Origin of the sequence: Paracoccus aeridis, assembly GCF_004923205.2 — a bacterium.
In the GTDB taxonomy this organism is placed as follows: Bacteria; Pseudomonadota; Alphaproteobacteria; order Rhodobacterales; family Rhodobacteraceae; genus Paracoccus; species Paracoccus aeridis.
Genome location: NZ_SELD02000029.1, coordinates 1 through 52,976, shown reverse-complemented (window position 1 = coordinate 52,976; position 52,976 = coordinate 1). Strand labels below are relative to the sequence as shown.

The window sequence follows — 52,976 nt, the reverse complement described above, 5'->3', positions numbered from 1 at the left end:
TCATGCACTAAGATTACAAACGGACCACCTCAGGGGGGCAGGCCAACTCAACCTCGTGAATGCGGATGGCAGCTATACGGGGGTCCCCCCGCCCGACTCCACGGACCCTGCCCACCGAATCGGAAGCGATGCCGTTTCAATGCCTCTTGCAGGCTGGAGAGAGCACTGGGGCACCGCCATTCACAGGGCGGACCGACTGACCGTCTTTTCAGAAAGCAGCGCCCGGATCGTGGAAGAGGTCTGGCCGGAGGCCCGCGACAGGATCGCCTGTCAACCCCATCGGGCGATGATCGAAGTTCCTCCGTTGCTGCGGCCGTGCCAAAAGGGCCCGGGCGTCATCGGTGTCCTGGGGGCCATCGGCGCGGTGAAGGGGGCGCAGATCGTGTCGGACCTCGCGTATCTGCTGGACCGGCTGCCGAATGGCCCGCGACTTGTCATCGTGGGAGAGTTCGACCACAGCTTTCCGCTTCCCGTCTCGGCCAAGGTGACAGGCCGCTACGATCCTGCGAGCCTGCCAGGCATGCTTTCGACACACGGCGTGACGGCGTGGCTGATGCCCTCGATCTGGCCCGAAACCTTCTCCTTCACGACACGCGAGATGCTCGCAACGGGACTCCCGGTCATGGCCTTTGACCTCGGTGCCCAGGGCGAAGCGGTGCGCGCGGCCCCGAACGGCCACATCGTTCCACCCGTTCCGCAGTCTATCTACGCATGCTACCGCCAACTGCACGCCAGAACGTGAGGACAGCAGACGCATGAAACCCATCAGCGAGGCTCTTGCCCAGCAAGGCCCCCACGAGCGCATCATCCGCACGCTCTTCCCGGGGGCTTTCGTCCGGGAGGGCACCGAACCCCTGTTCACGAAACCGCTTTACCTTCTCGCCTTCACGAACAGATCCGGGTCGAACCTGCTGGCAGACTATCTGCGTCAGACCCGTGAATTCCGGGGATTCGGAGAAGGCCTGAACTGGGACACGGTCCAGCGCAGTCTTGAACAATACCCTGCGGACAGCTTTCCTGACTACGTCGCGCGGCTTGCCGGCCCCTTGAACGAGCCGGGCCGCTGGGGGATCAAGGCCTCTTGGGAACAGATCGTCATGCTGAAGCGGGCGAACATTTTCTCCATGTTCCCGAGCGTTCAGGTAATCCATTCGGTGCGCGAGGACCTGGTGGGGCAGGCGGTGTCTCACTGGATCGCCCACCAGACCAATCAGTGGACGAGTGCGCAGCAGGGAAGCGGCGTCAACCCCGACTACGCGGGTGATCGCATCGAACATATCCTGATGGATGCCGTCAGGTCCAACGGCTTTATCGACCTGATCTGCCGCACGCTCGACCTGCCGCGACACGTCGTTGTCTATGAACGGCTGCAGGCAAATCCCGCGGACGAAATCAGCCGGCTTGGCCGCGCACTTTCCCTTGACCTGGATGGTTGGCAGCCGGGAACGCCCCGCATTGCGCGCCAGCGTAATGAAACGAATGCCGCTTTTCGGAGCAAATGTATGCAGGACTGGATGGAAGCGATTCGCGACGACACTGTGCTTCGTGCCCGTCGCCCGGATGGTGCGCCGGGTCGTTGCGACTGAAAGGCCTTTTCGGAAGTTTTACCAGGGCGCGAGACCTCCGCTTTGAGGCACTGGACCAACGCATGCACCCCGGTCCGGATCGGCGGGCCTCTGCGATGCAGGTCACACTGAATCTCTTGCGCTCGGCAAGACGACCGCGGCCAGCTTCATCGAGGCCCTCAACAGCAAGCCGAAGCGGAAAGCCTCTCGCCGGCGTCACCCTTCCGCCTTGTGACAAAACCGGAAACTGCACCTACAGCCGCTCCAAACCTCATTGGCAGGGCAGTGCGAAGCAGCCGGCCTTTCGCATCGCCACAACCGATAGCTGGCCATGTTTCCGGCCTTAGGAAAACGTCAGTGCCGCCCCCCAACCCCTCCCTTCAGCGTGCCGCCAGCCCTAACAGCGCGCGCGCCTGCTGCCAGGTGGCCACGGGGCGGTCGTACCGGGCGCAGATCTCGGCCGTGCGGGCGACCAGCGCCGCGTTCGAGGGCGCGAGGCGATCGCGGTCCAGGCGCACGTTGTCCTCCAGTCCCGTGCGCGCGTGCCCGCCCGACGAGATCGCCCATTCGTTCAGCACGATCTGGCTGGGCCCGATGCCGGCCGCGCACCACGGCGCATCCTCGCCGAACAGCCGCTTCACGGTATGGACGTAGTAGTCGAAGACGTCGCGGTCGGCGGGCATCGCGTTCTTCACGCCCATGACGAACTGCACATAGGGCGTGCCGGCAAGCCGGCCGTCGTCGGCCATCTTCCTGGCCTGCAGGATGTGGCTGAGGTCGAACGCCTCGATCTCGGGCTTCACGCCGTACTTCAGCATCTCCGAGGCGAGCCAGTCCACCAGCTCCGGCGGGTTCTCGTAGACGCGGTTGGGGAAGTTGTTCGATCCCACCGACAGCGACGCCATGTCGGGGCGCAAGGGCAGCATGCCGCCGCGCGCCTGGCCCGCGCCGGAGCGGCCGCCGGTCGACAGCTGCACGATGATGCCGGGGCAGTGCTTTTCCAGCCCTTCCTTCAGCGCGGCGAAGCGCTCGGGGTCAGAGCTGGGTTTGCCCTCGTCGTCGCGCACGTGGCAGTGGGCGATAGCGGCGCCGGCCTCGAACGCCTCGTGCGTGGACTCGATCTGCTCGGAGACGGTTATCGGAACCGCCGGGTTGTTCTCCTTGGTCGGCAGGGATCCGGTGATGGCGACGCAGATGATGCAGGGGGTCATGGGGTGCTTCTCGTGGTTCTGTCCGGCAGCGGACGAAAGGGTGGCAGGTCGCCTCAGCTCCGAGGGGTCCGGGGGGCCAGGAACGCCGTCAGGGTGGCGTTGAACCGGTCCGCGGATTCGAGGTTGAGGAGGTGCCGGCCGGGCAGGGACGCATGCTGGCCCTGCGGCACGGCATCGGCGATCGCAGCGAGGTCGGCGGGCGGACAGACCGGGTCGTCCTCGCCCGAGACCGCCAGCAAGGGTGCCTCGATCGCGGCGATCTCGCCCCGCAGGTCGGCGCCGGCGAGCGCCGCGCAGCAGCCGGCATAGCCGTCGATCGAGGTGGCGGCGAAGCTGTCCAGGATCGCCTTGACGGCATCGGGATGCGCGGCGCGGAAGTCAGGGGTGAACCAGCGTTCCGCGGTGGCGGAAACGAGCGTTTCAAGTCCGTTGGCGCGGACGTCCTCGATCCGGGCGTTCCAGCTTTCCGGCGTTCCGATCCGGGCCGCCGTGGCGCAGACGGCGATGCGGTCCAGCCGCGCGGCGGCATGGACGGCGAGCCACTGCCCGGTCAGGCCGCCGATGGAAAGGCCGCAGAAATGCGTGCGGTCGATCCCCAGCGCGTCCCATAGCGCGATCACGTCGGCGCCGAGGTCGGCCAAGGCGTAGGGCGGGGGCGGGGAGTTGGACTTGCCGTGTCCGCGGCGGTCGTAGCGCAGGATGCGGAAGCTGCCCGACAGGCCCGCCACCTGCGCGTCCCACATGTGAAGGTCGGTGCCGAGGGAGTTGCAGAAGGTCAGCCAAGGCTTGTCCGCCGCGCTTGCGTCGCCGTCGATGCGGTAGTGCAGGCGGTGGGTCGGCAGGTCGAGGTAGGGCATGTGGCGCTCTTTGAGATGGTGCGGCGCGCGGACCTTGCCGCGCGCCGTCTGGTTCGGGGATCAGGCGGCGGCGGCCGCAGCCTGTCGCGCGGGCGTTCGGCGCTGAGGGCGAAGACCAGCATCGCCATCGCCGAGACCGCCGCGGGGATCGCGAAGATCAGGAAGTTCTGTCCCAGCGGCAGTTCCCGCGCCAGCAGCACGCCCCCCAGCGTCGGGCCGACGATGGCGCCGATCCTCAGCCGAAGAAGGACAGCCACAGCATCAGCGCACGAAGCGCCCGACAGGGCGAGGGGGGCGTATGACTGGTTCATGACGCAACGTTGCATCAGCAGGCCGTCGTGCGTCCAAGACCATTTGGCTTGATTATGATACCTTTAGGGTATAGTTCTTAAATCCGCGCTGACATTTCAGCCGCTTCTTTTGCTGCAAACAACCTGAATCAGACTGAAGAACAACCTGTTCGAATCGGGGGATCAGGCATGGATCTGCGCCAGTTGCGCTATTTCGTGGCCGTCGCGCGCGAACGGAACTTCACCCGTGCGGCGGCGAATCTGCACATCGCGCAGCCGCCCCTCAGCCGGCAGATCCAGCTGCTGGAGGATGAGCTCGGCGTGGCCCTGATCGTCCGCAAGAGCCGTCCCATCAGGCTGACCGATGCGGGCCGGCTGTTCTACGAGCAGGCGCTCCAGGTGCTCGGCCGTGTCGACCAGATGAAGGACGCGACGCGTCGGGTCGGCATGAACCGGAACCGGGTGCTGTCGATCGGCTTCGTGGCATCGACGCTTTACGGAGGGCTGCCCGCGCTGGTCAGGAAGCTGCGCCAGAGCGCGCCGGAACTGGACATCCAGCTGCTGGAGATGCTGTCTATCCAGCAGATCCCGGCATTGAAGGAAGGCCGCATCGACATCGGCTTCGGCCGCCTGAAGCATGCCGACCCGAATGTCGTCAGCACGGTTCTGCGCGAAGAGCGCCTGGTCGTCGCGGTGCCGCAGGACACCCCGCTTTCCCGCGAGACGACGCCGCTGGCCCTGGGGGCGATCTCGGGGCAACGTCTGATCGTCTATCCCAAGGAGCCGCGTCCCAGCTATGCCGACCAGGTGTTGAGCCTGCTCCGGGACGAAGACGTCCACCCGGCCGATGTGCTTGAGGTGCGCGAGATCCAGACCGCGCTCGGCCTCGTTGCGGCCGAATCCGGCATCTGCATCATCCCGTCCTCGGCCCGGCAGATGCGATCGGACGTCCGCTACCGGGCGATCGACAGCCCCCGCGCGACTTCTCCCGTCATCCTCAATCACCGGGCCGGCGACAACTCGCGCTACCTGGATCTGGTCAGGAAGCTGATCCGCGACATCTATGCCGAGCCGCCCGCCTGGCTGGCTGCGAACAACGTCCAGCCGACGTCCGCCGACGGCGACGGGACGTCGAAGGGACGGTCTGGATCCTGACGGGCGGTCCTCTCCGGAAGCCCGGGTAGAGGGCGAGCGATGGTTGCGGGCAAGAAGCGAGCCCGAGGAGATCGTGGTCTCTCCTCGCTCATCGGCATCCATGCACCGCGACCGCTTGACCCTGCCATGAGGCAAATCTGTCCCCTGCAGTGACCGCGACGAACCACCGAGATCGAACCTCAGAGCCAACTTCTCCCGCCCGGCCGCGCGAGCGAGAAGCCCGTTGCGGCGCATGAGCGGTGACAGGACGATCCGGGATGCAGGACGCGCCGGGTGTCTGGTGAGCAGGGCGACGGCGCGGGCTGCGATATCGCCGGTTCCGCTCCGGACGGTTTGCCTGCAAGGTGACAAGGTCTGGTGACGCCGCGCCGCGCACTGCATCTGCAACTCCACCGGGGAACCCATGTCGCAACCTGCAAGCACTCCGGTCGAGGCCTGCCCTCCCGCGCATCACGATCACGCGCGAGGCAACATCGCCCGGCTGACCATCGCGCAGGCGCTGGCCGGGGCGAACGCGGTCGTCGTCTATGCCACCGGCGCCATCGTCGGGAACATGCTGGCGCCCAGTCCCGCGCTGGCCACGCTGCCCATCTCGGTGTTCGTGGTGGGCATGGCGGCCTGCACCCTGCCGGCCGGGGCGATCGCCCAGCGTCATGGCCGCCGCGCCGCCTTCCTGACCGGGACGGGCTGCGGCGTCCTAGTCGGGCTGCTGGCGGCGCTGGCGGTCGTGGTGGGCTCGTTCTGGCTGTTCTGCGCGGCGACCTTCTTCGGCGGCGCCTATGCGGCGGTGGTCCTGTCCTTCCGCTTCGCGGCGGCCGACTGCGTCCCGCCCGAGCGGCGTCCCCGCGCCCTGTCCTTCGTGATGGCGGGCGGGGTCTTCGCAGGCGTGATCGGTCCGCAGCTCGTGACCTACACCATGAACCTGTGGCCGGCCTACATGTTCGCGGCGACCTTCGTGGCCCAGGCGGCGGTGGCGGCCCTGTCGGCGGTCATCCTGGCGGGCGTTCGCCTGCCGAGGCCCACGGCGCAGGACGTGGCGGGCGGCCGCCCCCTCATCGTCATTGCGCGGCAGCCGCGCTTCGTCATCGCCGTCATCTGCGGGGTCGTTTCCTACCTGCTGATGAACTTCCTGATGACCGCGGCGCCGCTGGCCATGCAGATGTGCGGGCTGTCGCAGGAATCGTCCAACCTCGGGCTCCAGTGGCACGTGATCGCCATGTATGCGCCCAGCTTCGTCACGGGTCGGCTGATCACCCGGTTCGGGGCGACCTCCGTCGTCGTTGCCGGGCTTGCGCTGACGGGGCTGTCCGCGGCCGTCGGGCTGATGGGCATCGACGTGGCGCATTTCTGGCTGACGCTGATCCTGTTGGGGCTCGGCTGGAACTTCGGCTTCGTCGGCGCCTCGGCGATGGTGCTCGAATGCCACCGGCCCGAGGAGAAGGCGCGGGTGCAGTCGCTCAACGACTTCGTCGTGTTCGGGACGATGGCGGTCGGCTCGTTCCTCTCGGGCGGCCTGCTGGCTGCCTATGGGTGGGACGCCGTGCTGTGGCTGTCCTTCGTCCCCCTCGCGCTGGCGGTGGTGGCGCTCCCGGCGGCCTCAAGCGCGCGGCGCAGCGAGGCTGCGGGGTGAAGGGCAGGGCGCCCGGCACGACGAGTGCTGGCAGCGATCCGGTTCGGGCAAAGCAGGCCATCCGGCGGGCGCGGCGCCGCGCAGCCAGGCGTCACGCCTCCGCTTCCTCCCTCGCCAGCACTATCATGCCCCGTGGCGGCAGCGGATGTACCTGCAGATTGCAGCCATAGACGACGGTAAGGCGCGCGGGCGTCAGCACCTCGGCCGGGGTTCCCTGCGCCGTGACCCGGCCGTCCTGCAGCAGCAGCACGCGATCGGCATGGGCCGCCGTCAGGTTGAGGTCGTGCAGCACCGCCACCACGCCGCCGCCCTCGGCGGCAAAGGCGCGGGCCAGCCGCATCACCATCAGCTGGTGGCCGATGTCGAGGCTGCTCACCGGCTCGTCCAGCAGCAGCCAGCGCGGGCCGTCGGGCCCGACCGCCGATCCCGCCTGCGCCAGCACCCGCGCCAGGTGGACGCGCTGCTGCTCGCCGCCCGACAGCTGCTGGAACAGGCGGCCGCCGTAGCCCGCAAGATCCACGCGGGCAAGGGACCGTTCGATGATTGCCGCGGCGTTCGTGGCGCCGCCCGCTTCGGCGCCGAGCCGCACGACCTCTGCCACGGTGAAGGGAAAGGACAGCGGCGTCGATTGCGCCAGCACGGCCCGCATCGTCGCCATCAGCGGCGCAGGCATCGAACGGATGTCGCGGCCGTTCAGGGCCAGCCCGCCCGTCGAGGGAAGCTCGCCCGTGATCGCGCGCATCAGCGTCGTCTTGCCCGAGCCGTTCGGGCCGATGATCGCGGTGACCTCGCCTTCCCGCGCGGTCAGGTCGATGCCGGTCAGCACGTCGCGGCGGCCGAGCCTGACGGAGAGATCGCGCACGGTCAGCGTCACAGGTCCATCACTCCGCGCTGGCGCAGCAGGATGGCGATGAAGACCGGTCCGCCCGCGATTGCCGTGATGATGCCGATCGGCAGTTCCGAGGGCGCGACGATGGTGCGGCTGACGAGGTCGGCCAGCACCAGAAGCACCGCCCCCAGAAGCGCCGCGTTCGGCAGCAGGCGGCGGTGATCCGGCCCGGTCGCAAGCCGCAGGAGATGCGGCACGACCAGGCCGATGAAGCCGATCCCCCCGGATATCGCCACCGCCGCGCCGACCGAGGCGGCGACGGTCAGCACGGCCACGCGCTTGGTGCGCTCGACGGGCATGCCCATGTGGAAGGCCGCGGCCTCTCCCAAAGCGAGGCCGTTCAGCCCGCGCGCGAGGAACGGCGCGGCGATCAGCGCCGCCATCATCAGCGGGCCTGCGGCGATGAGCTGCGGCCAGCTGGCCCCGGCGAGGCTGCCCATGCTCCAGAAGGTCAGCGTCCGCAGCTGGCTGTCGTCCGCGAGATAGATCAGCAGGCCCGAGGCTGCCCCGGTCAGCGCCGCCAGGGCGATCCCGCCCAGCAGCATCGTCGCGACCGAGGTCCGGCCTCGTCGTGACGCGATGGCATGAAGGACCAGCGTCGCCGCAAGCCCGCCGAAGAAGGCCGCGAGCGGAACGAGATTTACGCCGGCCGCAGCCGCGAGCGCGGGGGGCAGCGCGCCGCCGAGCACGATGGCCGTGATCGCCCCCAGGCCCGCGCCGGCGGACACGCCGACCAGCCCCGGATCGGCCAGCGGGTTGCGGAACAGCCCCTGCATCACCGCGCCCGACACGGCCAGCGCCGCGCCGACCAGCAGTCCCGTCACGAGGCGCGGCAGGCGGATCTGGAACAGGACGAGGCTGTCGGAAGGGCTCAGCGCCTCGCCGCGCGCCAGCGCCGAAAGCGTATCGACCAGCGACACGCCCGAGGCCCCGGCGCCGAGCGACAGAAGCGACACCGCCAGCACCGCCGCGACCAGCACCAGCGTCATGCGCCGGGCAAGCCCGCTGCGATCACCGTCGGTCCGGATCCCAAGGGCGGCAGGATCTGCGGCGATCACGTCCGTCACTCCGCCAGGGCGCGGGACAGGTCGCGCACGGCGTCGGCGGTGCGCGGACCGAAGCCCAGAAGATAAAGCCCGTCCATCCGCACCACCCGCCGCGCGCGTCCCGCAGGGGTCGCCGCCAGGGCCGGGTTCGACAGCAAACTGCTGATCGCCCGGTCGTCGTCGGGCTCGCTTTCCGGGTCCGCGGCGCCGCGGTTCATCGTCACGATCACCTCGGGCGCGGCGCCTGCCAGCGCCTCGCTGGTCAGCGGCTTGTAGCCCTCGAACCCGGCGACGGCGTTGACGCCCCCCGCAAGCCGTATCATCGCATCGGCCGCGGTTCCGGTGCCGCTGGCAAGGATGCGTCCCCCATCCGCCGCCATCACGAACAGCACGCGGGGGTGCGGGCGGGTTGCGGCCTCGGCTTCCACTTGCGCCAGATCGGCGGTCACTCGCGCGGCGAGCGCCTCGGCCCGGTCCCCGGCCCCGAGCGCCTCGCCCACGACACGGATGCGCTCGGCCACGCCTTTTGCATCGAAGGCATCGGGCACGGTGACGACGGGCACGCCGCCGGATCGCAGCAGTTCGACAGTGGCCGGCGGACCCGCGCCTTCCTCGGCGAGGATCAGGTCGGGGCGGACCGACAGCACGCCTGCCGCCGACAGCGCGCGGACATAGCCGAGGTCGGGCAGCGCGCGCACGGTCTCCGGCACCGTCGAGGTGGTGTCGCGGCCGACCAGCCGGTCGCCCTCGCCAAGCGCCGCCACGATTTCCGTGACCGAGCCGCCGAGCGAAACCACCCGGTCCTGCGCCGCCGCCCCAAGCGGCGCCAGCGCAAGGGCGAGGCCGAGAACGGCGCGGATCACGCCGCAAGCCCCGGCAGGGCTGCGACACGCGCCGCCCATGCGTCGGGATCGCCGCCCCGGTCGGCGCGCAGGCCGAAGACCTGCAGGATCAGCGAGCCTGCCGCGTCGAACGCCTCGACCGAGATCGCGGGGCCGCGCTGGGTGGGCTTGTCCACCGCCCACACCTCGGCCACGTGGTCGGCGCGCAGGTGCAGGTTGAACCGCTCGTCCAGGACGTTCAGCCACGGCCCCATCGGCTTCAGCGTGTGGACAGGGCCGGAATGGATCTCGATGCAGCCCATGTTGCCGACGAAGATCATCGACCCCATGCCGTCGCCCGCCAGCTGTTCCAGGAGCAGCGCCAGCGCATCGGGGCTAAGCGGGCGGGTGAAGGGCGCGCCCGCGACGCGGTAGGCGCCGAGGCGGTTCATCTTCATCTTGCGGACCAGCGCGTTGAACTGGTGCGTGTCGGTCATCCGGGTCCATTCGCGCCGCAGGATGTCGACCTTGTCCGGCGCGGATTTCGCCGGTTCGACGGCGGCGCGGGGGGTGAAGGTCGCACTGTCCGACTGATCCTCGACGGCCAGCGCACCCTTCAGCGTCTCCCACGCGGCAAGGTCGGACCCGGCGCGCAGGTGGATCTTGTGGACCGCGTCGCCTGCCGCATCGAACACCTGCACCGAACGGCGCGGGCCGGCTTCGCCCGGCAGCTCGACCGCGAAGGCATGGACCCACCGCGACGGGAAGATGCGCAGGTCGATGTCCTTGTCCAGCGTCATCGCGGCGTGGTTGCCGGGGTGGTAGGCGCGATAGACGCCGACCTTCTCGATCACGCAGGACGGGTTGCGGGTCAGCGCCATGACCTCGCCCAGGGGCTCGACCAGCGGGATCAGCCGGTCGGGCGTGGCGTCGATCCGCAGCGCGCCGTGGCCCACGCGGGCGGCGACCAGCGCGCCTTCGGGGACGCCGAGATTGGCGGCGAGGTCATGCGGGCGGACGGTCGAATCCGCCAGCGCGGCACGCAGGGCAGATGGGTCGGCAGCGGTCTGGATCGGGCTTTGATCGGTCATGTCGTCCTTCCGGGGCTCCACTTGCGCGCCGCATCGAACCGGCGCGGCAGGTTCTTGACTGAAACTATCGGATTCTCTACCCAGCGCAAGACGGAACCCGCAGCCGCCCCCCGCAGCCACGAAGAGTCCCTGTAATCCTTCGTGGCAATGGGAGCCAAAAGATGACCGTGACTGCCCGCCGCGCCGTGCTGCTTGCCGGTGCCGCCTTCCTGACCCCGCTGACTGCCCCGGCGCAGGAAGCCGACAGAATGACACTGGACACCATCGTCCTGCGCGCGGGTCAGCCGCGCGTCGCCTCGGGCGTGCCGCAGGCGGTGACGGTGATCGACGACGAGGAACTGGCGGCGATCGGACCCGCCACCATCGGCGACGTGCTGGACGTCGTGCCGGGCGTGTCCGGCGTCGGCTCGTCCAGCTTCTTCGGGCAGTCGTTCAACATCCGCGGCGTGGGCGAGGGGATCGCCGCGTCGGAATCGTCGATCGTGCAGCTGCTGGACGGCGAGCAGAAATACTACGAGAGCTACCGGCAGGGCTCGCTGTTCGTGGAACCCGACTTCCTCAAGCGGGTCGAGGTGCTGCGGGGGCCGGGGTCGTCCACCCTCTACGGCTCGGGCGCCCTCGGCGGCGTCATCGCGATGGACACGATCGAGCCCGAGGACCTGCTGACCGGCGACCGCAACGTCGCCGGCCGCGTCAGGCTGGGCTACGCCACGAACCCCGACACGCGCTTCGGCAGCATCGCCACCGCCTGGCGCGCGGGCGAGCGGACGACGGCGCTCGCTGCCTTCGCGCTGCGCGACCTGGGCGACAGCACGGACCCGGACGGGAAGCGGCTGATCCGGTCGAACTCGCTGGCGCCGAACCTGCTGCTGAAGCTGAACCACGACCTGAACGACGAACATCGGCTGCGCTTCAGCTATGTCGGCCTTCGCGCGGACGGCGAGGATCAGGACTTCAACCAGCAGGAAGGACCGCAGACCGGCCTGTTTCCCGGCTTTTCGGGCTGGGGGGTCGGCGACATCCTGACCGAGGACCACACGGCGCGCGCGATCTGGGAATACGATCCCGCGGACAACCCCTTCGTCGATCTCGCGGTGACGCTGTCCTACAGCGACACGCTGAAGCGGATCCGGCAGGGCAACGATCCAGACGAGCCGATCATGCCCACCCTGCTGGGCGAGCGCGCGTATGAGCTGTGGAAGCTCAAGGCGGTCAACGTGGCCGACCTGTCCACAAGCGGGGTCGAGCATTTCCTGACGTTCGGGGCCGAGATCTCGACCCAGGACCGCAGCTCGAGCGTGCCCTCGTCCTCGCATCCCGAGGCGACGACCGACCGGCAGGCCGTCTATGCGCTGTCGGAACTGACCACGGGACGGCTGACGGTCAGCACGGGGCTGCGCATCGAGCATCAGCAGACGACGCCGGCCGGCAGCGTCACCGCGACGGACGAAAAGGTCAGCGAGAGCGCCGTCGAGCCGCAGGTCGCCGCGATCTATCGCCTGAATGACAGCTGGTCGGCGTTCGGCTCGCTCGCGCGGGTCGGGCGGCTGCCGACCGCCGACGAGCTTTACGACAGCTTCATGGGCGGCGCGCCGTCACCCGGCCTCAAGCCCGAGCGCGGCGTGAACGCCGAGATCGGCCTTTCGTGGCGCGGACAGGACCTGTTCGGCGCGGGCGACGAGGCGGCGGTCAAGGTCACGCTGTTCCGCAACGACATCACCGACCGCATCACCCGCACCAACGCGCCCTTCCCGGTGCCGGCCTATGTCAACGTGGCCGAGGTGACCCTGCACGGCGGCGAGATCGAGGCGAGCTACGCCAACGGCGCGCTGTCGCTGAACGCCGGCCTGTCCTTGGTGGACGGGGAAGACGGCGACGGCGAGGTCGTGGATTCGCTGCCCAACGACCGCATCGGCATCGGCGCCTCGTGGCAGGCGGGCCCGGCCTGGAAGGTCGGCGGCTTCAGCACCTTCGCCGCCGGCCGCGACAAGGCCGACGGGACGCATCGCGGGGGCTATGCGGTCCACGACCTTTTCGCGATCTGGTCCCCGCAGCAGGGTTCGCTCGCGGGTGTCGAGATGCGGTTCGGCATCGACAACGCGTTCGACAAGACCTACGTGCCTGCGACATGGACCACCGGCCCGGCGCCGGGCCGCAACCTTTCGGTGTCGGTGACGCGGGCGTTCTGAGGAAGGCGCAAGGGCTCGCCCGGCCAGCGGTTCGCCGTGATCCCGCGACCCGGCATCCCCGCATCCGGTTGCGCTGATCTTCCCTGTCGTCGGGGCAGCAGGCGTGAGTTCGTGCCCGAGCGTTCCGGTCATTCCGGCACCTCGGGCACGTCATGCCGCAGACTTCGGGCAAGCTTTATCGGGCAGGCGGTGTCCGGACTGGCCCGGCTGCAGTGGATCCGGAGGAAGATCCAAGGTCAGGCCATCCCGTCGCCGCGATTCTCTTGCGTATCGGAGTTCCTGCGTCGCAAGCGGGGCGTTGAAGCGCAGCGTGCCGGCCGGCCCGTCGGTCAGCCCGCCGTCCGCTCCAGCCGGCGCCGCTCGACCCGCGCGCGGATCGCGTCCAGGTCCGCCTCGGGCGTCGCCGCGAACAGCTTGCGCGTATAGTCGTGCTGCGGCGCCGAGAACAGCGCGTCGCGCGTGCCCTCCTCGACCACGGTGCCGTTCCACAGCACCATCACCCGGTCGGCCAGGTAGCGCACGACGCTGAGATCGTGGCTGATGAAGACATAGGTCAGCCCGAATTCGTCCTGCAGGTCCTTCAGCAGGTTCAGCACCTGCGCCTGCACCGACAGGTCGAGGGCGCTCACGGGTTCGTCGAGGACCAGCAGTGCCGGGTTCAGCATCAGCGCGCGGGCGATCGCGATGCGCTGGCGCTGCCCGCCCGAGAACATGTGCGGGAAGCGGTTGTAGTGCTCGGGCTTCAGCCCCACCCGTTCCAGCATCGCCATCGCGCGGCGGCGACGGTCGGCCGACGGGACGCCGCCGCGCAGGCGCAGCGGCTCGGTCAGGACCTCGCCGACCTTCTGGCGCGGGTTCAGGCTGCCATACGGGTTCTGGAACACGATCTGCACGGCTGAGCGCATCTCGCGGGTGAGGCCGCCCTTGGCGATATCGACGGGCTTGCCCTCGATCAGCAGCTGGCCGCTGGTCGCGGGATCGATAAGGGTGATGATCCGCGCGAGCGTGGACTTGCCGCAGCCGCTTTCGCCGACGACGGCCAGCGTCTTGCCGCGCTCGACGGCGAAGTCGATGCCCTTCAGCGCCCGCACGGTCTTCGCCGCGCCGAACAGGCCGCCGCTTGTCACGTAGTCGCGGGTGATGCCGCGGCCTTCGACGACGTAGTCGGTCATCGCGCGCCCTCCGTCCGGTTGTCGGCCGCCATGAGTTCGTCCACCGTGGGCAGGCGGTCGCCGGTGGCGTTTTCCGGCAGGGCCGCCAGCAGCGCGCGGGTGTAGGCCGTGGACGGGCGTTCGAACAGGGTCAGCACGTCGGCCTCCTCCATCTTGCGGCCGCGGTACTGGACCACGACGCGGTCGGCGGTCTCGGCGACGACGCCCATGTCGTGGGTGATGAGGATCAGCCCCATGCCGCGGTCGGCCTGCAACTGCATCAGCAGGTCGAGGATCTGCTTCTGGATCGTCACGTCCAGCGCGGTGGTCGGCTCGTCCGCGATCAGCAGGCGCGGCTCGCACGCGATGGCCATGGCGATCATCACCCGCTGGCACTGGCCGCCCGACATCTGGTGGGGGTAGCTGGCGAGGCGGCTTTCCGGTTCCGGGATGCCGACCTGGGTCAGCAGTTCCACCGCCCGCGCCCGCGCCGCCCGGCCCTTGAGGCCGAGATGCTGGCGCAGCACCTCCTCGATCTGGAAGCCGACCGTGAAGCTGGGGTTCAGCGAGGCCATCGGCTCCTGGAAGATCATGGCGATGTCGCGGCCGATGATGGTGCGTTTCTGGGCCGGGGTCATGGCCATCAGGTCGCGCCCGTCGAAGGTCATCGCGTCGGCGGTGACCGTGGCCGAACCCGGCAGCAGGCCCATCACGGCCAGCATCGACACCGACTTGCCCGAGCCGCTTTCGCCGACGATGGCCAGAACCTCGCGCGGCGACACCTGCACGTCGATGCCGTCCACGGCGAGGAACGGACCGGCCGCGGTGTCGAAGGCCACGCGCAGGTTGCGGATGTCGAGAAGCGGGCCCTCGGCGGGGGAGGAGGTGGACGCCATGCTCAGCTCCGCTTCAGCTTGGGATCGAGGGCGTCGCGCAGCCCGTCGCCCATCAGGTTGATCGCCAGCACCGTCAGCAGGATCGCGAGGCCGGGCAGCGTCACGACCCACCAGGCGCGCAGGATGAACTCGCGCGCCTCTGCCAGCATGGTGCCCCATTCGGGCGTCGGCGGCTGCGCGCCCATGCCGAGAAAGCCGAGCGCCGCGGCGTCGAGGATGGCGTTCGAGAAGCTCATGGTGCCCTGCACGATGAGCGGCGCGAGGCAGTTGGGCAGGATCGTGCGGAACATCAGCCACATGGAACCGGCGCCCGCGACCCGCGCCGCCACGACGTATTCGCGGTTCTTCTCGGCCAGGACGGCGGCCCGCGTCAGACGCGCGAAGTGCGGCTGCAGGACCAGGGCAATGGCGATCATCGCGTTGGTCAGGCCCGGTCCCAGCACCGCCACCAGTACCAGCGCCAGCAGAAGCGAGGGGAAGGCGAGGATGATGTCCATCAGCCGCATCGCCACGGCGTCGACCCAGCCGCCGAAGAACCCGGCCAGGAGCCCGGTCACGACGCCGAAGACCAGCGCGATGCTGACGACCACCACCCCGATGAACAGCGAGAAGCGCGCGCCGTAGAGAAGCCGCGAGAGCATGTCGCGCCCGACCGCGTCGGTCCCGAGCCAGAAGCCCGAACGGCCGCCCTCGGCCCAGGCGGGGGGCAGCAGGATCGCGTCGCGGTACTGCATGGTCGGGCTGTGCGGCGCGATCACCGGCGCCAGCAGCGCCAGCAGCACCAGCAGCACGAAGACGACCAGCCCCAGAACCGCGCCGCGGTTGCCGGAGAAGTAGAACCAGAACTCGCGCAGGCTGTCGCGCAGCCCGCCGCTGTTCGGTGCATCGGCTTCAAGGTCGACGGAATCGGTCATGGCGGGCCTTTCAACGATGCCGGATGCGGGGGTTGATCAGCCCGTAGAGCAGATCCACCAGCAGGTTCACGACCATCACGATCACCGCGATCAGCAGCAGGCCGCCCTGCACCACGGGATAGTCGCGCCGCGAGATCGACTCGACCATCCACTTGCCGATCCCGGGCCAGCTGAAGATCGTCTCGGTCAGGATGGCGCCGGCCATCAGCACGCCGATCTGCAGGCCGATGGTCGTCACGACGGGGATGAGGGCGTTCCTGAGCGCGTGCATCCCGACCACCCGGCGCGGGGGCAGCCCCTTGGCGCGCGCCGTGCGGACGTAATCCTCGCCCAGCACTTCCAGCATGGCGCTGCGGGTCTGCCGGGCGATCACGGCCAGCGGGATCGTGGCCAGCACGATCGTGGGCAGGATCAGGTGGCTCGCGGCCGAGGCGAAGGCGCCCTTCTGCCCCGACAGCAGGCTGTCGATCAGCATGAACCCGGTCACGGGCGGGAAGAAGTACAGCAGCGAGATCCGCCCGGACACGGGCGTCCAGCCGAGCATGCCGGAGAAGAAGATGATCAGCAGCAGGCCCCACCAGAAGATCGGCATCGAATAGCCGACCAGCGCGGTGCCCATGGTGATCTGGTCGAACCAGCTGCCGCGCTTGATCGCGGCCAGCACGCCCGCCGGAACGCCGATGAGCGCCGCCAGCAGGATCGCGCAGAGCGCCAGCTCGACCGTGGCCGGGAACAGCGCCAGGAACTCGGCCAGGACCGGCTTCTTGGTCACCAGCGAGGTGCCCAGGTCGCCGTGCAGCAGCCGCCACACATAGTCGAGGTATTGTTCCGGCAGCGAGCGGTCGAAGCCCAGCTGGCGGCTGACCTCGGCATAGCGTTCGGGCGACATGCCGCGCTCGCCCGCCATCAGCAGGACCGGATCGCCTGGCAGCACCCGCACGAAGCCGAAGGCCACGATGGTGATGCCGATCAGCGTCGGCACGAGATAGGCGATGCGCCCGAGGATGAAACGGATCATGGGAAACGTGCAAGGGCCGCGCCGGACGAACCGGGCGCGGCCGCAAGCCCTTCAGTTCATCATTCGGCGACGTCGACGGTGTCGAAGGCGTGGCTGCCGAGCGGGCTCATGACATAGCCGGTCACCTTCTTCGACATCGGCATCACGACCGTCGAATGGCCGATGGTCGCCCACGGCGCCTGATCCTTGAAGATCACCTGCGCCTGCTCGTAGAGCTTCGTGCGCTCGGCCTGGTCGGAGGTCTGCTTGGCCTGCTCCAGCAGGTTGCTGAACTCCTCGTTGCACCAGAAGGCGCGGTTGGCCCCGCCGTCCTCGGCCGCGGCGCAGCTGAGCAGCACCGACAGGAAGTTGTCGGGGTCGCCGTTGTCGCCGGTCCAGCCGAGGATCACGGCGCCGTCGCGGCCGGGCTCCATCGACTTCTTGAGGTATTCGCCCCACTCATAGCTGACGATCTCGGCGTTGACGCCGACCTTGCCCAGGTCCTCCTGCATCATCTCGGCGACGCGGCGGGCGTTGGGCATGTAGGGACGCTGCACCGGCATCGCCCAGATCTTCATCGACAGGTTCGTCACGCCGGCCGCTTCCAGCGCGGCTTTCGCGGCCTCGGGGTCGTACGCCTCGTCCTGGACGGCGTCGTTGTAGGACCACATGGTCGGCGGGATCGGGTTCTTGGCGACCTGGCCCATGCCCTGGAACACGGCATCGACGATCGCCTGCTTGTTCATCGCCATGTTGAGGGCCTTGCGGACCTCGGGCTTGTCGAAGGGCGCCACGTCGGTGTTGTAGGCGAGATAGGCGACGTTCAGGCCCGGCTGTTCCATCACTGTCAGGTTCTGGTCGGCCTTCAGCGCCTCGATGTCGGCGGGCGCGGGGTAGGGCATGATGTGGCACTCGCCCGCCTGCAGCTTCTGCAGGCGCACGGCGGCGTCGGTGGTGATGGCGAACACCAGGTCGTCCACCTTGGCGGGGGTGCCCCAGTAATCCGCGTTCTTGGCGAACCGGATCACCGCGTCCTTCTGGTAGGCCACGAACTTGAACGGGCCGGTGCCGACCGGGGCGCTGTTCAGGTTCTCCTTGGTGCCGGCCTGATCCAGCGCGTCGGCATATTCCTTGGACTGGATCGAGGCGAAGTCCATCGCGAGGTTCGCGAGGAACGGCGCGTTCGGCTCGTTCAGCGTGAACCTGACGGTGAGGTCGTCCACCTTCTCGATCGACTTGATCGACGAGGCCATTTCCATCGAGTTGTAGTATTCGAAGGTCAGCCCGGGGATGTACTGGTTCCACGGGTTGTTCGCATCGCCCTGGCGCTCGAACGAGAAGATCACGTCGTCGGCGTTCAGGTCGCGCGTCGGGGTGAAGTAGTCGGTCGTGTGGAACTTCACGCCGGGGCGCAGCTTGAAGGTATAGGTCAGCCCGTCGTCCGAGATTTCATAGCTCTCGGCCAGTGCGGGCTCCACCTCGGTCGTGCCGTCCTTGAACTCGACCAGGCGGTTGAACACGGGGCGCGAGCTGGCGTCGAACGTGGTGCCCGAGGTGTAGGCGGCCGGGTCGAAACCCTCGGGCGAGCCTTCCGAGCAATAGATGAGCGTCTTGGCCGCTGCCGGGGCCGCGAAGGCCGCCGCGCTGGCGAGCGCGATGATCGAGGTTGTGACGAAAGCGGGCAGTCTCAAGGCAGTTCCTCCCTGGAGCTTGGCCGGGGCTTGCCCCGACCTTAACGCCCCGCGCGTTCTTCGCGGCAGGTGCGATCACGGATTGGTGGGCCGATCTACCCCCATCCCGCCGGAAAGCACAACCATGTTATCCGCAGCGCGCGGCACGGGCGCGTTCACGGCGCGGCCCGCGTGCGATCGCAGGCGGCGCGATGGGGGGCGACCTGCCGATCCGGGTCCACGCCGTTCCCGGATGATTGCCCGGCTCGTCAGCCCGCCCCCGCCACCATGCTGCGCGAGGCCTCCGACAGCGCCGCGTGAAGCGTATGGGCGGCGGGGGTCAGTTCGCGGTCGCGCAGGGTGACGATGCCGTAGGACGACACCAGCAGGTCGGGGGCCAGCGGCAGGCGCAGGATGGGCAGGCCGCCGCCCGCGCCGGTGGCGAAGAAGTCGGCGGCGGCGGCCGACATGGTGCCGACGGCGTTGGTGCGGGTCACGAAGGCGAGCGTCAGCATCATGGACATGGTGCTGATGACGCGCCCGGGCAGGCCCACGCGGTGGTGCAGCAGGTACTGTTCGACCGTCGTCCGCAGCAGTCCGCCGCGCGGCTGCATCACCCAGTCGAAGCGGAGGCTGTCGGCGAGCGTCGCGTTGCGGCGGCGGGCAAGTTCGTGGCCGCGGCGGACGATCAGGGCCAGCGGCTCGGTCCCGATCGGCTCGATCGCGAAGCGGCCCGCGTCGGCGCCGTCGGGGATCCGGCCGATGTAGAACTCGATCCGCCCGGACAGGAGCTGGCCGACGAGCCCGTCGCTCGCGTCGACAGTGATCTCGGGGACGATGCCGGGATGGACGAGGCGCAGGTTCTGCAGGACCGGCAGCACCAGTTCCAGCGAAGGCCCGGACACCGACCCGAACGCGACGCCCCCCACGCGGCCGCCGTCGATGTCGGCGACCGCGCGGCCGGCGGCGTCGATCTCTCCCAGGATGCGGCGGGCGCTGTGGGCGAGGCGCTGGCCCGCGGCGGTCAGGCGCACGCCGCGGGGCAGGCGCTCGGTCAGGGCGACGCCGGCCGCCCCTTCCAGCTGCGCCAGCATCCGCGATGCGGCGGGCTGGGTCATGTTCAGCGACTGCGCCGCGGCGGCGATCTGGCCGGTGCGGTCCACCGCCGCCAGCAGCGCCAGCTGCCGCAGCTTCAGGCCGCGGGCGAGGAGGCCCGTATCTCCCGAACGGCGAGGCTCGGCTGGAGCGCTACCATGATATTCCATTTCTGACATGTCGCGCGCCTCAATTGACATTTGACGGGTATAACATCGGCGCCTAACACCAAGCCAGCGACAATCGTCGTAGGCGCGGTACGCGCACTTCGGGGGGAAGGACGTCGACACGCCGGGGCTTGCAGGCCGCCCGTGAAGGGGCCGCCGCCGTCGCGCGTGTCGCGCCAGCAGGGAAGGAACTACGCATGCTCAAGACGTTCAGGACGATCGCGCTCGCCGGCGTGTCGGCGGTGGCGCTGATGGCGCCGGGCGCGGTTCTCGCGGCCGAGGGGCTGGTCGGCATCGCCATGCCGACCAAGACCTCGGCCCGGTGGATCGACGACGGCAACAACATGGTCAGGCAGTTCGAGGAGGCGGGCTACACCACCGACCTGCAATATGCCGACGACGACATTCCGAACCAGCTGGCCCAGATCGAGAACATGATCACCAAGGGCGTGAACGTGCTGGTGATCGCGGCGATCGACGGCACCACGCTCTCGAACGCGCTCGACAACGCCAAGGCGGCCGACATCAAGGTCATCGCCTATGACCGGCTGATCCGCGACACCGACTCGGTCGACTATTACGCGACCTTCGACAACTTCAAGGTGGGAGTCGAGCAGGCGTCGTCGCTCGTGAAGGGGCTGAAGGAGCGCTTCCCGGACGTGAAGCCCTGGAACGTGGAACTGTTCGGCGGCAGCCCGGACGACAACAACGCCTTCTTCTTCTATGACGGCGCGATGTCGGTGATCCAGCCGCTGATCGACGACGGCTCGATCCAGATCGTGTCGGGCCAGATGGGCATGGACAAGGTCGGCACGCTGCGCTGGGACCCGGCGACGGCGCAGGCGCGGATGGATAACCTGCTGAGCGCCAACTACACCGACAAGCAGGTCCACGGGGTGCTGTCGCCCTATGACGGGCTGTCGATCGGGATCCTGTCCTCGCTCAAGGGCGTGGGCTACGGGTCGGGCGACATGAAGATGCCGATCGTGACCGGGCAGGACGCCGAGGTGCCGTCGGTCAAGTCGATCCTGGCCGACGAGCAGTACGCGACCGTCTTCAAGGACACCCGCGAGCTCGCCAAGGTCACCGTCGGCATGGTCAACGCCATGCTCGAAGGGAAGGAGCCGCAGGTGAACGACACCACCACCTACGACAACGGCGTCAAGGTCGTCCCGTCCTACCTGCTGGAGCCGGTGGGCGTCGACAAGTCGAACTGGGAAGAGGTGCTGGTCGGGTCGGGCTACTACACCAAGGACCAGGTCGAGTAACGAGGGCCGGACTGCGGGGCGGCCAGCGGCGCCGCCCCGTCCCACCGGTGCTGGAAGGGGGCAGGCCGTGGACACGATCCTTGAGATGCGCGGGATCACCAAGACCTTTCCGGGGGTCCGCGCGCTGGACGACGTGAACCTGGCCGTCCGCCGCGGAGAGATCCGCGCGCTCCTGGGCGAGAACGGCGCGGGCAAGTCCACGCTGATGAAGGTGCTGTCGGGCGTCTACCCGCACGGCAGCTACGACGGCGAGATCCTGTTCGACGGGCGGGCGGTGCAGTTCGGCGGCATCACCGACAGCGAAAGGCGCGGCATCGTCATCATCCACCAGGAACTCGCGCTGGTGCCGCAGATGTCGATCGCCGAGAACATCTTCCTGGGCAACGAGGTCGCGACCCGCGGCGTGATCGACCGCAACACGACGAACGACCGCACCGCCGCGCTGCTGGCCAAGGTGGGCCTGCGCGAAAGCCCCGAAACGAAGGTCGGCGACCTCGGCATGGGCAAGCAGCAGCTGGTCGAGATCGCGAAGGCGCTGAGCAAGCGCGTGAGCCTGCTGATCCTCGACGAACCCACGAGCAGCCTCAACGAACGCGAAAGCGACGCCCTGCTGGCGCTGCTGGACGAACTGCGCGCGCAGGGGATCACCGCGATCCTCATCAGCCACAAGCTGAACGAGATATCCAAGATCGCCGACAGCATCACGGTGCTGCGCGACGGCGCGACGGTCGCGCACCACGATTCCATGGTGTCCGAGGAACAGATCGTCCGCGAGATGGTCGGCCGCCCGATGGAGAACCGCTATCCCGACCGCGAGCCCAGGATCGGCGAGGTCGTGATGCAGGTCCGCGACTGGACCGTGGCCGATCCGCTGCGCCCCGAACGCCACGCCGTCGACCGGGTCGGCTTCGACCTGCGCCGGGGCGAGGTCTTGGGCTTTGCCGGCCTCATGGGCGCGGGCCGGACCGAGCTTGCGATGAGCCTGTTCGGGCAGAGCTTCGGCCGCCGGCTGTCGGGCAGCGTCAGCATCGACGGACGCCCCGCCGACCTGTCCACCGTGCCGCGCGCCATTGCCGCGGGGCTGGCCTACGTGACCGAGGACCGCAAGTCGCTGGGCCTCGTCCTGGACGACAACGTGCGCCGCAACATTCCACTGGCGAACCTTCCGGGCATCGCCCGCGGCGGCGTCATCGACCAGATGCGCGAACGCAGCGTGGCCGAGGATTATCGCCGCCGCATCAACATCAAGACCCCCACGGTCGAGGCGCGCGTGCTGAACCTGTCGGGCGGCAACCAGCAGAAGGTGGTGCTGTCCAAGTGGCTGTTCGCGGGGCCCGAGATCCTGATCCTGGACGAACCCACCCGCGGCATCGACGTGGGTGCGAAATACGAGATCTACACCATCATCCGCGACCTCGCCGCGGCCGGGAAGGGGATCATCGTCATCTCGTCGGAAATGCCCGAGCTGCTCGGGATCACCGACCGCATCTGCGTGATGAACGAAGGCCGCCTCGTGGGCGAGATGCCCACTGCCGAGGCGAGCCAGGAACGCATCATGGAAATGATCCTGCGCGCCTCGCGCAAGCCAGAAAGGGCCGGACATGGCGCAGCCTGACATCCCGGCGGCCGGCACCGCCGCCGCCCCCCGCGCGACCGCGGGCTTCATCCGCCGCAACATCCGCGAATACGGGATCCTGTTCGCGCTCGTCGTCATCATGATCTTCTTCCAGGTCGTGACCGGGGGCACGCTGTTCCGGCCCGTCAACCTCACGAACCTCGCGCTGCAGAACAGCCACATCGTCATCATGGCGGTGGGAATGCTGCTGGTCATCGTGTCGGGGCACATCGACCTGTCGGTCGGGTCGGTCGCGGCCTTCGTGGGCGCGGTGGTCGCGCTTCTGATCGTGCAGATGGACCTGAACTTCGCGCTGGCCGCGCTGATCGGCATCGCGCTGGGCGGCGTGATCGGGGCCGCGCAGGGCTACTGGATCGCCTACTGGAAGATCCCGTCCTTCATCGTGACGCTGGCGGGCATGCTGGTGTTCCGCGGCCTGACGCTGTGGGTGCTCGAGGGGCGGTCGATCGGCCCGTTCCCGCGCGACTTCCAGTCGATCGCGTCGGGCTTCATCCCGGACCTTTTCGGCAGCGGCAAGCCGAACCTGTTCTCGCTGGCGCTGGGCGCCGCCGTCGCCGTCCTGATCCTGTGGCTCGCCGTCCGCTCGCGCCAGCGCCAGGCGGCGGCCGGGATCGTGGAGGAGCCGTTCGCGTTCTTCGCCGCCAAGAACGCCTTCATCTTCATCGCGCTGGTGTGGATGAGCTGGCTCATGGCCAATTTCCGCGGCCTGCCCAACGTCTTCATCGTCATGGCGATCCTGATCGCGCTCTATTCGTTCCTGGCCGAGCGCACGGTCGTCGGTCGCCGCATCTACGCGATCGGCGGCAACGCCAAGGCGGCCACGCTGTCGGGGATCAACTCGCCCCGGCTGGTGTTCCTGACCTTCGTCAACATGGGGATGCTGGCGGCGCTCGCGGGGATCGTCGTGGCGGCGCGCCTGAACTCGGCCACGCCCAAGGCCGGCGTCAACTTCGAGCTGGATACCATCGCCGCGGTCTTCATCGGCGGCGCGTCGATGTCGGGGGGCGTCGGCACGGTCGTGGGTGCCGTGATCGGCGCCTTCATCATGGGCGTGATGAACAACGGCATGTCGCTGATGGGAATCGGAATCGACTTCCAGCAGATCATCAAGGGGCTGGTGCTGCTGGCCGCCGTCATCTTCGACGTTTCGAACAAGAACAGGGGCTGAGGAACGGCAATGCTGCTTTCGCAGATCACCACGACCGACGGCCGGCGCGCGGTCATCGTCCGCAGCGGCACCGAGGCGCACGAGGTGGAAGGCGTGGATTCGACCCGCGAGCTGGCGCTGGCCTGCATCGCGGCCGGGCAGGGGCTCGCGCAGTTCATCCAGTCGCGCCGCCCGGGCCCCGCCGTCGATCTGGCCGCGGCGCTGGCCGAGGGGCGCGTGCTGCCCCCGATCGACCATCCCGACCCCGCGCACATGCTGGTGACGGGCACGGGCCTCACGCACCTGGGGTCGGCCGCGACGCGCGACGCCATGCACGCGCAGAACGCGGCCGCGCCCGAGACCGACTCGATGCGGATGTTCCGCATGGGCGTCGAGGGCGGGCGGCCGGCGCAGGGGGAGGTCGGGGTCCAGCCGGAATGGTTCTACAAGGGCAACGGCGACATGATCGCCGCGCCCGGCAAGCCGCTCGTCGCGCCGGATTTCGCCCAGGACGGCGGCGAGGAACCCGAGATCGCGGGCCTCTACGTCATCGGCCCGGACGGGACCCCGTTCCGCCTGGGCTTCGCGCTGGGCAACGAGTTCTCGGACCACGTCATGGAAAAGGTGAACTACCTCTATCTCGCCCATTCCAAGCTGCGGCAGGCGAGCTTCGGCCCCGAGGTGCTGGTCGGCCCGCTGCCCCGCGACATCCGCGGCACCTCGCGCATCCGCCGCGGGAGCGAGGTGATCTTCGACCAGCCGTTCCTGTCGGGCGAGGACAACATGAGCCACACGATCGCAAACCTCGAGCACCACCACTTCAAGTACGACCTGTTCCGCCGCCCCGGCGACGTCCATGTCCACATGTTCGGCACCGCGACCCTGTCCTTCGCGGCGGGGCTGCGCTGCGAGACCGGCGACGTGTTCGAGATCGAGGCGCCCGGCTTCGGCCTGCCGCTGAGGAACCCGCTGCGGATGGCGGACGCGGCCGGGGGGCGGTCGCGCACGGCACTGGCGAGGGCGCTCTGATGGCCTTCACCCCCGCACCCTGGCCCCGCCGCCTGCGCTCGCAGGAATGGTACGGCGGCACGTCGCGCGACGCGATCTACCACCGCGGCTGGCTGAAGAACCAGGGCTACCCGCACGACCTGTTCGACGGCCGTCCGGTGATCGGGATCATGAACACCTGGTCCGAGCTGACCCCCTGCAACGGCCACCTGCACGAGCTCGCGCAGAAGGTGAAGGCCGGCGTGTGGGAGGCCGGGGGCTTCCCGGTCGAGGTCCCGGTCTTTTCCGCCAGCGAAAGCACCTTCCGCCCGACTGCGATGATGTTCCGCAACCTCGCCGCCATGGCGGTCGAGGAGGCGATGCGCGGCCAGCCCATCGACGGCGCCGTGCTGATGGTCGGCTGCGACAAGACCACGCCGAGCCTCCTGATGGGCGCGGCGTCCACTGACATCCCGTCGATCGTCGTGACCGGCGGGCCGATGCTCAACGGCTGGTTCCGGGGCGAGCGGGTCGGCTCGGGCACGCATCTGTGGAAGTTCTCGGAGGCCGTGAAGGCGGGCGAGATGGGGCAGGAGGAGTTCCTTGAGGCAGAGGCCTCGATGAGCCGGTCCACCGGCACCTGCAACACGATGGGCACCGCCAGCACGATGGCCAGCATGGCCGAGGCGCTGGGCATGGCGCTGTCGGGCAACGCCGCGATCCCGGCGGTGGATTCGCGGCGCCGGGTGATGGCGCAGATGACCGGGCGGCGGATCGTGCAGATGGTCAAGGACGACCTGAAGCCGTCGGACATCATGACCCGCGCGGCGTTCGAGAACGCGATCCGCTGCAATGGCGCGATCGGCGGGTCCACCAACGCCGTGATCCACCTGCTCGCGCTGGCGGGGCGCGTGGGCGTGGACCTGACGCTGGACGACTGGGACCGGCTCGGGCGCGACGTCCCGACGATCGTGAACCTGATGCCGTCGGGGAAATACCTGATGGAGGAGTTCTTCTACGCCGGCGGCCTGCCCGTGGTGCTGAAGCGCCTGGGCGAGGCGGGCCTGCTGAACCGCGATGCACTGACGGTCAGCGGCCAGACCGCGTGGGAACAGGTCAGGGACGCGCGGAACTGGAACGAGGACGTGATCCTGCCGGTCGAGCGCGCGCTGACCGCGCATGGCGGGATCGTCGTCCTGCGCGGCAACCTCGCCCCTGACGGCGCGGTGCTGAAACCGTCGGCAGCCAGCCCCCACCTGATGCGCCATCGCGGCCGCGCCGTCGTGTTCGACGACATCGACGACTACAAGGCGCGGATCAACGACGAGGCGCTGGACATCGACGAGGACTGCGTGATGGTCCTCAAGAACTGCGGGCCGCGCGGCTATCCGGGGATGCCCGAGGTCGGCAACATGGGCCTGCCGCCCAAGGTGCTGCGCAAGGGGATCACCGACATGGTGCGGATTTCGGACGCCCGCATGTCGGGCACGGCCTACGGCACCGTCCTGCTGCACACCTCGCCCGAGGCCGCGGCCGGCGGCCCGCTGGCCATCGTCCGCACCGGCGACATGATCGAGATCGACGTGGACGCCCGCCGCGTGCATCTGGACGTTCCCGACGACGAGATCGCGGCGCGGCTCGCGGCGTGGAAGACCCCGGTGCCGCAGCCGAAGGGGGGCTACGCCCGCATCTTCCACGACCACGTGCAGGGTGCGGACAAGGGCGCTGACTTCGACTTCCTCGTCGGCTGCCGGGGCGCGGAGGTGGGACGTGACAGCCACTGACGCGACGCAGGTCGCCATCGTCGGCCTGGGCAAGATCGCGGTGGACCAGCACGTCCCGTCCATCGCCCGCAGCCCGGCGTTCCGCCTTGCCGCGACGGTCAGCCGGAACGCCCGCGCCGAAGGCGTGGACGCCTTCGCGGACCTGACCGGCATGCTCGCCGCACGCCCCGGCATCACCGCCGTCGCGCTGTGCGTCCCGCCGCAGGTCCGCTTTGCCATGGCGCGCGAGGCGCTTGTCGCAGGCCGCGACGTGCTGCTGGAAAAGCCGCCCGGCGCGTCGCTCGCGGAGGTGGCGATCCTGTCCGAACTCGCCGCCGCCCACGACCGTGTCCTTTACGCGACCTGGCATTCGCGTCACGCTGCGGGGGTGGGGCCCGCGAAGGCATGGCTGGCCGACCGCCGGGTCACGCGGGCGCGGATCGTCTGGCGCGAGGACGTGCGGCGCTGGTATCCGGGGCAGGACTGGATCTGGCAGGCGGGCGGCCTCGGGGTGTTCGATCCGGGGATCAACGCGCTGTCGGTCCTGACCGCGATCCTGCCCGACGCCGTGCGCCTGCGCGGCGCGGAACTGTCCTTTCCGTCGAACCGCGAGACGCCCATCGCCGCGCGCCTGGATCTCGTGACCGCCTCGGGCGCGGAAATCGACGCCGATTTCGACTGGCGCCAGACCGGCCCGCAGACCTGGGACATCACCGTGGAAACCGACGACGGCACGCTGGAACTGACCGGCGGCGGCGCCCGGGTGCGCGCGGGCGGCGAGGTCCTGTCCAGCGCCGAAGCCCTCGCCAGCGAATACGACGGCATCTACGCCCAATTCGCCGAACTGATCGCCACCCGCCGCGCCGACGTGGACATGCGCCCGCAGGTCCTCGTCGCGGACGCCTTCATGCTGGGCCGGCGCGTCGTGACCGATGCATTCGAGGATTAACGATGACGCTGACCGGACTGCACCTGATCGCGGGTGAATGGGTAGGGGGCGGGGACAGCTTCGCCGCCGTGGCGATCGGTGATGCCGCGCCGATGGCGGTCCAGAGCGCGGGCCCGGCCGAGGTTCACCGCGCCGCCGAAGTGGCCGAAGCCGCGTTCCCGGACTTCGCCGCCACCTCGCGCACGGCGCGCGCGGCCTTCCTGCGCGCCATCGCCGACGGGATCGACGCGCGGCGCGACGCCATCGTTCCCCGCGCCATGGCCGAATCCGGCCTGCCCGAGGCGCGGCTGGTCGGCGAGACCGCCCGCACCACCGGACAGCTGCGGCTGTTCGCGGACCACATCGAGGCGGGGCGGCACCTGGACCTGCGCCACGACCCGGCGCTGCCCGACCGCACGCCCGCGCCTCGTCCCGACCTGCGGCTGATCCAGCGGCCCATCGGTCCGGTCGCGGTGTTCGGGGCGTCGAACTTCCCGCTCGCCTTCTCGACCGCGGGGGGCGACACGGCGTCGGCGCTGGCGGCCGGTTGCCCGGTCATCGTCAAGGGCCACCCGGCGCATCCCGGCACGTCCGAGCTGGTCGCGGGCGCGATCCTCGACGCGATCCGCGCGACCGGCATGCCCGCGGGCGTGTTCGCGCTGCTGCAGGGCGACACCAACGACCTGGGCCGCGCGCTGGTGCGGCATCCGCTGGTCAGGGCCGTGGGCTTCACCGGCAGCTTCGGCGCGGGGCGCGCGCTCTTCGACCTGTGCGCCGCGCGGCCCGAGCCGATCCCGTTCTTCGGCGAGCTTGGGGCCGTGAACCCCGTGTTCGTTCTGCCCGCCGCGGCAGCCGCGCGCGGGCCGGCGATCGGCGCGGGCTGGGCCGCGTCGCTGACCCTGGGCATGGGGCAGTTCTGCACCAACCCAGGCGTCGCGTTCGTGCTGGAAAGCGAGGGGGCAGACGCGCTTGCCGCAACCGCCGCCGCCGGGGTCGCCGGGACCGCGCCGCAGCCGATGCTGACCCGCGGCATCGCGGGCGCGTATCGTTCGGGGATCGCCGCGGCCGCCGCCGCGCCGGGAGTCGAGACGCTCGCCCGCGGGCCGTCGGGCGACGACCGCCACGGCACGCCCGCGCTGTTCCAGGCCGACCGCGCGGCGTGGGAGGCGACCCCGGCCCTGCGGCACGAGAACTTCGGCCCCTCGGGCGTGCTCGTCCGCCTTGCCGACTTCGACGCGATGCTGGCCGAGGCGCAGGCGCTCGACGGCCAGCTGACCTGCACCGTGCAGATGGACGACGCCGACACCGACCTCGCCCGCCGCCTGCTGCCGATCCTCGAGCGCAAGGCGGGGCGGATCCTCTTCAACGGCTTCCCGACCGGCGTCGAGGTCGCCGACGCCATGGTCCACAGCGGCCCCTATCCGGCGAGCACCAACTTCGGCGCAACCTCGGTCGGGACGCTCGCGATCCGGCGGTTCCTGCGCCCGGTGTGCTTCCAGGACATGCCGGCGGCGCTGCTGCCGGACGATCTTGCCGGGGCATGAGGATGGGCGCGCGGCTGGACGGTCTGGACTGGATCGCCGCCGACTGGGGCACCAGCCGCCTGCGCGTCTGGGCGATGGCCGCGGACGGCCGCGTGCTGGCCGGGTCCGCGTCGGATCGCGGGATGGGACAGCTGGACCGGGCGGGCTTCGGGCCGGCCCTTCTCGACATCGTCGCGCCGTGGCTGGGGGGCGGCGCGTCCGACCCCGTGCCGGTGCTGGTCTGCGGCATGGCCGGGGCGCGGACCGGCTGGGTTGAGGCCCCGTATCGCGCCGTCCCCTGCACGCCGCTCGACCCCGCCCGCGCCACCCGGCCCGATGGTGCCGATCCGCGCCTGCCGGTCCTGATCCTGCCGGGGCTCAGCCAGTCCTCGCCCCCCGACGTGATGCGCGGCGAGGAAACGCAGCTCGCGGGCCTGATCGCCGCGAGGCCGGGGTGGGAGGGTGTCGTGTGCATGCCCGGCACGCACAGCAAATGGGCGCGGGTCAGGGGCGGGCGCGTCACCGCCTTCCGTACCTTCATGACGGGGGAGCTTTACGCGCTGCTCGCCCGACAATCGGTGCTGCGCCTGTCGGTGGCCGGGGCAGAGCCCGACCCGGCGGCGTTCGACGAAGCGGCAGCTTCCGGGGCCGGGCTGGCCGAGCTGTTTTCCGTCCGCGCCGCCGGGCTTCTGGGCGACGTGCCGGCGGCGGCGGCCGCCGGACGGCTGTCGGGCCTGCTGGTCGGGGCCGAGATCGCGGCGGCCGAATCCTTCCGCGGGGGCGCGCCGCTCGCGCTGGTGGGGGCGCCCGCGCTGACCTCGCTTTACGCGCGCGCGCTGGCCGCGCGGGGCGGCGGGGGCGATCCGCCCCTGATCCTTGACGGCAGCGACATGGCGCTGGCTGGCCTGGCCGCGGCACGCGCCGCCCTGACGAAGGTTCCCGCATGACCGACCACCTGCCCCTCGTCGCGATCCTGCGGGGCCTGACCCCGCGCGATGCCGTGCCGGTGGCCCGGGCCTTGATCGACGCGGGCATCACCATGATCGAGGTGCCGCTGAACTCCCCCGATCCGCTCGACAGCATCGCGGCGATCGCCCGGCTGGCGGGCGACGGCGCCGTCGTGGGCGCGGGGACGGTGCTGACGACGGCGCAGGTGGGGCAGGTGCAGGACGCGGGCGGCACGCTCATCGTGTCGCCGAACGCCGACCCCGCCGTGATCGCGGAAACCCGCGCGCGCGGCATGCAGAGCTGCCCCGGCGTCTTCACCGCGACGGACTGCTTCGCCGCCCTGGCAGCCGGCGCGGACGTGCTGAAGCTGTTCCCCGCCGACCGGGCCGGGACGGGCATGCTGAAGGCGCTGCTGGCCGTTCTGCCCCCGGCCCAGCCGGTCTATGCGGTGGGCGGGGTGGATGCGGGCAATTTCGCCGAGTGGCGGCGCGCGGGCGCGGCGGGCTTCGGGATCGGCAGCGCGCTCTATCGTCCGGGGGACGACGCGGGCACGGTGGGCAGGCGCGCGCGCGCGATGGTCGCGGCGTGGCATGCGGGTGACGACGCATGACCGGCGCCCGGGTTCTCGATCCGCGCGCCTGCGAACTGGGCGAGGGGGCCTTCTGGCACCCCGAGCGGCGCCAGGCCTTCTGGTTCGACATCATGGCGCGCCGTCTCATGTCCACGGACGGCGCCGCGTGGGACTTTGACCGGACCGTCACCGCCTGCGGCTGGATCGACCGCGACCGGCTGCTGGTCGCGTCGGACGTGGCCCTGATCGACTTCGACCTGCGGGACGGGTCGCGGCGCGACGTCTGCGCGCTTGAGGCGGACCGGCCCGCGAACCGCAGCAACGACGGCCGCGCCGACCCGATGGGCGGGTTCTGGATCGGCACGATGGCGCGCGACAAGACGCCGGGCGCGGGCGCGATCCACCGGTTTCACCGGGGCGAGCTGCGCGTGATCCGCGCGGGCGTGACGATCCCCAACGCGATCTGCTTCGCCCCCGGCGGCCGGCGCGGCTACTTCTCGGACACGAAGGAACAGCGTCTCTGGACCGTGGCGCTCGATGCCGACGGCTGGCCCGAGGGCGATCCGCAGCTCTTCCTCGACCTTTCGGGCGAGGGGCTGAACCCCGACGGCGCGGTGACCGACGCCGAGGGGCGGCTCTGGATCGCGCAGTGGGGCGCGGGCCGGGTGGCGTGCCACGCGGCGGACGGCAGCTTCCTGCGCGCGGTGGACGTGCCGGCCATGAACCCGTCCTGCCCGGCCTTCATGGGCGACCGGCTGGACCGGCTGATGGTCACGACCGCGCGCGAGGATCTGGCCGCGCCGTCCGAAGACGACGGCCGCACCTTCGTCATCGACGCGCCTGGGGCGGTCGGACGCCCGGAACCGAGGGTCGTGCTGTGACCGCCGCGCCCGGGCCCGTCAGCGTGCATCCGGGCGGTCCCTTGAGCTTCGGCACCCTTCCCGACGGGCGCGAGGTCACCCGCGTCGTGATCGCCGCGCATGGCCTGTCGGTCGCGCTGATCACCTGGGGCGCGACGATCCAGGACGTGCGGCTGGCGGGATACCCGCAGCCGCTGGTGCTGGGCTATCCCGACCTTGCGGCCTATCTCGGCGAAGGCGTCTATCTGGGCGCGGTGGTCGGGCGCTTCGCCAACCGGATCGGGGGCGCGTCGGCGTTCATCGGCGGCGCGCAGCGGCGGCTCGATGCGAACGACCTCGGCCGCCACACGCTGCACGGCGGCAGCGACGGCACGGGGCAGCGGCTGTGGCGGCTGGTGGATGCAGAAGCCGACCACGCGACGATGGCCGACACGCTGCCCGACGGCCACATGGGCTTTCCCGGACGGATGGAGGTCGCGGTCGCCTATGCCATCATCCCCGGCCCGGCGCTGGAGATCGCGATCACCGCGACCGCCGACGCCGAAACGGTGTGCAACTTCGCGACCCATGGCTACTGGAACCTCGACGGGCGGGACGACATCGCGGCCCACGTGTTCCAGTGCGATGCCGCCCGCTTCGCCCCGGTGGACGACGAGCTGATCCCGACCGGCGGCCCGCTGCCCGTCACCGGCACCCGCCACGACTGGCGGCAGGGCGCGCGGATGGGCGAGCGGCTGAACGCCGGGCTGATCGACGTGAGCCTGCATCTGACCGATGGCCGGGCGCAGGTCGCCAGCCCGGTGGCGCGGCTCTCTGCCCCCGGCGGCCCGGCCCTGACGGTCGAGACGACCGAACCCGCCATGCAGGTCTACGCGGGCGCGCATCTCTCGGGCGGCGCGCCGGGTCTTGGCGGTCGCCCGTATCACCGGTTCGCGGGCCTTGCGCTGGAACCGCAGGTCGGCCCCGACGCGCCGAACCGGCCGGGCTATCCCGACCCGGTCCTGCGCGTGGGCGAGACCTACCGCCAGATCACCCGTTTCCGTTTCACGCCCGGCGGGGAGGCCGGGCTGAACGCCCCCGCGGGGGGGCAGGCCGGGGCGTGAGGCCCCTTGGAGGAGGACGAAAGATGAAACTGTTCGCAGCGGCCCTGCTGGCCACGACCGCGCTCGGCGGCGGGGCGGCGTTCGCCGAGACCGTCGGCTTTTCCCAGATCGGATCGGAATCCGGCTGGCGCGCGGCCGAGACCACAGTGACGAGGGAAGAGGCCGAGAAGCGCGGCATCGACCTCAAGTTCGCCGACGCCCAGCAGAAGCAGGAAAACCAGATCAAGGCGGTCCGGGGCTTCATCGCGCAGGGCGTGGACGCGATCCTGCTGGCGCCGGTCGTGGCCACCGGATGGGACGAGGTGCTGGAGGAAGCGCAGGAAGCCGAGATCCCGGTCGTCCTGCTGGACCGCCAGGTGGATTCGCCCGACACGATGTACCTGACCGCCGTGGGGTCCGACCTCGTGCATGAAGGCAGGGTCGCGGGCGAGTGGCTTGCCCAGGACGTGGGCGACCAGCCCTGCAACGTGGTGGAGTTGCAGGGCACCACCGGCTCGTCCCCCGCGATCAAGCGCAAGCAGGGGTTCGAGGAAGGCATCGCCGGGCACGACAACATCAGGATCGTGCGCAGCCAGACCGGCGACTTCACCCGCGCCAAGGGCAAGGAGGTGATGGAGAGCTTCCTCAAGGCCGAGGATGGCGGCAAGAACATCTGCGCGCTCTACGCCCACAACGACGACATGGCCGTGGGCGCGATCCAGGCGATCAAGGAAGCGGGGCTGAAGCCCGGTACCGACATCAAGGTCGTGTCGATCGACGCCGTGCCTGACATCTTCCAGGCCATGGCCGCCGGCGAGGCGAACGCCACGGTCGAGCTCACGCCCAACATGGCCGGACCCGCGTTCGACGCGCTCGCGGCGTACTGGAAGGACAAGACCGAGCCCGCCAAGTTCATCCAGACCGAATCCAGGCTCTACACGCAGGCGGACGATCCGCAGGCGGTCTACGAGAGCAAGAAGGACCTCGGCTACTGACGGCGCATCGGCAAAAGGGGGCGGCCCTCCGGGCCGTCCCCGCGCGGGCCGGACCGGGCGCAAAGGGGACGCGGCAATGACCCGACTGCTCGAGGCGCGGGGCCTCACCAAGCTATTCCCCGGCACGAAGGCGCTCGACGGCGTCGATTTCGACCTCGACCGGGGCGAGGTCCACGCGCTTCTGGGCGAGAACGGAGCGGGGAAGTCCACGCTGATCAAGTGCCTGACCGGCGCCTATCGCCGCGACGGCGGCACGGTCACGCTGGACGGCGCGCAAATCGACCCGCGCACCACCGCCGACGCTCAGCGGCTGGGCATCGGGACGGTGTATCAGGAGGTCAACCTGCTGCCGAACCTGACCGTGGCGGAAAACCTTCTGATCGGCCGCCAGCCGGTGCGGGGCGGAATGCTTGGGCGCGGGATGTTCGGGGGCGGCATGATCCGGGGCGGCGCGCAGGCGCGCGCGGCGGCCGACCTGCTGGCGGGATACGGGCTGGCGATCGACGTCACAAAACCGCTCGCGGCCTATTCCGTCGCGGTCCAGCAGATCGTCGCCATCGCGCGCGCCGTGGCGCTGTCGGGCAAGGTGCTGATCCTCGACGAGCCGACAGCGAGCCTCGACGCGCGCGAGGTCGAGGGGCTGTTCCGCACTATCCGCGACCTGCGGGGCCGTGGGCTCGCGGTCGTCTTCATCTCGCATTTTCTCGACCAGGTCTATGCCATCGCGGACCGCGTCACCGTGCTGCGGAACGGGCGCAACGCGGGAAGCGCGCGGGCCGCCGACCTCGACCGGCTGTCGCTGGTCCGGATGATGCTGGGGCATGACCTGCACGCGGTGGACGGGGCGCGGGCGCGGCCGGTGCCGGCCGACGCGCCAGTGGCCGCCGCCTTCGAGGGTTTCGGGCGGCGCGGGGCGGTGGCGCCGTTCTCGCTTGCCGTCAGGCGGGGCGAGGCGGTCGGGCTCGCGGGCCTTCTCGGCTCGGGCCGGACCGAGACGGCAGAGACCATCTTCGGCATCACCCCGCACGACAGCGGGACCGCGCGGGCCGCCGGCCGGCCCGCCGCCCTCCGCAACCCGCGCGAGGCGATCCGCGCCGGCTTCGGCTTCTGCCCCGAGGACCGCAAGACGGATGGCATCGTGGGCGAACTGACCGTGCGCGAGAACATCCTGCTTGCGCTGCAGGCCCGTCGCGGCTGGTCGCGCCCGGTGCCTCGCGCCGAACAGGGCCGCATCGCCGCCGACTACATCCGCCGGCTCGACATCCGCACGCCCTCGGCCGAGAAGCCGGTGGGCCAGCTTTCGGGCGGCAACCAGCAGAAGGTGATCCTCGCCCGCTGGCTGCTGATGAACCCGGACTTCCTGATCCTCGACGAGCCGACCCGCGGCATCGACGTGGGCGCCCATGCCGAGATCATCCGCGTGATCGAGGAACTCTGCGCGCGGGGCATGTCGCTTCTGGTGATCTCGTCCGAGCTGGAGGAGCTGTCGGGCTACGCCCACCGCGTCCTCGTGCTGCGCGACCGCGCGCAGGTGGCGGAGCTGGTGGGCGAGGACGTCGCCGCCGACCGGATCGTGCAGGCCATCGCAGCCACCCCCGCTCAGGTCGGGGGGGCCGCGTGATGGGGCCGCTTCTCGCCCGGATCGCGCCGATGCTGGCGACGCTCGCGGTGCTGGTCGTCGCGATCTCGGTCCTGATGCCCGGCTTCCTTGACGTGTCGATCGCGAACGGGCGACTGTACGGCAGCCCCGTGGACGTGCTGAACCGGGGCGCGCCGGTCGCGCTGCTCGCGATCGGCATGACGCTGGTGATCGCGACCGGCGGCATCGACCTGAGCGTCGGGGCGGTCATGGCCATCGCCGGCGCCGTCGCCGCGCGGGCGATCACCGACGGGTTCGGCCTTCCCGCCGCGCTGGGCCTGTCGCTCGCGACTGGGATCGCCTGCGGGCTGTGGAACGGCTTTCTCGTCGCGGTGCTGAAGATCCAGCCCATCGTCGCCACGCTGATCCTGATGGTCGCGGGGCGCGGCATCGCGCAGCTGGTGACCGAGGGCGCGATCCTGACCTTCAACCACCCCGGCTTCGCCTTCCTGGGGTCGGGGGCCGTCGGCACGGTGCCGGTGCCGGTGCTGGTCTGGATTGGCGCGGCGATCCTCGCGGGCCTCGTCGTGCGCCGCACCGCGCTGGGCTTCATGATCGAGGCGGTCGGCGTCAACCCCCGCGCCTCGTTCCGGGCGGGGGTCAACACCCGTGCGCTGCTTGTCGCGGTCTATGTCGTGTCCGGCCTGTGCGCCTCGGTCGCGGGGGTGATCGTTGCGGCGGACATCCGCGGGGCCGATGCCAACAATGCCGGGCTGTGGCTGGAACTCGACGCGATCCTCGCCGTGGTGATCGGGGGCAATTCGCTGCTGGGCGGGCGCTTCTCGATCCTCGCGTCGCTGATCGGGGCGATGATCACGCAGACGGTCAACACCGGGATCCTGCTCGCCGGGTTCCCGCCCGAATACAACCTGCTCATCAAGGCCTGCATCGTGCTCGTGATCCTGCTGATCCAGTCGCCGCGGCTCGGGCTCACCCGCCGCATCGGCGCGCGCCTGGGGGCCGCGCGCCGCCGCGACCCCGCCGGAGACGCGCCATGAGCGCGCGGTTCCTGCCGCTGCTCGCGACCTGCGCGATCTTCGTCGCGGCCTATGCGCTGGCATGGATGCAGTACCCCAACATCCTGTCCACGCGGGTGATGGGGAACCTTCTCACCGACAACGCCTATCTCGGCATCGCGGCGGTGGGCATGACCATCGTCATCCTGTCGGGGGGGATCGACCTCAGCATCGGGTCGGTGATCGCGTTCTCGGGCGTGTTCATCGCCGTCATGCTGCGCGACACCGGGCTGCACCCGCTCGCCGTTTTCGCCCTGCTGCTGGCGCTCACGACGGCGTTCGGGCTGTGCATGGGGGCGCTGATCCATGCGCTGGAAATGCCCGCGTTCATCGTGACGCTGGCCGGCATGTTCATGGCGCGCGGCCTCGCCTACGTGCTGTCGATCGATTCCGTCCCGATCGACGACCCGTTCTTCGACGCGCTTTCGTCCAGCTACTATCTCTTGCCCGGCAAGGGGCGGTTCACGCTGATCGCCGGGATCATGCTGCTGGTGGTGCTGGCGGGCAGCCTGCTGATCCACCGCACGCCGTTCGGGACGCGGGTGCTGGCGATCGGGGGCGATGCGCGGACCGCGGGGCTGCTGGGCGTGCCGGTCGCGCGCACCATCGTCGCGGTCTACGGGATCTCGGGCTTCTGCGCCGGACTCGCCGGGATCGTGTTCGCGATCTACACCTCGGCCGGGTATTCGCTGGCGACGGTGGGGACCGAGCTCGACGCCATCGCCGCTGTCGTGATCGGCGGCACGCTGCTGACGGGCGGGTCGGGCACGGTGCCGGGCACGCTGGTCGGCGTGCTGATCATGGGGCTGATCCAGACCTACATCGTGTTCGACGGGACGCTGTCGAGCTGGTGGACGAGGATCGTGATCGGCGCGCTGCTGTTCGTCTTCATCGTGCTGCAGAAGGGGCTGCTGCGGATCGCGGCGGGCACGGCGCGCGGCTGAAACTTGGCCGGCCGCCGCGTTCCGGTGCATCCTGCCCACGCAAAACGCCGCTGCAAGGGCGCGCAAATGGGAGCCTTCGATGGCCTCAGCGGCAGTATCGGCCGGGCGCGGCGGGACCTCGGTCGCATGAAGGCGCCGCCCCCGCGAGAGGGGCGGCGCATGTCGATGGCCTCAGCCGATCACTCGGCGGCGAACTGGTTCATCGTGTTGGCGTGGCCGCCCGCCTTCAGCGCGCGCTCGCCCGACACCATTTCCTTGAACGTGTCGCCCAGGTCCGACCCGACCTCGTGCTGGTGCTTGACCGCCGACACGCCGCGGCGGATTTCCTCGCGCTGCACGGTCTTGACGTAGGCCAGCATCTTGTCCTCGCCGAAGTAGCCGCGCGACAGCTCGTCCACCGACTTGGCGGTCAGGTGGAAGGTCGGCAGCGTGATCAGGTTGTGGAACACGCCGGCGCGGGCCGAGATGTCGGTCTGGAACCGGGCCAGGCGCGCATCCGCCTCGAGCCCGATGTCCGACGTGTCGAACTCGGCCTTCATCAGCTCGTTGCCTTCCGGATAGTCGGACGCCTTGATCCTGCCCTCGGCGATCCACTGGTCGCGCACCTGCTTGCGCAGGTTCAGCGTCCAGTTGAAGCTGGGCGAGTTGTTGTAGGTCAGCTTCGCGTCCGGCACTTCCCTGCGGATCTCGGCGACCATGCCGGCGATCTCATCCACGTTCGGGGTGTCGGTCTCGATCCACAGCAGGTCCGCGCCGCCGTCGCGCAGACTGGCGATGCAGTCCTCGATCACGCGGGCGCGGCCGGTGCCTTCCTGGAACGGGAACAGGCCGTTCGGCAGGCGCACGGGCTTCACGAACTCGCCGCCCTGGAAGATCGCGAGCTCGCCTTCCTGGATCGGGTTGGCTTCCGTGATCTGCTCGGTCTTCAGCCACTTGATGTACTGGCTGGCAAGATCGCCCGGGCGCTGGCTGACCGGCACCTTCTGCGTCAGCCCAGCGCCGAGGCTGTCGGTCCGCGCGACGATCACGCCCTGCTCGACGCCCAGCTCCTCGAAGGCGAGGCGGCAGGCGCGCAGCTTCTCGATGAAGTCCTCGCGCGGGACGGTGACCTTGCCGTCCTGGTGGCCGCACTGCTTGGCGTCCGACACCTGGTTCTCGATCTGCAGGCAGCAGGCGCCCGCCTTGATGAGTTCCTTGGCCAGCAGGTAGGTCGCGTGCTCGTTGCCGAAGCCCGCGTCGATGTCGGCGATGATCGGGACGACGTGGGTTTCGAAGTTGTCGATCTGGTCGATCACCTTGCGCCGCTCGGTGTCCGAGCCCGCGGCCTTGAGCGCCCGGAACAGGTCGTTCATCGCGACCTCGTCGGCCTGGCGGAGCGAGGTGTAGATTTCCTCGATCAGGTCGGCGACGGCGGTCTTTTCGTGCATCGACTGGTCGGGCAGGTGGCCCCAGCGGTTGCGAAGGCCCGCGACCATCCAGCCCGACAGGTAGACATAGGTCCCCTTGGCGGTGCCGCGCATCCGCTTCACGGCCTTGATCATCTGCTGCGCGTGGAAGCCGGACCAGCAGCCCAGCGACTGGGTGAACCTGGACGCATCGGCATCATAGGCCGCCATGTCGGCGCGCATCACGGCCGCCATCTCGCGGGCGATGTCGAGGTGGGTGTCCCAGGTGTTCTGCAGCCGCAGCTGCACGATGTCGTCGACCGACACGCCGCCGGCGGTCTGGCCGGAGGGGTAGCGGGCCGAGATCTCGGCGTGCAGGTCGCTGAAGGTCTTGCGGGGCATGGGTCGTCCTTTCGTGGTCGATCAGTCTGGCGCGCGCGGCGCGCCCGTGGGTGGCAGGAAGGGGTGGCGTGAAGATCGCGCCGCCGGGCGTGGATGGGACCGGCGGCACGTCCGCGCGCGTGGCCGTCAGTCGAGCGCGTTCAGCACGTCGTAGGCGGGCGCGGTGATGAAGTCGGGCAGGGTCGCGGCGGTGGCCGCTTCCTGGACGATGCGGGCGGCGCTGGCGTAGCGGCCGCGATGGAAGCCGGCCGGCCCCAGCCGGTCGAGGATCGTCACGATCTCGGCCTGCACCAGCTCGCCCAGCCAGTCGGCGGTCAGCCGGCGCTCGCCCCCGTCCGTCAGCTCGACCGCGGCGCCGTGGCGGATCCACTGCCACAGCTGCGCGCGGCTGATCTCGGCCGTCGCCGCGTCCTCCATCAGGTTGTTGATCGGCACCGCGCCGCGCCCCGAGAGCCACTGGCCCAGATACTCGATCGCGACCGAGATGTTGGTGCGGACGCCGGCTTCGGTGACCTGGCCGTCATGGGGCTTGAGCAGCATCGCGGGTTCGATGCGCCAGCCCTGCCGCTGCTTGCGAATCTGGTTGAGGCCCGGCATCTCGGCGTCGAACACCTCCATCGCGACGGGGACGAGGTCGGGATGCGCGACCCAAGTGCCGTCATGGCCAAGCTGCACCTCGCGCAGCTTGTCGGCGCGCACGCGGGCGAAGGCGGCCTCGTTGGCGGCGGGGTCGTCCCTGACCGGGATCGCGGCGGCCATGCCGCCCATCGCGTGGATGCCGCGGCGGTGGCAGACCTTGACCAGCCGCGCCGCATAGGTGGCGAGGAAGGCGCGGTCCATCGTGACCTCGGCGCGGTCGGGCAGGATGTATTCGCCGTGCGCGCGCAGCGTCTTGATGTAGCTGAAGATGTAGTCCCAGCGGCCGCAGTTCAGGCCCGCGATGTGGTCGCGCAACTGCCAGATGATCTCGTCCATCTCGAACGCGGCGGGCAGCGTCTCGATCAGGACGGTCGCCTTGATCGTGCCGGCGGGCAGGCCGATGCGACCCTGGGCGAACAGGAACACGTCGTTCCAGAACCGCGCCTCGTCGTGGCTTTCGAGCTTGGGCAGGTAGTAGAACGGCCCGCGTCCGGTTTCCGCCAGCGCGCGGCCGTTGTGGAAGATGTTCAGGCCGAAGTCGAACAGCGCCGCCGAGACGGGGTGGCCCGCGATCAGGACGTTCGCCTCGTGCATGTGCAGGCCGCGCGGGCGGACGATCAGGACGGCGGGCGCGTCGCCGACGCGGTAGGACTTGCCCGTGTTCGCGTCGTCGTGTTCCAGCGTGCCGTCGCGGTAGTCCAGCATGTTGGCGTGGCCGGCGATGATGTTGCCGAAGCTGGGCGAGGTCGCGTCCTCGAAGTCGGCCATGAAGACCCTGGCGCCCGAGTTCAGCGCGTTGATCATCATCTTGCGGTCGACCGGGCCGGTGATCTCGACCCGGCGGTCCTTGAGCGCGTCGGGGATCGGCGCGGCTTCCCAGATGCCCTTCCGGATGTCGGCTGTCTCGGCCAGGTAGTCGGGCAGCTCGCCCCGGTCGATGCGGTCCTGCCGGCGCTTGCGGGCGATCATCAGGGCGTTCAGGCGCAGCGAGAAGCGCGACTGAAGTTCGTCCAGGAAGGCCAGCGCGTCGGCGGTCAGGACGCGGTCCACGCCCGGCACGGTCCGCAGGATGACGGGCGGAAGGGTGGTTGGCTGACGATCAAGCGGCATGGCGAATCTCCGTGACTGGATATTGTCACAGTAGTAATGTCAGCGGGCCGACACACGCGGCAACGGGTCAGCCTGTCAGGATCCGTCAGTCACGAACGCCGGTTTTGTAAGGATTGTCACGCATGGCCGATCGCTCGGAAAAGCTCATCGTCGGGCAGCGGCTCAAAGTGCTGCGGCGGTCGCTGGGGCTGACGCAGGCGCAGATGGCGGCCGAGCTTGGCGTGTCGGCGAGCTACATCACCCTGATCGAGGCGAACCAGCGCCCGGCATCCGCCAAGCTGCTGATGAAGCTGGCCGAGGTCTATGATCTCAACATATCCGAGCTGTCGCCGTCGGTGGACGCGCAGCTTGCGGCCGATTTCGGCGCGGCGGTGAAGGACCCGGTCCTCGACCTCGCCACGCTGCCGCGGGCAGAGGTCGAGGCGGTGCTGCAAGCGTCGCCCCGGCTCGCCGCGGCCTTCGTGCGCCTGCACGAACGCCACCACGAATCCGTGCTGCGCCCCGACGACGAGGACAGCCCGCTGGCCGACCGCGACAAGGTCGAGGTGCTGGCGGGCAGCTCGCGCCCGGTGGATGCGGTGCGGGGATGGCTGTACGCGCGCCGCAACTACATCGACGAACTCGACCGCGCCGCGGAAGGCATGGCCGGGGAACTGCAGCTGCACCGGTCCGAGCCGCACCTGGCGCTGACCCAGCGCCTGGCGGGCCACAAGATCCGCGCCCGGATCCTGCCCGCGGACGTCATGGGCGAGCAACTGCGTCGCTTCGACCCGCACAACAAGGAACTGATGCTGTCGGAACTGCTGGCGCAGCCCAGCCGCCGCTTCCAGATCGGCGTCCTGCTGGCGCGGCTGGAACAGGAAGCCGCCATTTCCCGGCTGGTCGAGCAGTCGGGGATCGAGGAGCCGGCGGCGGTGTCGCTGCTGCGGGTCAGCCTTGCCAACTACTTCGCCGCGGCGGTGATGATGCCCTACGGGCGGTTCCTCGCCGCCTGCGAATCCACCCGCTACGACATCGAGCTGCTGTCGCACCGCTTCGGCACCAGCTACGAACAGACCGCGCACCGCATGTCCACGCTGCAACGCGAAGGGGCGCGGGGGATCCCGTTCTTCTTCGTCCGGGTGGACCGGGCGGGCAACATGACCAAGCGCTTCAGCGCCGGGCGCTTCCCGTTTTCCCGCTTCGGCGGCACCTGCCCCTTGTGGAACATCCACGCCGCGTTCGAGGCGCCGGGGCAGATGCTCACGCAGGTCATCCGCATGCCCGAGGGCACGAGCTACTTTTCCATCGCGCGCACGATCACGCGGGCCGGGGGGATGCACGGGGCCCCGGCACAGCGGCTGGCGATCGGTCTTGGCTGCGACGTGGCCTACGCGCCGCGGCTCGTCTATGCCGACGGGATCGACCTGGGGCGGACGCGGCCCGTGGACATCGGGCTGAACTGCTACCTGTGCGAGCGCCCCGACTGCGCGGCCCGCGCCCACGCGCCGCTGAACCGCCGTCTCAAGGTGAACGAACGCGAGCGCAGCCTAGCCATCTTCAACTTCGAGACGCCCTGACGGCGGGGCTGCGCCGCGCGCCCGGGTGCAGCGCCAGCGCGCTGTCCTTGCCCAAGGACCAGGACATGACGGCGGGGCTGCGCGTCACGCGAGCGCCGCGACGATGGCGTCGAGCCCGTCCGTCAGCGCGGCGGGCCCGGGCTGCAGGATCAGCGGCGACTTGATCTCGACGATGCGGCCTGCCCGCACGGCCGGGATCGCGTTCCAGCCGGGGCGCGCGGCGATGCGGTCGGGGCGGACCTTTTTGCCGCACCACGAGGCGAGGATCACGTCGGGCGCGGCCGCGATCACCTGATCGGACGTCACGATCCGGTCGCGCGCGGACTTCATCGGGGCAAGCTGCGGGAACGCCTCGCGCCCGCCCGCGATCTCGACCAGTTCCGACACCCAGTGGATGCCCGAGATCATCGGCTCGTCCCATTCCTCGAAGTAGACCACGGGGCGGGGGCGGTCCGCCGCCCGCGCGGCGACGGCGTCGAGGCGGCGCTCGTAGTCCTGAACAAGCGTGTCGGCCCGGTCCGACGCGCCCACGAGCGCGCCCACGTGGCGGATCATGGCGAGGATCCCGGCGACTTCGCGCTGGTTGAAGGCGGTGACGGCGATGCCTGCGCGCACGAGGTCCGCCACGATCCCGGCCTGCAGGTCCGAGAAGGTCAGGACGAGATCGGGATCCAGCGCGAGGATCTTCGGCAGGTCGGCCGAGGTGAAGGCCGACACGCGCGGCTTTTCGCGCCTGACCTGCGGCGGGCGCACGGCATAGCCCGACACGCCGACGATGCGGCGATCCTCGCCCAGAAGATACAGCGTCTCGACGGTTTCTTCCGTCAGGCAGACGATCCGCTCGGGCGGGAAACGGCGCATGGCATCCTTCCTTGCTGCGGGCCGCGTCTCGTTACAGGGGCGAGGGGACGCGGGGCAAGATGTCACCGGCCGCCATGAAGGGCGGCGTTCTCGGCCCTGATGCGGATCCACAGCACGGCCGCGTTCAGCACCGAGAACAGCACCGCCGCCCATGTGAGGCCAAGCACCAGCGGCGCCACCGCGATCTCGGCCACGACCAGGGTGTAGTTCGGGTGCCGAAGCCAGCGGAACGGGCCGCGCCGGACCAGCGGCTCGCCGGTCACGATGATCCGCGTCGTCCAGCGGCGCCCGAGCGTGGCGAGGATCCAGACCCGCAGGACCTGCAAAATCACGAACAGCGCGAGGAACAGCGGATGCACCGGCCGTCCCCAGCCGAACACGGCGATGCAGACGAGCCAGCCCGCGTGCAGCGCCACGATCAGCGGATAGTGGCGGGCGCCGTGTTCGACCGCGCCGCGCGCGAGCAGCCGGCGCGTGTTGCGGCGCGCGATGGACAGTTCGGCCAGCCGCTGCACCACCAGGAACGCGATGAACAGGGCCGAGGGGAGCGCGCCCTCAGACATCGACCGGCAGCATCGACAGGGTGAAGCCGGGGCCGAGCGCGGCCAGCATCAGCCGTCCCGTGGCGCCGGCCTCCAGCACCTTCTTCAGCACGAACAGCACCGTGGGCGCGGACATGTTGCCCGCCTCGCGCAGCACCTCGCGTTCCGCGTCGAGGCTGCCTGCGGGCAACGCGAGCGCGTCCTCCAGCGCGGTGATGACCTTGGCGCCGCCCGGATGGCAGACCATGCGGGCGACGGGTCCGCCGCCCAGCGCGGGCATCGTGCGGTCCACGGCGTCGGCGATCCGGGCCGTCACGAAGTGCGGGATCGAGCGGTCGAACACGACGCCAAGGCCCACGTCGTCCACGTCCCAGCCCATGATCTGCAGCGTGTCGGCCCACATGTACTGCGCGCCGCGACCCAGGACCGGCCCCGCGTCGCCGGGGCGTGAGCTCAGCACCGCGCCCGCCGCGCCGTCTCCGAACAGCGCCGTCGCGATGATGTCGGCCTTCTGCATGCGGTCCATGCGGAACAGCAGCGTGCAGGTCTCGACCGCGACCACCAGCACGCGCGATCCGGGCCGTGCGGCCGCGAGCTCGCGGGCGATGGCGAGCCCCGACACCCCGCCCGCGCAGCCCAGGCCGAAGACCGGCACGCGCAGGATGTCGGGGCGGAATCCCAGCCCGGCGGCGGCCAGCGCCTCCAGCGTCGGCGTTGCGACCCCGGTCGAGGACACCGTCACCACCGTGTCGACCTCGCTTGCGCGCAGCCCCGCGTCGTCCAGCGCGCCCTGAGCCGCGGCGCGGAACAGGTCGAGCGCGCCCGCGAGATAAGCCTCGTTGCGCGACGCCCAGCCGTGCGGCTGTCCGAACCAGTCGAGCGGCACGACCGAATGGCGACGGTCGATCCCCGCGTTCTCGAACGCGGGCACCATCCGCTCGAAGGTGGTGTAGCGGGGTCCCAGAACCTCTCGCGCGCGGGCCACCACGTCGCGCTGCACCAGTTCGTTCGGCGGCAGCGCGGTTGCAAGGCCGACCAGCCGCACCGCGGCGTCGGATCGGTTCGGGGCACCGGGGGTCCCGGTCGCGGCGGCCGTCATGTCATGCCCTCCGGTCCGGCCGGCTGCCATGCGCGCGCGGCTTCGGACCCGGCCACCTTTGCACCCTCTCGCGGGGATGTCACCCGGCGCGAGCGGCGCTGGACGGCGCAGCGCTTCCACCCCCGCCGGTCTCGTGCCAGACTGGCGCCATGATGATGCATCCCCTCCCGCTCAGCCGCCGGCAGGCGATCGCCGGTGCCGCCTCGCTTCTCGGGCTCGCGGCGCTGGGTGCGCCGTCGGTCGCGGCGCCCCGCGGCAATCCCATGCCGGACGAGCTGCGGCGGGCGCTGGAACGCAGCCCGAACGCGCCGGTCCTCGGCAACCCGCAGGGCGACATCACGCTGACCGAGTTCTTCGACTACAACTGCGGCTTCTGCCGGAAGATGCTGCCGACGATGACGAAGCTGATCGAGGCGGACCCGAATCTGCGCGTCGCCTGCCGCGAACTGCCGGTGTTCGGCGAGGGCTCGTATTTCGCCGCCCGCGCCGCGCTCGCCTCGCAGGGGCAGGGGCGCTACTGGGACTTTCATCGCGCGATGATGTCGATGCGGGGCCAGGCGGACGAAGCGTCGGTCATGGCCACCGCCCGGCGGATCGGGCTCGACGCAGACAGGCTGCGCAACGACATGGAGGCGGACTGGATCGTCGACCACCTCGCAACCTCGCTGGAGCTGGCCGACCACATGAGCCTGATCGGCACCCCGAGCTTCATCGCCGGGGACGAGGCGGTGTTCGGCCAGAAGTCGCTGCAGGACCTGCAGGGGCTGGTGGCGCGGGGCCGCGAGACGCTGCGGTAGGTGTTCCCGGGCGACCACAAGCAGGGCATGATCGTCAGGGTCATTCCGGAGAACAGTCCCGACGCCGCCAACGCGCTTTCGGCCCGCGAACAGCTTGGGCCGGACTGGCAGAAAGTGCTGACGAAGGGTGCGCCGACGACCTGCAGTTGAATCTTTCGGCAGGTGAGCCGCCCCAACCGGCGCGCCGCTTCCCCGGCAGGCGAAACCCCCGATCGACGAGGGGCAAGCCTGCGTTCGGCGAAGGGCGAAGGAGCGTAGCCATCCGTCGGGCAGGCAGGGCCTTGCAGCCGTTTCGCGCCCGACTTCAGGGTCTCAGTGACGCGGGATGGTGGGCGGTGAGGGGCTCGAACCCCCGACATTTTCGGTGTAAACGAAACGCTCTACCAGCTGAGCTAACCGCCCGCGTGGCGGGTTATGCCGCGCCTGCGCGGATCGCGCAAGCGGGCAGGGCACGGCGGGACAGGGCGTGGCGGGGCAGGGCGCGGCGGTGTCCCGGACCCGACCGTTGCGTCAAACGGCGATCTTGCTGTCGTCCTCGGGGCCGCCGGGGCGGGTGTCGCCAATCGCTTCGCTGCCCTTGCGGCGCTTGCGGGACGGGCGCGAGGGCGCCTCGTCGGGCGCGGGTTTCGTCGCGCCGCCGTGTTCGTCCATGAAGTTCAGGACCAGCGGCCGGATCCGCAGACGCCAGCTTTTCCCCGCGAAGATCCCGTAATGGCCCGCGCCGGGCTCCAGGTGCTGGGCCTTGTTCGCATCGGGGACGCCGCTGCACAGGCGCAGCGCGGCGACGCACTGGCCGGGGGCCGAGATGTCGTCGTTGGCGCCTTCCACCGTCATGATCGCGACGTCCCTGATCGCGGCCAGGTCGACGTGGCGGCCCCGCACGGTGAAGGCGTTGGCCGCGATCTCTCCGTTCTTGAAGATGCGCTCCACGGTCGAAAGGTAGAACTCGGCGGTCATGTCCATGACGGCGAGGTATTCGTCGTAGAACTTGTTGTGCTTGTCGTGCTCGGACGCCTTGCCGCTCGCCTCGGCGAAGATCTGGTCGGCAAAGGCGCGGCCGTGCGTCTCGGCGTTCATGGCGATGAACGAGGACAGCTGGGCGAGGCCGGGATAGACCATCCGGCCGGCGCCGCGATACTTGAAGCCGACCTGCTGGATCATGAAGGCGTCGAGTTCGCCCATCGTGACGCGGTTGCCGAAGTCGGTCACGTCGGTCGCGGCGGCGTCCGGGTCGATGGGGCCGCCGATCAGCGTCAGCGTGCGCGGCTGCGCGGCGGGTTCGTCCCTCGCCAGCATGGCGGTCGCCGCCAGCGCAAGCGGCGCGGGCTGGCACACCGCCACGACGTGCAGGTCGGGGCCGAGGTGGCGGATGAAGTCCACGAGGTATTCGGCGTAGTCCTCGACGTCGAAGCGGCCCTCGCTCACCGGGATGTCGCGGGCGTTGGTCCAGTCCGTGACCCAGACATCGCAATCGGGCAGAAGCGAGGTGACCGTGGATCGCAGCAGCGTCGCGTAGTGGCCCGACATCGGCGCGACCAGCAGCACCCGCCGTTCCATCGGCTCGCGCCGGGCGACGCGGAAGCGGACGAGGTTGCCGAAGGGACGCGCGAGTTCCTGCTCGACATAGACCAGGTGGTCCTGCCCCTCGCTGCCCAGGACCGGGGGGATGTCCCAGTCGGGCTTGACGACCATCCGGTGGAAGCTGCGCTCGGCCACGCGGCCCCAGGCGCTGATCAGCCGGAACATCGGGTGCGGCGCCATCGCGAAGGCGGGATAAGCGCCCAGCGCGCGCGCCGTGGCGCCAAGCCATTCGTTCGTGTTGCGGATGCTTTCCATCGCATCGTAGGACGCTATGCCGCGCAGGCCTCTGTAGATCATCGTCGCTCCCGGCGCCCCTGTCATGCGTGCTGCGGCTTTACGCCCCGCCGGCACCATGTCACTCTGACCCACAGCTAGGGAGGAGACGCGGTCATGGCAAGCGATCAGGACGGCGACCCAGGAAACGATCAGAAGCCTGATGCGGGTTTGCAAGGGTCGAAGCCGTCCGGCGAACGGCGCGGCGGCGGCGGGCAGGACGGCGGAAAGGGCGGGGCGATGGGGTCCGGTGCGGATGAAACCGTGCCGCCTGCGGGGTCAGAAGCTGGCGGAACCGGTGGAAACGAGGCCGCAGCCGACGCGCCGCAAGCCCGCAAGAGCGGGAAGCGCGGGCCCGCGACCCGCGCGACGATCGCCGCGCGCGCCCGGGCCGCCGAACGTTCGGACCCGCGCACCGGCACGCACAAGGTCGCCGGACGCCGCAAGGCCCCCACTCCCGACGAGACCCCCGACACGGGTTCAGGCGCGGCCTCCGATGCGGACGAGGACGAGGTCGATCCGGTCAGCCAGGTGGACGCGCCCGAAACGGGCGAGATGCAGGGGATCGAGGTCGCGTCCGTTGCATCCCCGGGCCGCGCAAGCGAGGCCGACGCACCTGAATCCGGCAGCATGACGGGGGGCGACGAGTCGGAGGACGGGGTGCCCGTCGACGAGGATCCACCGCATGAAAGCCAGGTGGACGCCCCTGAATCGACCGAGATGACACGGGAATGGGACGAGGATCGGCGGCCCGACCAGCCCGACCATCCCAGCGGGGACGGCGCGCCCCATGTCAGCGAGACGGAGGCACCGGAGTCCGGCAGCATGACGGGTGGCGACCGGCCGGAGGACGGGGTGCCGGTCAAGACGGATCCGCCGCACGAAAGCCAGGTGGACGCCCCTGAATCGACCGAGATGACACGGGAAGGGGACGAGGATCGTCGGCCCGACCAGCCCGGTGGCGACGGCGCGCCCCATGTCAGCGAGGCGGATGCGCCGGAGTCCGGCGGCATGACCGAGCAAGCCCGTCGCGAAAAGGGCGGCCCTGATGACGCGCGCGCCGATGCTGCTCCCGGCGCCGGCGGCGGAGCGGGACCATCCGGCACCAGGCAGCGGTCGACCCAACCGGACGCCGGACCGCTGCCCGAGCGCATCGCCGAGAACATCCAGCGGATCGAGGATCTGGGACAAAGGCTGGTGCAGGTCCTCGCCCGCAAGCAGGCCCGCGCCCCGGGGATCGAGGGGCCGGGCGCGGACTTCTACGCCGCCGCCGCCACTGGCTGGATGCGGCTCGCGGCCGAACAGCCCGCACGGATCATCGGCCAGCAGGTCCAGTACTGGGGCGAGACGCTGCGCCACATGGCCGACACGCAGGCCGCGATGATGGGGCGGGGGCCGATCGCTCCGGCCGCGCAGAGCGACGACGCGGCGGCGAAGGACCGACGCTTCGCCAACCCGCTGTGGCAGACCAATCCGTTCTTCGCCTATGTGCGCGAACAATACCGCATCAACGCCGACGCCATGCGCCGGGCCGCCGCCGACCTGCCGATCGACAGCGTGGTCCAGCGCCGCCGGGTCGACTGGTTCACGCGCCAGATCATCGACATGATGGCGCCGACGAACTTCCTCGGCACCAATCCCGACGCGCTGGAGAAGGCGATCGAGACGGAAGGGCAGAGCCTCGTCCGGGGGCTCGAGAACCTCGTTGCAGACCTCGAGCATGGCGGCGGCGACCTGATCGTGTCGCTGAGCGACCGCAACGCCTTTTCCGTGGGCCAGAACATCGGCACGACGCCCGGCATGGTCGTGCACCGCGAGCCGCTGTTCGAGCTGATCCAGTACACGCCCACGACGGAAGAGGTGCACCGCTTCCCGCTGATCATCCTGCCGCCGTGGATCAACAAGTTCTACATTCTCGACCTCAAGCCCCAGAACAGCCTGATCCGCTGGCTCGTGGACCAGGGCTACACGCTGTTCGTCGTGTCGTGGAAGAACCCCGGCGCGGCAGAGGCGCAGACCGGGATGGACGATTACGTTTCGGCCTATCTCTCGGCGTTCGAGAAGGTGCGCGACCTGACCGGCGAGCGCCAGCTGAACGCGGTCGGCTATTGCATTGCCGGCACGACGCTTGCGATGACGCTGGGGCTGCTGGCGCAACAGGGCGACGATCAGGTGGCGTCGGCCACGTTCCTGACCACGCTCACCGACTTTTCCGACCAGGGCGAGTTCACCGCCTATCTCCAGGACGACTTCGTCACCGGGATCGAGGAAGAGGTCGCCCGCACCGGCTACCTGACCGCCCGGCTCATGCAGCGGACCTTCAGCTACCTGCGCGCCAACGACCTCGTCTGGGGGCCTGCGGTGCGCCACTACATGATGGGCGAGACGCCGCCTGCGTTCGACCTGCTGCACTGGAACAGCGACGGGACGAACCTGCCCGCGAAGATGGTGAGGGAATACCTGCGCGGGCTCTGCCAGGCGAACCTGCTGATGACCGAGGGCTTTCCCATCCACGGCCACAAGGTCCGGCTTGCGGACGTCAGGACGCCGCTCTGCGCCGTGGCGTGCGAGCGCGACCACATCGCGCCCTGGATCGACAGCTGGCGCGGCGTGTCCATGATGGGATCGGACGACAAGACGTTCCTGCTGGCGGAATCCGGTCACATTGCCGGGATCATCAACCCGCCCGGCCGCGACAAGTACGGCCACTACGTCGCCCACACCGAAGAGGCCGAAGGCACGGGCGCAACGCCTGCGGAATCGGCCGAGCACTGGAAGGAAGGCGCCACGTTCCGGCGCGGAAGCTGGTGGCCGGAATGGGCGGCGTGGCTGGGTGGACGGTCCGGCGACATGGTGCCGCCGCGCATCCCCGAGCACGGGATCGAACCCGCCCCCGGCCGCTACGTCCGAGAGCCCGCGTGACCACAATGCTGCATCGCAGCATGAATTGAGTTGAAATGCTGCGCCGCAGCATATAGGTGACGTGCAGCCAGCGATGGCTGCCCGACTGGCGACGCAACTCGCCTCCGATCAATTTTCGCGCAGGAGCGATGACATGGCCAATACTCCCGATTTCACGAAAGCCTGGCAGGACATGCTGGGCAAGCTGCCCGTCGACAACTCGGCGATGGGCGACGCGTTCAAGAACCAGACCGCGCTCGGCGAGAAGATGAGCCGCGTGGCGCTGCAGGCGGCCGAGCGCTCGACCGAGATCTCGGCCCAGTGGGCGCGCGACGCGATCTCCCGCCTGGGCGAGCTGTCGACTGCCAAGGACCAGCCGGCCGATTACGCGAAAGCGATGAGCGACTTCGCCTCGGCCGCCGCGGAAATCGCGCAGCAGCACATGGCGGCCTACGCCGAGGTCGCCAAGAAGGTCCAGATGGATACCGTCGACCTGATGATGAACGCCGGCAAGGACGCCGCGTCGGACGCGCAGCGCATGGCCCAGAACGCCACGCGCGACATGCAGAACGCGGCCCGGAACGTGACGCAGGGCGCGATCAACGCCGGGAAGACCGAAGACAAGGCCTGAGCAGCCGCTCTCGCCATATCGAGGAAGGGCGGCCCGCAGGGGCCGCCCTTTCTCGTGGGCCCCTTCTTGGTCCCGCTCCCGCGCTGATTTCCTTTGCATTCGGCAAGGCTGGCTTTCATCATCAGGGCCATGCAGAACGACAAGCCGACACGATCCCGCCAGTCGTCCGGAAGCCCGCAAGCGCCGCTGACGATCAAGCGCTACGCGAGCCGCCGCCTCTACAACACCGAGACCTCCGACTACGTCACGCTGGAGGAGATCGCGGCGATCATCCGCACCGGGCGCGAGGTTCGCATCGTTGACCTGAAATCGGGCGACGACCTGACCCGTCAGTACCTGCTGCAGATCATCGCCGAGCACGAGAGCCGGGGCGAAAGCGTCCTGCCGATCGATGTCCTGACCGATCTCGTCCGCAGCTACACGACCCAGGCGCAGTCGGTCGTGCCCCAGTTCCTCGCCGCGAGCTTCGAGATGCTGCGCGAGGGGCAGTCCAAGATGATGGAGCAGATGGCGCAGCTGAACCCGCCCATGGCGGCCATGCCCGGCTTCGACGCGCTGCAGCGCCAGCAGCAGATGTTCCTGCGCGCGATGATGGGCGGCTGGAAGATGCCCTACGGCAGCACCGGCGCCGTGCCCGACGAGGAGGAACCGTCCGACGCCGCCCCCGCCGCCGCGGACGATCTTACGACCATCCGCCGCCAGCTCGCCGACCTGCAGGCGAAGATTTCCAAGCTCTGACTTGCACGCCGATGCCGCGCAGGCTAGACCCCGCGGGCACGGACGGTTGGCCGAGTGGTCGAAGGCGCACGCCTGGAAAGTGTGTAGGCGGGGAACCGTCTCGAGGGTTCGAATCCCTCACCGTCCGCCACTTGCACATTGCAAACCCGAAAACAGGTCCCTCGCGGGGCCTTTTTCTTTATGTGCCAAAGGGGTTTGCAGGGACCATCCGCCCTTCGGAGACTGGCCAGCCGCGCGAGATCGGTCTCCGAATGCCCACCGTCTCTTTCCACCCGCCCCGCGCTCTCGGCGAGACGGGTTCAAAACATCCATGCATTTCAAGAAACTGGCGGGATCGCGTTGCGCCCCTGTTTCGCTGGTTCCGGCTTGTCTCAAAGCAGATGGCGAGGCGACACGGGCGGCGTGGTCGTTGGTATGCCTTGGGAGTCTTGCGCGAAGTCTCTGATGACAAACGCAGTTTCGGCCCCTAGCCTGGCGCAATGTCAAATGGGGCCTGGACCGATCAAGAGAACGACCTGATAGTCGCGGATTACTTCGCGATGCTGGCCGACGACGTCTCTGGTCGCCCCTACAATAAGGCCGAGCACCGGCGTAGGCTTCTGCCCCTGTTGAACGGTCGGTCCGAGGGATCGGTCGAGTTCAAGCACCAGAACATCAGCGCCGTGCTGAAGGGGCTGGGTGAGGACTGGATCCCGGGCTACAAGCCCGCCTTCAATTTCCAGATGACGCTGGTGGATGCCGTGGCGCGCTGGCTGGCGCTGAACCCGGCATGGCTCGGCCGCTATTCGGGCATCAGAGCGACGACAGGCCTTGCGGAGGTGCGGCCGATCTGGATCGGGCCGCCGCCCACGTTGTCGAACCAGCCGCCGCCGCAGGAGCTTGAACAGATGCTGCACATCGCCCGCAAATTCGATGTCGCGGCGCGAGACGAGCGAAACCGCGCCCTCGGCCGTGCCGGTGAGGAACGCGTCCTGGCGCACGAACGGGCAGCCCTGAAATCAGCGGGCCGCGACGATCTTGCGCGCAAGGTCAGGTGGGTGTCGGAGGAAGATGGCGATGGCGCCGGCTACGACATTGCCAGTTTCGCGCCGGACGGCCGTCCGCGCCTGATCGAGGTGAAGACGACGAATGGCTGGGAGCGCACGCCTTTTCATATCAGCCGCAACGAGCTGGCCGTGGCCGAGGAGCGACGCTCGGAATGGTCTTTGTTCCGGCTCTGGAACTTCGCCCGCGAGCCGAAGGCGTTCGAGCTGCACCCGCCGCTGGAAGCGCATGTCTCGCTGACCGCGACGTCCTTTCAGGCGAGTTTTCATTGAAGCACACAGCGGATGATCGGGACATCAGGGATTGGCCAGTGCATCGATAGCCGCGCATCGACACAAACTTCTAAATGTGACCGCCGTCGTTTAGAATTTTCTCATAGTTCTCGTGACTTAACGTGCATTCGACCAGCTGTTGAAACTGCGCCTTTGTGGCCTGCCCCCCTGAGGTGGTCCGTTTGTAATCTTAGTGCATGA

Annotated in this window: 45 protein-coding genes and 2 tRNA genes; 28 read left to right on the top strand and 19 right to left on the bottom strand. The window is 69.7% G+C overall.

The window, feature by feature from the left end:
- Together ELI80_RS09890 and ELI80_RS09885 are read left to right on the top strand one after the other, a co-directional pair.
- The coding region (locus ELI80_RS09890) for a glycosyltransferase (RefSeq protein WP_328592247.1) at window positions 1-742 on the top strand (742 nt) is incomplete at its 5' end.
- 13 nt (window positions 743-755) lie between these two features.
- Complete coding sequence (locus ELI80_RS09885; RefSeq protein WP_136651365.1) at window positions 756-1,586, top strand: Stf0 family sulfotransferase; 831 nt, start codon at window positions 756-758, stop codon at window positions 1,584-1,586.
- A gap of 359 nt (window positions 1,587-1,945) precedes the next feature.
- Here ELI80_RS09885 and ELI80_RS09880 read toward each other — a convergent pair whose 3' ends face one another.
- On the bottom strand, window positions 1,946-2,776 hold the full coding sequence (locus ELI80_RS09880) for a 3-oxoadipate:acetyl-CoA acetyltransferase (RefSeq protein ID WP_136651364.1): 831 nt from the start codon (window positions 2,774-2,776) through the stop codon (window positions 1,946-1,948).
- Between the two features lie 53 nt (window positions 2,777-2,829).
- Entirely contained in the window at window positions 2,830-3,633 is an 804-nt protein-coding gene (gene pcaD / locus ELI80_RS09875; RefSeq protein ID WP_136651363.1) for a 3-oxoadipate enol-lactonase, read from the bottom strand.
- A 479-nt stretch (window positions 3,634-4,112) separates the two neighbouring features.
- Between pcaD and ELI80_RS09865 the strand changes: the two genes are divergently transcribed.
- Both ELI80_RS09865 and ELI80_RS09860 read left to right on the top strand, forming a co-directional pair.
- Window positions 4,113-5,078 carry a LysR family transcriptional regulator gene (locus ELI80_RS09865; protein WP_136651362.1) on the top strand — a complete coding sequence of 322 codons (966 nt, stop codon included), beginning with the start codon at window positions 4,113-4,115 and terminating at the stop codon, window positions 5,076-5,078.
- Between the two features lie 403 nt (window positions 5,079-5,481).
- Window positions 5,482-6,708 (top strand): MFS transporter, encoded by a 1,227-nt coding sequence (locus ELI80_RS09860; RefSeq protein ID WP_136651361.1) that lies wholly within the window; start codon window positions 5,482-5,484, stop codon window positions 6,706-6,708.
- A gap of 91 nt (window positions 6,709-6,799) precedes the next feature.
- Here ELI80_RS09860 and ELI80_RS09855 read toward each other — a convergent pair whose 3' ends face one another.
- Genes ELI80_RS09855 through ELI80_RS09840 form a run of 4 tightly spaced genes read right to left on the bottom strand, consistent with a single transcriptional unit; the run spans window position 6,800 to window position 10,555 of the window.
- The gene (locus ELI80_RS09855; protein WP_136651360.1) at window positions 6,800-7,582 is read right to left on the bottom strand and encodes a heme ABC transporter ATP-binding protein; all 783 of its coding nucleotides are present in this window, start codon (window positions 7,580-7,582) and stop codon (window positions 6,800-6,802) included.
- Window positions 7,579-8,655 carry a FecCD family ABC transporter permease gene (locus ELI80_RS09850; protein ID WP_438943064.1) on the bottom strand — a complete coding sequence of 359 codons (1,077 nt, stop codon included), beginning with the start codon at window positions 8,653-8,655 and terminating at the stop codon, window positions 7,579-7,581. Before ELI80_RS09850 ends, ELI80_RS09855 begins: the two co-directional genes overlap by 4 nt.
- Window positions 8,656-8,660: 5 nt before the next feature.
- Entirely contained in the window at window positions 8,661-9,545 is an 885-nt protein-coding gene (locus ELI80_RS09845; protein ID WP_136651359.1) for a heme/hemin ABC transporter substrate-binding protein, read from the bottom strand.
- Window positions 9,503-10,555 (bottom strand): hemin-degrading factor, encoded by a 1,053-nt coding sequence (locus ELI80_RS09840; RefSeq protein WP_136651358.1) that lies wholly within the window; start codon window positions 10,553-10,555, stop codon window positions 9,503-9,505. The genes ELI80_RS09845 and ELI80_RS09840 overlap by 43 nt, the downstream gene beginning before the upstream one ends.
- 161 nt (window positions 10,556-10,716) lie before the next feature.
- Here ELI80_RS09840 and ELI80_RS09835 point away from each other — a divergent pair, with 161 nt between their 5' ends.
- The gene (locus ELI80_RS09835; protein ID WP_136651357.1) at window positions 10,717-12,744 is read left to right on the top strand and encodes a TonB-dependent receptor domain-containing protein; all 2,028 of its coding nucleotides are present in this window, start codon (window positions 10,717-10,719) and stop codon (window positions 12,742-12,744) included.
- A gap of 329 nt (window positions 12,745-13,073) precedes the next feature.
- Here the strand turns inward: ELI80_RS09835 and ELI80_RS09830 are convergent, their stop codons facing one another.
- The 6 genes from ELI80_RS09830 to ELI80_RS09805 form a co-directional block, all read right to left on the bottom strand.
- Entirely contained in the window at window positions 13,074-13,916 is an 843-nt protein-coding gene (locus tag ELI80_RS09830) for an ATP-binding cassette domain-containing protein (RefSeq protein WP_136651356.1), read from the bottom strand.
- Window positions 13,913-14,791 carry an ATP-binding cassette domain-containing protein gene (locus ELI80_RS09825; protein ID WP_136651355.1) on the bottom strand — a complete coding sequence of 293 codons (879 nt, stop codon included), beginning with the start codon at window positions 14,789-14,791 and terminating at the stop codon, window positions 13,913-13,915. The genes ELI80_RS09830 and ELI80_RS09825 overlap by 4 nt, the downstream gene beginning before the upstream one ends.
- A 2-nt stretch (window positions 14,792-14,793) precedes the next feature.
- On the bottom strand, window positions 14,794-15,705 hold the full coding sequence (locus ELI80_RS09820; RefSeq protein ID WP_136651354.1) for an ABC transporter permease subunit: 912 nt from the start codon (window positions 15,703-15,705) through the stop codon (window positions 14,794-14,796).
- Window positions 15,706-15,715: 10 nt separating this feature from the next.
- Entirely contained in the window at window positions 15,716-16,723 is a 1,008-nt protein-coding gene (locus tag ELI80_RS09815) for an ABC transporter permease subunit (RefSeq protein ID WP_136651353.1), read from the bottom strand.
- A gap of 59 nt (window positions 16,724-16,782) precedes the next feature.
- Window positions 16,783-18,387 carry an ABC transporter substrate-binding protein gene (locus ELI80_RS09810; RefSeq protein ID WP_201740607.1) on the bottom strand — a complete coding sequence of 535 codons (1,605 nt, stop codon included), beginning with the start codon at window positions 18,385-18,387 and terminating at the stop codon, window positions 16,783-16,785.
- 254 nt (window positions 18,388-18,641) lie between these two features.
- Window positions 18,642-19,646 (bottom strand): LysR family transcriptional regulator, encoded by a 1,005-nt coding sequence (locus tag ELI80_RS09805; protein ID WP_161596452.1) that lies wholly within the window; start codon window positions 19,644-19,646, stop codon window positions 18,642-18,644.
- Window positions 19,647-19,831: 185 nt separating this feature from the next.
- Between ELI80_RS09805 and chvE the strand changes: the two genes are divergently transcribed.
- From chvE to yjfF, 15 genes are all read left to right on the top strand, one after another.
- Complete coding sequence (gene chvE / locus ELI80_RS09800) at window positions 19,832-20,902, top strand: multiple monosaccharide ABC transporter substrate-binding protein (RefSeq protein ID WP_136651350.1); 1,071 nt, start codon at window positions 19,832-19,834, stop codon at window positions 20,900-20,902.
- Between the two features lie 67 nt (window positions 20,903-20,969).
- Complete coding sequence (mmsA, locus tag ELI80_RS09795) at window positions 20,970-22,517, top strand: multiple monosaccharide ABC transporter ATP-binding protein (RefSeq protein WP_136651349.1); 1,548 nt, start codon at window positions 20,970-20,972, stop codon at window positions 22,515-22,517.
- Window positions 22,504-23,706: a multiple monosaccharide ABC transporter permease gene (mmsB, locus tag ELI80_RS09790; RefSeq protein WP_136651348.1), complete on the top strand. Its 1,203-nt coding sequence runs from the start codon at window positions 22,504-22,506 to the stop codon at window positions 23,704-23,706. The genes mmsA and mmsB overlap by 14 nt, the downstream gene beginning before the upstream one ends.
- 9 nt (window positions 23,707-23,715) lie before the next feature.
- Window positions 23,716-24,714: an AraD1 family protein gene (gene araD1 / locus ELI80_RS09785; protein WP_136651347.1), complete on the top strand. Its 999-nt coding sequence runs from the start codon at window positions 23,716-23,718 to the stop codon at window positions 24,712-24,714.
- The gene (gene araD, locus ELI80_RS09780; protein ID WP_136651346.1) at window positions 24,714-26,456 is read left to right on the top strand and encodes an L-arabinonate dehydratase; all 1,743 of its coding nucleotides are present in this window, start codon (window positions 24,714-24,716) and stop codon (window positions 26,454-26,456) included. Before araD1 ends, araD begins: the two co-directional genes overlap by 1 nt.
- Entirely contained in the window at window positions 26,443-27,384 is a 942-nt protein-coding gene (locus ELI80_RS09775) for a Gfo/Idh/MocA family protein (RefSeq protein ID WP_136651345.1), read from the top strand. The genes araD and ELI80_RS09775 overlap by 14 nt, the downstream gene beginning before the upstream one ends.
- Before the next feature lie 2 nt (window positions 27,385-27,386).
- Window positions 27,387-28,907 carry an aldehyde dehydrogenase (NADP(+)) gene (locus tag ELI80_RS09770; RefSeq protein WP_136651344.1) on the top strand — a complete coding sequence of 507 codons (1,521 nt, stop codon included), beginning with the start codon at window positions 27,387-27,389 and terminating at the stop codon, window positions 28,905-28,907.
- A complete protein-coding gene (locus ELI80_RS09765; protein WP_236641427.1) occupies window positions 28,904-29,833 on the top strand; it encodes a 2-dehydro-3-deoxygalactonokinase in 930 nt (309 codons plus the stop codon). Before ELI80_RS09770 ends, ELI80_RS09765 begins: the two co-directional genes overlap by 4 nt.
- Window positions 29,830-30,444, top strand: coding sequence for a 2-dehydro-3-deoxy-6-phosphogalactonate aldolase (locus tag ELI80_RS09760; protein WP_136651343.1), 615 nt, complete (start codon window positions 29,830-29,832; stop codon window positions 30,442-30,444). Before ELI80_RS09765 ends, ELI80_RS09760 begins: the two co-directional genes overlap by 4 nt.
- A complete protein-coding gene (locus ELI80_RS09755; protein ID WP_136651342.1) occupies window positions 30,441-31,286 on the top strand; it encodes an SMP-30/gluconolactonase/LRE family protein in 846 nt (281 codons plus the stop codon). The genes ELI80_RS09760 and ELI80_RS09755 overlap by 4 nt, the downstream gene beginning before the upstream one ends.
- 41 nt (window positions 31,287-31,327) lie before the next feature.
- Window positions 31,328-32,368, top strand: coding sequence for an aldose epimerase family protein (locus ELI80_RS09750; RefSeq protein WP_136651371.1), 1,041 nt, complete (start codon window positions 31,328-31,330; stop codon window positions 32,366-32,368).
- Window positions 32,369-32,391: 23 nt separating this feature from the next.
- The gene (gene ytfQ / locus ELI80_RS09745) at window positions 32,392-33,342 is read left to right on the top strand and encodes a galactofuranose ABC transporter, galactofuranose-binding protein YtfQ (protein WP_136651341.1); all 951 of its coding nucleotides are present in this window, start codon (window positions 32,392-32,394) and stop codon (window positions 33,340-33,342) included.
- A gap of 76 nt (window positions 33,343-33,418) precedes the next feature.
- On the top strand, window positions 33,419-34,963 hold the full coding sequence (locus ELI80_RS09740) for a sugar ABC transporter ATP-binding protein (protein WP_136651340.1): 1,545 nt from the start codon (window positions 33,419-33,421) through the stop codon (window positions 34,961-34,963).
- Window positions 34,963-35,979, top strand: coding sequence for an ABC transporter permease (locus tag ELI80_RS09735; protein ID WP_136651370.1), 1,017 nt, complete (start codon window positions 34,963-34,965; stop codon window positions 35,977-35,979). Before ELI80_RS09740 ends, ELI80_RS09735 begins: the two co-directional genes overlap by 1 nt.
- Entirely contained in the window at window positions 35,976-36,941 is a 966-nt protein-coding gene (gene yjfF / locus ELI80_RS09730) for a galactofuranose ABC transporter, permease protein YjfF (RefSeq protein WP_136651339.1), read from the top strand. The genes ELI80_RS09735 and yjfF overlap by 4 nt, the downstream gene beginning before the upstream one ends.
- Before the next feature lie 179 nt (window positions 36,942-37,120).
- Here the strand turns inward: yjfF and ELI80_RS09725 are convergent, their stop codons facing one another.
- Window positions 37,121-38,728, bottom strand: coding sequence for an isocitrate lyase (locus tag ELI80_RS09725; RefSeq protein ID WP_136651338.1), 1,608 nt, complete (start codon window positions 38,726-38,728; stop codon window positions 37,121-37,123).
- Between the two features lie 126 nt (window positions 38,729-38,854).
- Window positions 38,855-40,477 carry a malate synthase A gene (aceB, locus tag ELI80_RS09720; protein WP_136651337.1) on the bottom strand — a complete coding sequence of 541 codons (1,623 nt, stop codon included), beginning with the start codon at window positions 40,475-40,477 and terminating at the stop codon, window positions 38,855-38,857.
- 122 nt (window positions 40,478-40,599) lie between these two features.
- Here aceB and ELI80_RS09715 point away from each other — a divergent pair, with 122 nt between their 5' ends.
- Window positions 40,600-42,036: a helix-turn-helix domain-containing protein gene (locus tag ELI80_RS09715; protein WP_136651336.1), complete on the top strand. Its 1,437-nt coding sequence runs from the start codon at window positions 40,600-40,602 to the stop codon at window positions 42,034-42,036.
- 84 nt (window positions 42,037-42,120) lie between these two features.
- On the opposite strand, the gene ELI80_RS09710 is transcribed toward ELI80_RS09715, so the two are convergent.
- The 3 genes from ELI80_RS09710 to ELI80_RS09700 all read right to left on the bottom strand — a co-directional run bounded on the left by ELI80_RS09710 (window position 42,121) and on the right by ELI80_RS09700 (window position 44,538).
- Window positions 42,121-42,897, bottom strand: a complete 777-nt coding sequence (locus tag ELI80_RS09710; protein ID WP_136651335.1) for a cobalamin-binding protein — start codon at window positions 42,895-42,897, stop codon at window positions 42,121-42,123.
- Window positions 42,898-42,959: 62 nt separating this feature from the next.
- A complete protein-coding gene (locus ELI80_RS09705) occupies window positions 42,960-43,460 on the bottom strand; it encodes an isoprenylcysteine carboxyl methyltransferase family protein (protein ID WP_136651334.1) in 501 nt (166 codons plus the stop codon).
- Complete coding sequence (locus ELI80_RS09700) at window positions 43,453-44,538, bottom strand: type III polyketide synthase (protein WP_136651333.1); 1,086 nt, start codon at window positions 44,536-44,538, stop codon at window positions 43,453-43,455. The genes ELI80_RS09705 and ELI80_RS09700 overlap by 8 nt, the downstream gene beginning before the upstream one ends.
- A gap of 152 nt (window positions 44,539-44,690) precedes the next feature.
- Between ELI80_RS09700 and ELI80_RS09695 the strand changes: the two genes are divergently transcribed.
- Both ELI80_RS09695 and ELI80_RS16525 read left to right on the top strand, forming a co-directional pair.
- Entirely contained in the window at window positions 44,691-45,335 is a 645-nt protein-coding gene (locus ELI80_RS09695) for a DsbA family protein (RefSeq protein WP_236641426.1), read from the top strand.
- A 27-nt stretch (window positions 45,336-45,362) separates the two neighbouring features.
- Window positions 45,363-45,485 (top strand): hypothetical protein, encoded by a 123-nt coding sequence (locus tag ELI80_RS16525; RefSeq protein WP_268939868.1) that lies wholly within the window; start codon window positions 45,363-45,365, stop codon window positions 45,483-45,485.
- Between the two features lie 176 nt (window positions 45,486-45,661).
- On the opposite strand, the gene ELI80_RS09690 is transcribed toward ELI80_RS16525, so the two are convergent.
- Together ELI80_RS09690 and phaZ are read right to left on the bottom strand one after the other, a co-directional pair.
- Window positions 45,662-45,737 (bottom strand) — tRNA-Val (locus ELI80_RS09690).
- 108 nt (window positions 45,738-45,845) lie between these two features.
- On the bottom strand, window positions 45,846-47,198 hold the full coding sequence (phaZ, locus tag ELI80_RS09685) for a polyhydroxyalkanoate depolymerase (protein WP_136651368.1): 1,353 nt from the start codon (window positions 47,196-47,198) through the stop codon (window positions 45,846-45,848).
- Window positions 47,199-47,306: 108 nt separating this feature from the next.
- Between phaZ and phaC the strand changes: the two genes are divergently transcribed.
- The 5 genes from phaC to ELI80_RS09660 all read left to right on the top strand — a co-directional run bounded on the left by phaC (window position 47,307) and on the right by ELI80_RS09660 (window position 52,775).
- Window positions 47,307-50,111: a class I poly(R)-hydroxyalkanoic acid synthase gene (gene phaC / locus ELI80_RS09680; protein ID WP_236641425.1), complete on the top strand. Its 2,805-nt coding sequence runs from the start codon at window positions 47,307-47,309 to the stop codon at window positions 50,109-50,111.
- A gap of 133 nt (window positions 50,112-50,244) precedes the next feature.
- Window positions 50,245-50,721: a Phasin gene (locus tag ELI80_RS09675; RefSeq protein WP_136651332.1), complete on the top strand. Its 477-nt coding sequence runs from the start codon at window positions 50,245-50,247 to the stop codon at window positions 50,719-50,721.
- Between the two features lie 129 nt (window positions 50,722-50,850).
- A complete protein-coding gene (phaR, locus tag ELI80_RS09670) occupies window positions 50,851-51,459 on the top strand; it encodes a polyhydroxyalkanoate synthesis repressor PhaR (protein ID WP_136651331.1) in 609 nt (202 codons plus the stop codon).
- A gap of 40 nt (window positions 51,460-51,499) precedes the next feature.
- Window positions 51,500-51,589: transfer RNA gene (locus ELI80_RS09665), tRNA-Ser, on the top strand.
- 349 nt (window positions 51,590-51,938) lie between these two features.
- Complete coding sequence (locus ELI80_RS09660; RefSeq protein ID WP_136651330.1) at window positions 51,939-52,775, top strand: protein NO VEIN domain-containing protein; 837 nt, start codon at window positions 51,939-51,941, stop codon at window positions 52,773-52,775.
- The last annotated feature ends 201 nt before the right edge of the window (window positions 52,776-52,976 follow it).

Excerpts from the sequence above, each read along its gene's own strand:
- ELI80_RS09885 (WP_136651365.1), top strand. The coding sequence starts at position 756 with ATGAAACCCATCAGCGAGGCTCTTGCCCAGCAAGGCCCCCACGAGCGC.
- ELI80_RS09880 (WP_136651364.1), bottom strand. The coding sequence starts at position 2,776 with ATGACCCCCTGCATCATCTGCGTCGCCATCACCGGATCCCTGCCGACC.
- pcaD (WP_136651363.1), bottom strand. The coding sequence starts at position 3,633 with ATGCCCTACCTCGACCTGCCGACCCACCGCCTGCACTACCGCATCGAC.
- ELI80_RS09865 (WP_136651362.1), top strand. The coding sequence starts at position 4,113 with ATGGATCTGCGCCAGTTGCGCTATTTCGTGGCCGTCGCGCGCGAACGG.
- ELI80_RS09860 (WP_136651361.1), top strand. The coding sequence starts at position 5,482 with ATGTCGCAACCTGCAAGCACTCCGGTCGAGGCCTGCCCTCCCGCGCAT.
- ELI80_RS09845 (WP_136651359.1), bottom strand. The coding sequence starts at position 9,545 with ATGGGCGGCGCGTGTCGCAGCCCTGCCGGGGCTTGCGGCGTGATCCGC.
- ELI80_RS09840 (WP_136651358.1), bottom strand. The coding sequence starts at position 10,555 with ATGACCGATCAAAGCCCGATCCAGACCGCTGCCGACCCATCTGCCCTG.
- ELI80_RS09835 (WP_136651357.1), top strand. The coding sequence starts at position 10,717 with ATGACCGTGACTGCCCGCCGCGCCGTGCTGCTTGCCGGTGCCGCCTTC.
- ELI80_RS09830 (WP_136651356.1), bottom strand. The coding sequence starts at position 13,916 with ATGACCGACTACGTCGTCGAAGGCCGCGGCATCACCCGCGACTACGTG.
- ELI80_RS09825 (WP_136651355.1), bottom strand. The coding sequence starts at position 14,791 with ATGGCGTCCACCTCCTCCCCCGCCGAGGGCCCGCTTCTCGACATCCGC.
- ELI80_RS09820 (WP_136651354.1), bottom strand. The coding sequence starts at position 15,705 with ATGACCGATTCCGTCGACCTTGAAGCCGATGCACCGAACAGCGGCGGG.
- ELI80_RS09815 (WP_136651353.1), bottom strand. The coding sequence starts at position 16,723 with ATGATCCGTTTCATCCTCGGGCGCATCGCCTATCTCGTGCCGACGCTG.
- ELI80_RS09805 (WP_161596452.1), bottom strand. The coding sequence starts at position 19,646 with ATGTCAGAAATGGAATATCATGGTAGCGCTCCAGCCGAGCCTCGCCGT.
- chvE (WP_136651350.1), top strand. The coding sequence starts at position 19,832 with ATGCTCAAGACGTTCAGGACGATCGCGCTCGCCGGCGTGTCGGCGGTG.
- mmsB (WP_136651348.1), top strand. The coding sequence starts at position 22,504 with ATGGCGCAGCCTGACATCCCGGCGGCCGGCACCGCCGCCGCCCCCCGC.
- araD1 (WP_136651347.1), top strand. The coding sequence starts at position 23,716 with ATGCTGCTTTCGCAGATCACCACGACCGACGGCCGGCGCGCGGTCATC.
- araD (WP_136651346.1), top strand. The coding sequence starts at position 24,714 with ATGGCCTTCACCCCCGCACCCTGGCCCCGCCGCCTGCGCTCGCAGGAA.
- ELI80_RS09770 (WP_136651344.1), top strand. The coding sequence starts at position 27,387 with ATGACGCTGACCGGACTGCACCTGATCGCGGGTGAATGGGTAGGGGGC.
- ELI80_RS09765 (WP_236641427.1), top strand. The coding sequence starts at position 28,904 with ATGAGGATGGGCGCGCGGCTGGACGGTCTGGACTGGATCGCCGCCGAC.
- ELI80_RS09760 (WP_136651343.1), top strand. The coding sequence starts at position 29,830 with ATGACCGACCACCTGCCCCTCGTCGCGATCCTGCGGGGCCTGACCCCG.
- ELI80_RS09755 (WP_136651342.1), top strand. The coding sequence starts at position 30,441 with ATGACCGGCGCCCGGGTTCTCGATCCGCGCGCCTGCGAACTGGGCGAG.
- ytfQ (WP_136651341.1), top strand. The coding sequence starts at position 32,392 with ATGAAACTGTTCGCAGCGGCCCTGCTGGCCACGACCGCGCTCGGCGGC.
- ELI80_RS09740 (WP_136651340.1), top strand. The coding sequence starts at position 33,419 with ATGACCCGACTGCTCGAGGCGCGGGGCCTCACCAAGCTATTCCCCGGC.
- ELI80_RS09735 (WP_136651370.1), top strand. The coding sequence starts at position 34,963 with ATGGGGCCGCTTCTCGCCCGGATCGCGCCGATGCTGGCGACGCTCGCG.
- yjfF (WP_136651339.1), top strand. The coding sequence starts at position 35,976 with ATGAGCGCGCGGTTCCTGCCGCTGCTCGCGACCTGCGCGATCTTCGTC.
- ELI80_RS09725 (WP_136651338.1), bottom strand. The coding sequence starts at position 38,728 with ATGCCCCGCAAGACCTTCAGCGACCTGCACGCCGAGATCTCGGCCCGC.
- aceB (WP_136651337.1), bottom strand. The coding sequence starts at position 40,477 with ATGCCGCTTGATCGTCAGCCAACCACCCTTCCGCCCGTCATCCTGCGG.
- ELI80_RS09715 (WP_136651336.1), top strand. The coding sequence starts at position 40,600 with ATGGCCGATCGCTCGGAAAAGCTCATCGTCGGGCAGCGGCTCAAAGTG.
- ELI80_RS09710 (WP_136651335.1), bottom strand. The coding sequence starts at position 42,897 with ATGCGCCGTTTCCCGCCCGAGCGGATCGTCTGCCTGACGGAAGAAACC.
- ELI80_RS09705 (WP_136651334.1), bottom strand. The coding sequence starts at position 43,460 with ATGTCTGAGGGCGCGCTCCCCTCGGCCCTGTTCATCGCGTTCCTGGTG.
- ELI80_RS09700 (WP_136651333.1), bottom strand. The coding sequence starts at position 44,538 with ATGACGGCCGCCGCGACCGGGACCCCCGGTGCCCCGAACCGATCCGAC.
- ELI80_RS09695 (WP_236641426.1), top strand. The coding sequence starts at position 44,691 with ATGATGCATCCCCTCCCGCTCAGCCGCCGGCAGGCGATCGCCGGTGCC.
- ELI80_RS16525 (WP_268939868.1), top strand. The coding sequence starts at position 45,363 with ATGATCGTCAGGGTCATTCCGGAGAACAGTCCCGACGCCGCCAACGCG.
- phaC (WP_236641425.1), top strand. The coding sequence starts at position 47,307 with ATGGCAAGCGATCAGGACGGCGACCCAGGAAACGATCAGAAGCCTGAT.
- ELI80_RS09675 (WP_136651332.1), top strand. The coding sequence starts at position 50,245 with ATGGCCAATACTCCCGATTTCACGAAAGCCTGGCAGGACATGCTGGGC.
- phaR (WP_136651331.1), top strand. The coding sequence starts at position 50,851 with ATGCAGAACGACAAGCCGACACGATCCCGCCAGTCGTCCGGAAGCCCG.
- ELI80_RS09660 (WP_136651330.1), top strand. The coding sequence starts at position 51,939 with ATGTCAAATGGGGCCTGGACCGATCAAGAGAACGACCTGATAGTCGCG.